The organism is Stieleria sedimenti (assembly GCF_025060895.1).
In the GTDB taxonomy this organism is placed as follows: Bacteria; Planctomycetota; Planctomycetia; order Pirellulales; family Pirellulaceae; genus Stieleria; species Stieleria sedimenti.
Genome location: NZ_JANZKV010000005.1, coordinates 1 through 57671, shown reverse-complemented (window position 1 = coordinate 57671; position 57671 = coordinate 1). Strand labels below are relative to the sequence as shown.

At 58.8% G+C, this 57671-nt stretch carries 33 protein-coding genes (1 of these 33 running past the window's edge); 16 read left to right on the top strand and 17 right to left on the bottom strand.

Going from position 1 to position 57671, the window contains the following annotated elements:
• Positions 1-616 carry the 5' portion of a hypothetical protein gene (locus NZK35_RS00935; protein ID WP_259630723.1) on the bottom strand. 323 nt of this gene lie to the left of the window's left edge, so 616 of the gene's 939 nt are visible here — the first part of the coding sequence; its start codon is at positions 614-616; its stop codon lies beyond the left edge, outside the window.
• Positions 617-749: 133 nt separating this feature from the next.
• Between NZK35_RS00935 and NZK35_RS00930 the strand changes: the two genes are divergently transcribed.
• Positions 750-1595 carry a hypothetical protein gene (locus NZK35_RS00930; RefSeq protein ID WP_259630722.1) on the top strand — a complete coding sequence of 282 codons (846 nt, stop codon included), beginning with the start codon at positions 750-752 and terminating at the stop codon, positions 1593-1595.
• On the opposite strand, the gene NZK35_RS00925 is transcribed toward NZK35_RS00930, so the two are convergent.
• Positions 1592-2509 carry a DUF6268 family outer membrane beta-barrel protein gene (locus tag NZK35_RS00925; RefSeq protein WP_259630721.1) on the bottom strand — a complete coding sequence of 306 codons (918 nt, stop codon included), beginning with the start codon at positions 2507-2509 and terminating at the stop codon, positions 1592-1594. The genes NZK35_RS00930 and NZK35_RS00925 overlap by 4 nt on opposite strands.
• A gap of 430 nt (positions 2510-2939) precedes the next feature.
• Between NZK35_RS00925 and NZK35_RS00920 the strand changes: the two genes are divergently transcribed.
• Positions 2940-3551, top strand: a complete 612-nt coding sequence (locus tag NZK35_RS00920) for a peroxiredoxin family protein (RefSeq protein ID WP_259630720.1) — start codon at positions 2940-2942, stop codon at positions 3549-3551.
• Between the two features lie 27 nt (positions 3552-3578).
• Entirely contained in the window at positions 3579-5546 is a 1968-nt protein-coding gene (locus tag NZK35_RS00915; RefSeq protein ID WP_259630719.1) for a serine/threonine-protein kinase, read from the top strand.
• A gap of 146 nt (positions 5547-5692) precedes the next feature.
• On the opposite strand, the gene NZK35_RS00910 is transcribed toward NZK35_RS00915, so the two are convergent.
• Positions 5693-6466: a cupredoxin domain-containing protein gene (locus tag NZK35_RS00910; RefSeq protein WP_259630718.1), complete on the bottom strand. Its 774-nt coding sequence runs from the start codon at positions 6464-6466 to the stop codon at positions 5693-5695.
• A gap of 319 nt (positions 6467-6785) precedes the next feature.
• Between NZK35_RS00910 and NZK35_RS00905 the strand changes: the two genes are divergently transcribed.
• The 3 genes from NZK35_RS00905 (at position 6786) to NZK35_RS00895 (ending at position 11257) form a co-directional block, all read left to right on the top strand.
• Positions 6786-8408 (top strand): sulfatase family protein, encoded by a 1623-nt coding sequence (locus tag NZK35_RS00905; protein WP_259630717.1) that lies wholly within the window; start codon positions 6786-6788, stop codon positions 8406-8408.
• Between the two features lie 80 nt (positions 8409-8488).
• Positions 8489-10399, top strand: a complete 1911-nt coding sequence (locus NZK35_RS00900) for an OPT family oligopeptide transporter (protein ID WP_259630716.1) — start codon at positions 8489-8491, stop codon at positions 10397-10399.
• Between the two features lie 234 nt (positions 10400-10633).
• Positions 10634-11257: a 3-keto-disaccharide hydrolase gene (locus tag NZK35_RS00895; RefSeq protein WP_259630715.1), complete on the top strand. Its 624-nt coding sequence runs from the start codon at positions 10634-10636 to the stop codon at positions 11255-11257.
• 20 nt (positions 11258-11277) lie between these two features.
• On the opposite strand, the gene NZK35_RS34525 is transcribed toward NZK35_RS00895, so the two are convergent.
• Complete coding sequence (locus tag NZK35_RS34525) at positions 11278-12723, bottom strand: DUF1598 domain-containing protein (RefSeq protein WP_259630714.1); 1446 nt, start codon at positions 12721-12723, stop codon at positions 11278-11280.
• A gap of 407 nt (positions 12724-13130) precedes the next feature.
• Between NZK35_RS34525 and NZK35_RS00885 the strand changes: the two genes are divergently transcribed.
• The gene (locus NZK35_RS00885; protein ID WP_259630713.1) at positions 13131-14045 is read left to right on the top strand and encodes a PIG-L deacetylase family protein; all 915 of its coding nucleotides are present in this window, start codon (positions 13131-13133) and stop codon (positions 14043-14045) included.
• Between the two features lie 466 nt (positions 14046-14511).
• The gene (locus tag NZK35_RS00880; RefSeq protein ID WP_259630712.1) at positions 14512-16350 is read left to right on the top strand and encodes a sulfatase family protein; all 1839 of its coding nucleotides are present in this window, start codon (positions 14512-14514) and stop codon (positions 16348-16350) included.
• On the opposite strand, the gene NZK35_RS00875 is transcribed toward NZK35_RS00880, so the two are convergent.
• The 4 genes from NZK35_RS00875 to NZK35_RS00860 all read right to left on the bottom strand — a co-directional run bounded on the left by NZK35_RS00875 (position 16347) and on the right by NZK35_RS00860 (position 21316).
• Positions 16347-16634 carry a hypothetical protein gene (locus tag NZK35_RS00875; protein WP_259630711.1) on the bottom strand — a complete coding sequence of 96 codons (288 nt, stop codon included), beginning with the start codon at positions 16632-16634 and terminating at the stop codon, positions 16347-16349. The genes NZK35_RS00880 and NZK35_RS00875 overlap by 4 nt on opposite strands.
• A gap of 126 nt (positions 16635-16760) precedes the next feature.
• Positions 16761-17741 carry a nitrilase family protein gene (locus NZK35_RS00870; RefSeq protein WP_259630710.1) on the bottom strand — a complete coding sequence of 327 codons (981 nt, stop codon included), beginning with the start codon at positions 17739-17741 and terminating at the stop codon, positions 16761-16763.
• A 99-nt stretch (positions 17742-17840) separates the two neighbouring features.
• On the bottom strand, positions 17841-20039 hold the full coding sequence (locus NZK35_RS00865; protein ID WP_259630709.1) for a 4Fe-4S binding protein: 2199 nt from the start codon (positions 20037-20039) through the stop codon (positions 17841-17843).
• Entirely contained in the window at positions 20036-21316 is a 1281-nt protein-coding gene (locus tag NZK35_RS00860; RefSeq protein ID WP_259630708.1) for an FMN-binding protein, read from the bottom strand. The genes NZK35_RS00865 and NZK35_RS00860 overlap by 4 nt, the downstream gene beginning before the upstream one ends.
• Positions 21317-22130: 814 nt before the next feature.
• Between NZK35_RS00860 and NZK35_RS00855 the strand changes: the two genes are divergently transcribed.
• Together NZK35_RS00855 and NZK35_RS00850 are read left to right on the top strand one after the other, a co-directional pair.
• Positions 22131-22346, top strand: a complete 216-nt coding sequence (locus NZK35_RS00855; protein ID WP_259630707.1) for a hypothetical protein — start codon at positions 22131-22133, stop codon at positions 22344-22346.
• 489 nt (positions 22347-22835) lie between these two features.
• Complete coding sequence (locus NZK35_RS00850) at positions 22836-25466, top strand: M1 family aminopeptidase (protein ID WP_259630706.1); 2631 nt, start codon at positions 22836-22838, stop codon at positions 25464-25466.
• 230 nt (positions 25467-25696) lie between these two features.
• Here the strand turns inward: NZK35_RS00850 and NZK35_RS00845 are convergent, their stop codons facing one another.
• The 3 genes from NZK35_RS00845 to NZK35_RS00835 form a co-directional block, all read right to left on the bottom strand.
• Entirely contained in the window at positions 25697-26944 is a 1248-nt protein-coding gene (locus NZK35_RS00845) for a PQQ-binding-like beta-propeller repeat protein (protein WP_259630705.1), read from the bottom strand.
• Positions 26945-27523: 579 nt separating this feature from the next.
• Positions 27524-29281 carry a divalent metal cation transporter gene (locus NZK35_RS00840; RefSeq protein WP_259630704.1) on the bottom strand — a complete coding sequence of 586 codons (1758 nt, stop codon included), beginning with the start codon at positions 29279-29281 and terminating at the stop codon, positions 27524-27526.
• 570 nt (positions 29282-29851) lie between these two features.
• On the bottom strand, positions 29852-30919 hold the full coding sequence (locus tag NZK35_RS00835; protein WP_259630703.1) for an FAD-dependent oxidoreductase: 1068 nt from the start codon (positions 30917-30919) through the stop codon (positions 29852-29854).
• 497 nt (positions 30920-31416) lie between these two features.
• Between NZK35_RS00835 and NZK35_RS00830 the strand changes: the two genes are divergently transcribed.
• The 4 genes from NZK35_RS00830 (at position 31417) to NZK35_RS00815 (ending at position 39015) form a co-directional block, all read left to right on the top strand.
• Positions 31417-33261 carry a carbon starvation CstA family protein gene (locus NZK35_RS00830; protein WP_259630702.1) on the top strand — a complete coding sequence of 615 codons (1845 nt, stop codon included), beginning with the start codon at positions 31417-31419 and terminating at the stop codon, positions 33259-33261.
• A 384-nt stretch (positions 33262-33645) separates the two neighbouring features.
• A complete protein-coding gene (locus NZK35_RS00825) occupies positions 33646-35472 on the top strand; it encodes a sigma 54-interacting transcriptional regulator (protein ID WP_259630701.1) in 1827 nt (608 codons plus the stop codon).
• 6 nt (positions 35473-35478) lie between these two features.
• Entirely contained in the window at positions 35479-36747 is a 1269-nt protein-coding gene (locus tag NZK35_RS00820) for a glycosyltransferase (RefSeq protein ID WP_259630700.1), read from the top strand.
• A gap of 177 nt (positions 36748-36924) precedes the next feature.
• A complete protein-coding gene (locus NZK35_RS00815; RefSeq protein ID WP_259630699.1) occupies positions 36925-39015 on the top strand; it encodes a TolC family protein in 2091 nt (696 codons plus the stop codon).
• 318 nt (positions 39016-39333) lie between these two features.
• On the opposite strand, the gene NZK35_RS00810 is transcribed toward NZK35_RS00815, so the two are convergent.
• The 6 genes from NZK35_RS00810 to hemE form a co-directional block, all read right to left on the bottom strand.
• Positions 39334-42717, bottom strand: a complete 3384-nt coding sequence (locus NZK35_RS00810; RefSeq protein ID WP_259630698.1) for a hypothetical protein — start codon at positions 42715-42717, stop codon at positions 39334-39336.
• Positions 42718-42970: 253 nt separating this feature from the next.
• Positions 42971-47311, bottom strand: a complete 4341-nt coding sequence (locus tag NZK35_RS00805) for a WD40 repeat domain-containing serine/threonine protein kinase (protein ID WP_259630697.1) — start codon at positions 47309-47311, stop codon at positions 42971-42973.
• A complete protein-coding gene (locus NZK35_RS00800; protein ID WP_259630696.1) occupies positions 47295-47870 on the bottom strand; it encodes a sigma-70 family RNA polymerase sigma factor in 576 nt (191 codons plus the stop codon). The genes NZK35_RS00805 and NZK35_RS00800 overlap by 17 nt, the downstream gene beginning before the upstream one ends.
• Positions 47871-47983: 113 nt before the next feature.
• Positions 47984-49042 carry a formylglycine-generating enzyme family protein gene (locus NZK35_RS00795; RefSeq protein ID WP_259630695.1) on the bottom strand — a complete coding sequence of 353 codons (1059 nt, stop codon included), beginning with the start codon at positions 49040-49042 and terminating at the stop codon, positions 47984-47986.
• 221 nt (positions 49043-49263) lie between these two features.
• The gene (locus NZK35_RS00790; RefSeq protein ID WP_259630694.1) at positions 49264-49554 is read right to left on the bottom strand and encodes a GxxExxY protein; all 291 of its coding nucleotides are present in this window, start codon (positions 49552-49554) and stop codon (positions 49264-49266) included.
• Positions 49555-49579: 25 nt separating this feature from the next.
• Positions 49580-51544: a uroporphyrinogen decarboxylase gene (gene hemE, locus NZK35_RS00785; RefSeq protein ID WP_259630693.1), complete on the bottom strand. Its 1965-nt coding sequence runs from the start codon at positions 51542-51544 to the stop codon at positions 49580-49582.
• A 141-nt stretch (positions 51545-51685) separates the two neighbouring features.
• Here hemE and trmB point away from each other — a divergent pair, with 141 nt between their 5' ends.
• The gene (trmB, locus tag NZK35_RS00780) at positions 51686-52390 is read left to right on the top strand and encodes a tRNA (guanosine(46)-N7)-methyltransferase TrmB (protein ID WP_259630692.1); all 705 of its coding nucleotides are present in this window, start codon (positions 51686-51688) and stop codon (positions 52388-52390) included.
• A 235-nt stretch (positions 52391-52625) separates the two neighbouring features.
• Complete coding sequence (gene dnaE / locus NZK35_RS00775) at positions 52626-57542, top strand: DNA polymerase III subunit alpha (protein ID WP_259630691.1); 4917 nt, start codon at positions 52626-52628, stop codon at positions 57540-57542.
• The last annotated feature ends 129 nt before the right edge of the window (positions 57543-57671 follow it).

The following is a 57671-nucleotide window of genomic DNA, read 5'->3' as shown; positions in this document are numbered from 1 at the left end:
CAAACGCTTGAATCCGATCCAAATCACGCTCCAACATCGCGATCGTCAGACAGTTCGCGGTAAATAAGATCGCAGCCATCCCCACCGAAACCGGCAGCGAAAAAGTCCCCTGGGGCGTCCATGCGGTCCACGCGTTCAAACTGACCCCAAACGCAAACACCAGCCCGGCCTGCAATTCCTTGGGCAACCATCGCGCCGAGTTTCTCGGAAACTGCACGCTAGCCACGTACGCCACGACGATGGCGATCGCGGCACACCCCCAACGCAATTGATCTTCGGACGCAAACGCGACGACCAGAGCGGTGTCCAAGCTCAACGCCAGAAACCATCCCAGACAAAGTGGCTTTCGATAGCGATGGTGAAAGTGATGGCGTATCGAGTGCCGACGGCGGGTGTCCAGGCGGATCGAATCGAACAGCCGATCGGCGGTGTAGACCAGCCAGATCGACAACCCGATGATCGCGAATTCGTACCACAAGGGCAGTCGATCGCAATACTCGTCGGTGAACACCAGCAACCAAACCAATCCGACGGCCACCGAATCGAGCGACAGGACGTTCGCCCATGCCCACGGGGGAATGATCGCGGAGTCATCATCCGCATGGTTTTTGGTCACATTCCACACCCAAGACGTTGCTGTCTAGAATCTCACTGCCTTCCCGGTCTGCAACACGCTCCACACACCGATTTCGTCTATCGGCGCTCCAGCGTTGCGTTCCTCCGCATCAGACACGAACCGCATTAAACCGATGCCACCGTCAAAACGGAAGTCCGGCGCCGCCCACGGGAACGAAACGAACGCAAGAAAGTTCGTTCGTAATATCTGCCTCACGCTGTACGCGTTGGTGCTTGTCGCATCGGCGTTTTCGGTCACGCGGTGGCAGGGCGTGGAAAATCATTGGTTGCTGCTGGTCGGATTTGTGCTCAGTCAGTGCTCGATGGTCGCCCTTTGGGCAGCTGATTTTCGTGGTCACGCCGCAGTGCCCTGTGCCGCGTTGACGTTCGTTTCGATTCTGTGCTGGTGGATCATCACGCCGTTTCGGTTCGTCGGCTTTGGCGACGCCTCTGAAGTCTGTTGGGTGATTGTCGTCACGACGCAAGCCTTGGCGACGATGACGGGTGCGACCTGTCTGGACACATTTTCGAAATCGTCGCGAAGAAAACACAGCAATCGTGTCGTCCACGGCGTCCGACTGAGAAAATTTTCGTTCAGCATCGGGAATCTGATCTTGTGGACCACGTTCGTTGCAGTCGGACTGCTGATCGTGCAACAAATCTTGCGTTCCAATGGCTGGACCTCGGATTCGCCCGGCGCGACTCAAGTGTCGCTCGCCTTACTGATGGGGCTTGCTGGTGCAGCCCTTGCCGTGATGTGGCTGGCTATTTTCCGGGGGGCCCTTTGGCCGGTCGTCGCACAACGCTTGATCATGTGGTTACCGGTGTGTCTGTTCGGTACCTTTTTCTTTCACATCTTGATGGCTTACCTGCAAGGAGCGCTTTTCATCCCGTCGATCAAGACGGTGACGCCGCTGGTTGGGCAATATCTCTTTGACGGTTTGACGCTTTTGGTGACTCTCAATCACACCCGCCGCTAAAAACGGGTCCCGATCCGAATCAGTACCGCGTCTTGGATATCCAGATCACCGCGCCGCCGTTCGAATTCGAACCGCCGACCAAACGCGTATCCCACTTCGGCAGAAATCTTGCGTCCCAGCGCGAACGGCATTCCGGCTTCGCGACGAGGCGTCGATTCCCAGCCGAGCACGAATCGCCAATCGCGATACGTCAGTTGATCGTTAGCGCCGTCGTTTTGCTGGTAGCCCCAGGTTCCACCCTCCATCCCGGCGCCGACGTAGCCCCATTGTTGGCGAACTCCATTGTCGGCCAACAACAGCGACGCGCGGGGTCGAGGGAACGAAGCGTCGAATCGCAGACAGGGATTGGGCTGGTAGATGAACCCGATCGCCGGCACCACCGGAATGTCATTACGACCAAGTGCGATCGCACCGAACGTCCACGTCCAACGCTCGTTGGGTTGGTAAATCGCAAACCCGCCGCCGCGAAACTGCCACGCGTCGCCGGAGTGGTTGTCGCCATCGGTCGCGTTGGCCACACCCAGCATCCAGCGAAACGACCATCGATCGTTGCGCCGGCGCATCCATGACAACCCGATTGAAGTCTCGTACAGATCGCCCGGCAGATGGAAAACCGCCGGTGCCTTCAAATCGGTGAATTCGAATCCCAGGCTGACCATCGGCGGAGGGGGACCGAAGATCGGATACAACGGCATCGTGACTCGTGCGTCATACGATGAAAGCTCAACCTCGTCCGCTTCAGCCAGCCACTGATATCCCAACCGAAAACTGGGACGCATCAGCTGCCGAAGACGCTCGGGCGTCATCCCGGAAGGGGTCGGGGACGCTGTGCTCAAGACCGATGCGTGAACGACGGATTCGGCGCCCACCGAACGTAACGTTTCCTGCGCATCGGCAAACCTGGTGATGAGCATCGGCATCACCACGACCGAAAGCACTGCGGCTAGAAACGTCCTCGCTCTCAATTCTGCAATCCATCCGTGCGTCGGCTGCGGGAAACATCATGTTCCACGCGATTTGGTCGATTGAACCCCGTCGATTGCAGGACTCTAGCAAGCGATCAAGCCGGAGCGAAATATGGGATCCGGCACCCGCCTTCGCTGCCAACGTCCAGCTCGATGAGTTGGGGCTCAAACCGACCGGGGAGTTCCAATGAAGATGGCAGAAAAACGGGGGGGCAGAAAAACAGTATGGACGACAAGAGCGAGCTTATTCTCTGGACACTCCTTTCCCATTTTTCTGATCCCCGTTTTTCTGCCATTCCGCCGCACTCCGGCGGTTCTTTCACCGCAGACCTAGCTGACCCCCTACAATTTACGACTAACCCCCAGGAGAGGTCATCAGGTGTTTGACAGGTTTCCGTTCTCGATTGTATTGTTCGCCACCGTGCTCGCCTTCGCGACGCTCGGGTGCAGCCGCATTCCCGACGACGGCGTTCGATTTGCCGAGGTGTCCGCTTCGCAACCGATCACAATCGAGGACTTTTCGGGTTTGCGATTCACCGACAAAGACGGCAATGAGGTCGCGTTGTCCGAGGTCATGACGCGAGAGTATCTGGTGCTGGTCATCACCCGCGGTTGGTACGGAGGCGTGTGTTTTTATTGTGCATCGCAAACGTCACGTTGGGCGCGGCGGTTCGACGAACTGGAACCCTACGATGCGCAGCTCGTCGTCATCTTCCCGACCGAAACCGAAGAAGAGGCTCCGAAGTTGAGCGAGTTGACCAAGCGGATCAAGGGGGGCGAAATTCCCAACGAAGACATTCCGTATCCGATTCTGTTGGATATCAATTTGATGGGCGTCGATCAGTTGGGGATCCGAGCGGAACTTGCCAAGCCCTCCACCTACATCATCGATCGGCAAGGGCGTGTCCGGTTTGCATACGTCGGCGAATCGATCGCCGACCGCCCCACCGTCGACTCGGTGCTCCGGCAACTCGAACAATTGAACCGATAGACCATTCGACGGACAACCGAATCGAACATGCCGAGCGTCGACCAGGAGAGGAAATTCATCGAGACCTGTCTTGAACTCCAGTTGCTCCAGGAAACCGATGCGAAATCGTTGAGTGAAAACCTGGGTGAATCGGGACGAGACATTTCGCAGACAGCCCTGCAACGTGGCTTGCTGACGCCCGCGGATGTCGACATCGTCTATTCGCTGCAACACCCGATGGACGTCGCACCGGGGTACCAGATTTTGAACCTGGTCGGTCGCGGTGCAATGGGTGCGGTGTACCGCGCGCTGCAGATCGACCTGGAGCGGATTGTGGCACTCAAGATCATTTTGATCAGCAACGTGGCGCAGCCGAACGCCGCAGCCCGTTTCGAACGCGAAGCCAAGGCGCTCGCCCGACTCCAACACCCCAACATCGTCCAGGCCCTGAACTTCGGCAAGCACGATGGGCGGTATTACTTTGCGATGGAGTTTGTCCCTGGACGCACCTGCGAGGAACTGGTGCGCGAGAGCGGGCTGATGCCGCCGCAAGCCGCCTGGTCGATCGTGCGTCAAGTCGCGTCGGGGCTGTATCACGCCGCCGGCCAGAACCTGATTCACCGAGACATCAAACCGGCCAATCTGATCCTGCTGCCTCCACCGGAAGGCTCCGCGACCAAAACCGAAATCGTCAAGATCGCTGATTTCGGACTGGCGATGTTTGCCGATCAATCCGCCGAACAACTGAAACTGACGACCGGCGACAAAGTGATGGGAAGCCCCGCCTACATGTCGCCCGAGCAGTTCGGCGGGCGCGAAGTCGACTTTCGCAGCGACATGTACTCGCTGGGCGCGACCGCCTGGCACCTGTTGTTCGGCAAACCGCCGCATCAAGGCCGCAGCATCGCCGCACTGTATCAACAGAAATCGGAGCGACTGATGCCCCATCCGGACGACCTTGCAGTCAGGTTGCCGGAGGACCAAATGTCGTTGCTGTTGGGATTACTCGATCCAGATCCCGATTCACGTCCGCCAAGCTACGAACAATTGATCGATGCGATCGACGCCCTGGGTGTCAACACGCCGGCGACGCCCACCACCACGCCGGTGGAAGTACCGAGAGCGGCATCGGTCGGTGTGCCCACGGGCTTGGCTGCCGAAGCATCACGCCGTGAATTCATCAGTCAGCATCCGACCCTCGACCGTGCCCTGCCCGAGCCAGAAGCAGAAACGGCCACGATCAGCCGGGTCAACCCACCCGATGATACCGTCACACAAACCGTCGAATTCTCGGAATCCAGTCCGCGTCGACGCTTGCCCCATGCTCGATCGGTGGCGGCCATCGCGATCCTCGTCCTGGCAGCCCTGTCCTTCGGATTGTTACCGTCTTATCGAAATCGGCCGGGCGTGCGGATGCCGACGCAAGTGATCGGCAACACCCCGTTGTTTGACGGCGTAACGCTCAGCGGATGGGACGTCGGCGGGTCGATGGTCGGGGCCTGGCAAACCGTCCAGGCGCCGGATGCATCGACCGCGATCGCTTGCATCAGTCGCAAGGGGGCGTTGACCCGACGGTACTCGACGACTGCCATTCCGCGTATCAGCCTGTTCGTTTGGCTGCAGAAAGACAGTGGTGCCGTGGATATCGACTTTGCGTTTGACCCCGCCAACCCGTCTGGCAAACGTGGATGCGTCAGATTGCAGGGGGATCAGAATCAACTGGGTAGCAAAACGTCCGATTTCGGTGACCTCGATGTGTCCTTCCGTTCCGACGCGCTCCCCTCGGTCTTCGATCGCTTTCACGTGATCGATATTGAACGCCAATCAACAGACTGGTTTGTCTTCCTGGAAGAAAAATTCCTCGGGTCGCTTCCGATCAAAGACATCGGTGACGGCGACGCCATCCGATTGGTCGTCCATGACAATCAAGCCGGCGACAATGCCGCTCCACAAGTCTTCTTTGCCGACGTCCAACTCGACGAATTGGGGCTCAAGGAAACCACAGAGTTAAAATAGAGATGGCAGAAAAATGGGGGCAGGAAAATGGGCGACCGGATGTAAGACAAGAACATGGGTGACAAGAAAATGTGGATCTTCGGCTGAGTCGATCTTGATTGAAATCGAGTCGTCCGTTTTCATTTTCCTGTCACCCATTTTCCTGTCTACTTCTGCCCCGCCTTCCCATCCAGCGTCCGATCAATCGTGAACGCCGACGCCGGAATCCCGACGACTCCCAAGTCGTTCACTCCGGCCTGCAGGACTCGTTCGAACTTGCCCCCTTGCCACATTTCCGCCGTCCCGTCGACGACGACCTCCTTCAACCTCGCGCTTTCGTGAAACGCTCGGAAGACGATCGTCTGTCCGACCGGCAACCCTGTGATTTCCAGCCTTCCGTCGCCGTCACTGATTCCGGCCAGACGGTGATCTAAGACGAGAAGGTAGGCGTTCATCCAAGGATGGATGTTGCAGCGCACGGGTACCGGCGCGGGTTCGGATTCGTCGAGCGAACGTTGCCAAGACGCCCCAACTGGACGTGTGATCCCGAGCGGAGCATTGTTGAAAAACTGAAAATTTGCATTGTGGCCGACCGGGTCGTGATCTTCGACGCGCAGGGTGTCTCCTTTCTGAGCGAGCAGAATGTGAGGCTCGAACCGGCACTGTTTGATTTGCAGCAGTTTGGTTTCGGTGCGACGTTTCTGCTCCGGCAACACCGTGCCTCGCCGCCCGGTGTAGACGTACAGCACGACGTTCTTGAGCCTGTGGTTGTCGCCATGGACGATCATCCGCTCATCGGGAATGGGCACGCTCCCGCAAAATTGCCGATCGAGAAGGGGCGTGATGGGCTGGCCCGCGGGAGGTCGCCCCAGGTAACGAAAGGTCGCGATCAGCGTGGCCGTTTCCTGGGCGGTCGCATTGCCCACGAACAGCAATGCCATCAAAGTTGTGAGGTTTCGAGAGGTTTGATTCATGGGATGGTTCTAGCGACCAAACGAAAGTGGCGTAAGCTTCCAGCTTGCGATCCGTGGCGTAAGCTTCCAGCTTGCGATCCGTGGCGTAAGCTTCCAGCTTGCGATCCGTGGCGTAAGCTTCCAGCTTGCGATCCGTGGCGTAAGCTTCCAGCTTGCGAATTCAGGGCGATCGCAAGCTGGAAGCTTACGCCACTTGAATCCGGCTCGACACGACGCCCGAGGGCAGGGGCAGCGTGTATAGTAGGCGAATGCCTCGATTGATTCCCCCCGCATCTTTTTCATGATCATGCCTTTTCGATTCTCGCACGTTCTCGTGCTGTTCAGTTGTCTGGTCGCCATCGCGTCGCATGTCCCCCGTGTTTCGGCGGACGACCGACCCAATATTTTGTTTATTTTTAGCGACGACCACGCGCCGCATGCGATCGGTGCGTATGACGGTTGGCTCAAGAGCGTCGACCCGACGCCTAACATCGACCAGCTCGCCAAACAGGGAATCGTCTTTCGAAACAGTTTCTGTACCAATTCGATTTGCGGCCCCAGCCGGGCGGTGATTCAGACGGGCAAGCACAGCCACAAAAACGGATTCATGAACAACGGGAACTCGTTCGACTGGAACCAGCAAACGTTCCCCAAACTGTTGCAAAAGGCAGGCTACACGACGGCGATCTACGGCAAATCGCACCTCAAGGGCGAGCCCCAAGGCTACGACGACTGGAAAGTCCTGCCCGGCCAAGGACTGTACTACAACCCGGACATGATCACACCGGAAGGCCGCAAACGGATCGAAGGACATTGTACCGATGTCGTGACGGACTTGGCCGTCGAGTGGCTCAAGCAAGGCCGCAGCGACGACAAACCGTTCATGTTGATGGTCCAGCACAAGGCGCCGCACCGAAACTGGATGCCGGCGCCCCGGCACCTGGATCTGTATGCCGACATCGATCTGCCCGAACCCAACACGCTGTTCGACAAGTGGCACGACAACGCGCCGCCGGCGCGACATCAAGAGCTGGAAATCGACCGCCACATGCATCTCAATTTTGATCTGTTCGTCGACTTGACCCCCGATTTCAAGGGCAACGAAGTCGTCGGCCGTTACGACAAATCAGCTTGGCGCAACATGCAACGGATGACTCCGGAGCAACTGAAAACCTGGTTTGCCGCCTACCGTCCGCGCGACAAGGCGTTTCACCAAGCCAACTTGTCGGCAGACGGACTGGTTCGCTGGAAGTACCAACGATACGCCAAGAATTACCTGCGATGCGTCAAAGGAGTCGACGAAAGTGTCGGCACGCTGATGGAAACGCTCGACGACCTCGGGCTTTCCGACAACACCGTCGTGATCTATTCCTCCGATCAAGGTTTCTATATCGGCGACCATGGCTGGTACGACAAACGCTGGATGTACGAAGAATCGCTCAAAATGCCCTTGATCGTGAAGTGGCCCGGTGTGACGAAGCCCGGTTCGACCGACGAGCACCTGGTCCAGAACTTGGATTACGCCGAAACGTTTCTCGAGATGGCCGGGGCCGACGTCCCCGACGACATGCAGGGCAAATCACTGGTCCCATTGCTCAAGGGTGAAAGTCCCGACGATTGGCGACGCAGCATCTACTATCACTATTACGAATACCCCAGTGTGCACATGGTGCCCCGGCAATACGGCGTCCGAAATCATCGCTACAAGCTGATTCGGTTTTATCAGTTCGACGAATGGGAGTTTTACGACCTGAAGAACGATCCCGATGAGTTGACCAACCAATACGACAACCCCGAGTACGCCGACCAGATTTCAGAGATGAAACTGGAATTGGAGCGTTTGAGAAAACATTATCAAGACGACAGTGACGTGTCGGTGCTGCCCGAGGAAAAACAAATCGAATTGCGAACACCGCAAGCGGCAGGCTAGCCAAGAGCGGAAATGATGTGGGATAGGCTTCCAGCCTGTCGAGACGTCACAGTCGTGAACCGTCAACGAGTGAGCGTTCCATGAGTGATTTGTCAGAACCGTCCACAGCGCAACTTCCCGAACTGACGCCCCGCGTGATCGTGCTGGGGCTGATCCTATCGGTCGTGATGGGCGCGGCAAACGTGTATGTCGGACTAAAGGCCGGGATGACCGTCTCGGCCTCGATCCCCGCGGCCGTGATGGCGATGCTGCTGTTCCGATTGCTGTTCAAGAAATCCAGCATCTTGGAAGCCAACCAGGTTCAGACCTGCGCTTCGGCGGGCGAGTCGCTGGCGGCGGGAATCATCTTCACGATGCCGGCAATGATTTTGATCGGGCACTGGCAATCGTTCGACTTCTGGACCGTCACGCTGGTGGCACTGACCGGCGGGCTGCTGGGCATTCTGTTCATGATTCCGATGCGCCGCGTGTTCGTGGCGGACAACGACGATCTGCCGTTCCCCGAAGGCGTGGCGTGTGCGGCCGTGTTGGAAGCCGGCGAAGAAGGCGACCATCAACACGACGCCGCGACCAGCTTGTTGATCGGCGGGGCACTGGGAGCCGTCTTCAAGATCACCGCCGGATTCATGGGATTGGTCAACGATACGCTGCAGGTTGCCAGGACGACCGGCGAGCGGATCTTTTATTTCGGCGGTGACCTGTCTCCGATGTTGGTCGCCGTCGGTTTTATCGTGCGTCTGAACGTGGCGGTGTTGATCTTTATCGGCGGCTCGATCGGCTGGTTGATCGGCATCCCGCTGATGGGAGGTGCTAGCCAGTATGATGATCCGATCAGCGGCGCCTGGACCATCTGGAGTACCGAAATCCGATACGTCGGTGTGGGAGCGATGGTCATCGGTGGCATCGGATCACTGATCGCGGTGCGCCGCGGACTGCTGTCTGCGGTCACGGAGCTGTGGCACGGACTGCGTGGCCGACGGGTCACCCAGGATCACGGCCAGCGGGACATTCCGTCGGGACTGATTCTGGTGCTCGGTTTGGGTTGCACCGCAATGCTGGGCATCGTGAATTTTCGTTTCACCGACGACATCGGCGTCTCGGTCTTGTCGACCATCGTGATGCTCGCGATGGGGTTTTTCTTTACCGCGGTGGCCAGCTACATCGTCGGTCTGGTGGGCAATTCCAACAGCCCCGTGTCCGGGATGACGATCACCGCGGTTTTGGCTGCCGGCGGACTGTTGTGGCTGTTCAACTATTCGGGAACTCAAGGCATGGTGGCAACGCTGGGCATCGCCGCGATCGTGTGTTGCGTCGCCTGCACCAGCGGTGACGTCTGCAACGACCTGAAAACGGGCTCATTGGTCGGCGCGGCACCGTTTCGGCAACAAACCATGCAGATCGCCGGCGTGTTTGTCGCCGCCTTTGTCATGGCTCCGGTGCTCACGCTGCTGCACAACAACACTCCGGGCGGGATTGGAGGCGCCCAACTGTCCGCGCCCCAAGCCAGCTTGTTTGCGAGTTTGGCAAAAGGATTTGCGGGCGAAGGCGAGCTTCCCTGGAGCCTGATCGGGCTGGGCGCCGGCATCGGGGTGCTGATTTTGGGCATCGACGAACTGCTCAAACGCAATACGAAGCATCGTGCCCACCTGATGCCGATCGCGGTCGGCATGTATTTGCCGTTCGGATTGGCGACACCGATCTTGATCGGCGGATTGATCGCATGGTTCTGCACCCAGGCGACCAGACGTGAAGAGCATGACCGCGTGCTGCACCGCGGGATCCTGTTTTCCTCCGGCGTGATCGCCGGCGAAGCGTTGACGGCCGTCGGCTTGGCGGGGTTGGCGGCATTGGGTATCACGGCGTTGGATCTGGGACTGTCGCCGCTCGCCAAGAACCTGATCTCGATCGTCGTTGCGGCAGGGATCATCGCGGCGTTCGCGGTCATGACCAAACCCAAACCCACATCAGCGAGCGGTGCATCGGATGGTTGATCGCGATCACGCGCCACTGGCTGACGCCACGCGCTGGAATGTGCACGTCAGCGGGAAGCGTCAGCGAGCGGCACGGTGCAAGATCGACTATCATCACGTGCCACTGGCTGACGGGCTGTCGATTTAGTCGATGTTCCGAAATTAATGCCGTGATGACAGCCCGCTGACGCCGCGTGCTGATGTCCGGCTTGCCTTCCATTGACGATTTCCCTCCAACCGACGAGTCAATTCTCGATGCCACACCGATCTTTCAGTCGCCTTGCCACGTTGCTCTTCGCCGTCTCCGTTTGCTTGGGACCACTCGCACTTGCCCATGAGGGCATGCACGAGATCTTCGACGGAAAGTCGCTCGACGGCTGGGAAGTCCGCCCTGAAAAAGACACCGAGGCCCATTGGTCGGTTCAAGACGGAAAAATTGTCTGTGAAAACGTCAACCAAAAAGGGTCCGTCTTGTGGACGACCAAAAACTACAAAGACTACGAGATCGAACTGGATTACCAAACGTCATCGGAGTACTACGACACGGGAGTGATGCTGCGGGGTGACGGGCACCAAGTCCAACTCGGCATCTCCGGTAGCTTGAAAAAAGACATGTCAGCCTGCGTCTACGCACCGAAAGACAAACGGGGCAGCTACCCCGGAGTCTCGGAAAAGGGGACGGAGGTATTAAAACTGGGGCAGTGGAATCACTTGCGAGTGATCTTGACCGGCAAACAAATCCAAACCTTTCACAACGGCGAGCCCTGCGTCGATTACACCGGCATTGCGATCAATGACGAAGGTCCGATCGGCTTGCAACTGCACGGCGGTCACCAGATGAAGATTCAGTTCAAAAACATCAAAGTGAAAGAACTGTAGCCACAGAGCCGTCGCGCCCGCTACCACCACCAGCGCTGCCCCACCCCCTGCATCGCTTCAGCGCGCCTGGTTGCGATCCCGTCGTCGGTCTCCGTTTGACCGGCGACCGCCCAGGCGTCGATCGAAACGCCGCCCGAGACGCTGACGATCCAGCCTTGCCGGCCCCGCATCGTCGACGCCACCGACGGGATCGATGTTGGCACTCGATAGCGAGGCCCCTGTAACCGGCCGGCGTCGCCGAGCACGTTGAATTGACAATCGGCACGCACGGCCAACCCTTCACGCGCCATCAACGCCCCGAAGACAGCAAGGTCGAAGCAGTTGCTCAACTCTGCGAAGATCGGCAGTGCGATGGAGAGGTCGTCGAAGTGTTGGGTCATCGCGTCGGCCCACTGTTGTGCCAACTGATTTTCCTGGTCCAACGTTTGTCGCGTCCCCTCGGCGGTCAACAAACTGTCTTGGGTCAGCGTCCGGATCCGTCGTCCGCGAATTTGCCATCCGAGTCGATCGGTGGTGCAACGCAGCGGTTCGTAGTCGGACGCCATCCACCACCGCGGCGACGAAAGTTGGTTTCGATCGTTGTGTCGTTGCAACAACTGCATGTAGCTGGGCAGGGAATCAATCGGTGCCGCTTCGAAGCCCATCGCAAGACGCTTCATACCGTAGTCGGCGGAGAGCAGGACTTGGGCGAAATGGCTATCGGGGTCGATCCCGCGGATCAGCACTTGCTGCGGCCCGATCGCGGATTCCATCGCGCGGACGGCCTGGCGGTTGAAGCTGCGCAACCGGGCTTGAACACGAGCGAATTGGCGGAGCCCCGCGGCGGTCGGTTCGATGGAGCAACTGATCTGTCGATCGTTGACATCGGCGTCTTTTCGCAGTGGGCCTCGACGCAGTGCGTCCATCAAGTCATCGAGCCGGAGCACGGCGCGGCCGTCGGCAACCCCGACGACTTCGCCGGCTTCGTTCGCCTTCCACGGCCCGCCGGGACCGGCAATGAACACATCGCCGTGTGGTGTCGCGCCGTCTGGGGGGACGGCAAAGACATACTCGATGCGACGCAGCCCCGCCAAAAAGGCCATCGAGGGCGTGATCGGTTTTCCGTTTTCCAGTCGCTCCGACAGCGCACGATCCAGCCCGGCCAACGAAATCACACGGAATTCAGTCTCGACATTCGTGGCCCCCTCGATGGTATCGGATAACTGAATCCAGCGATCGCGAAGCTGATCAAGTTCGTCCGGCTCGACGCGACCGACCACGCCATCGGCGTCGACGACGACACCTCCAACGGCCCCGCGAGACCCGATGATGGGCGTGATCCCGGTGACAAACGGCGTGCTGGAGACGTTTTGGATCGTCGCGATGCCTTGCGCCGCAGCAACGCCCGTCAGAACACCGAACAGCACCACCAGCGCAGCCGCCGGGCGAATGGATCGCAGAACGTAGGAACCAACAGAAGGTGACACAAGCACGACGAGACCCCCAATTCGATTGCAGACGGGTTTCTCTCAAGGTACGCGTTGAACGTACGATGTCAAATCAGGCATCCCCCTGCCCCTCGCTTCGACGCAGGTTGTGCAGTTCTTGAAGTCACCCTCCTGGAAGGAGGGTCGAGCGAAGCGGGGGGAGGTCGAGCGGTGGATCGCGGCGCTCGTTTCAAGATTGATCGGCACGCCCCAAACAGCACCCCAACTCCTCCCTTGATCACGAATGAACCACTGCACGCCCCGAAGCGCCCTCTGTGACACGGGCTGGGCAATTCCAATCGGTCACCGCGTGGCACGTCACACCCGACGTCGCGCGGTCAGTTATGATTGCTGCGTGAATGTCAGTCTTACCTGATGCCAAGTCAACTTCCTGCCGGAGTCCTGCCATGCGTTTGTGGTTGCTATTGCTCGTCGTCGCGATTTCTTTTGCCGCCCCTGATCGACTGTTTGCCGAGGATCACTCAGAGCCCCTCAGAATCATTTGCTTTGGCGCCCATCCCGACGATGCGGAATACAAGAGTGGCGGGACGGCGGCCCTGTGGGCCGCGCAAGGTCACCAGGTCAAATTAGTTTCGGTCACCAACGGTGACATCGGTCACTGGAGCATGGCGGGCGGCCCGTTGGCCAAACGCCGCGCCGCCGAATCGGCCAAAGTCGCCGAACGGCTGGGCGTGACCAGCGAAGTCTTGGACATCCACGACGGCGAACTGGAGCCGACACTGGAGAACCGACGCAAGATCACGATCCTGATCCGTGAATGGGATGCGGACATCGTGATCGCCCACCGACCTTGGGACTACCACCCCGACCACCGCTACACCGGCGTGCTGGTGCAAGACGCCGCCTACATGGTCGCCGTGCCGTTCTTTTGCCCGACGACTCCGCCGCTGAAGAAGAATCCTGTGTTTCTGTATTCCAGTGACCGCTTTCAAAAACCGTATCCCTTCGAAGCAGACATCGTCGTGGATGTCGACAGTGTGTTTGAACAGAAAGTCGATGCGTTGACGGCTCTTGTTTCGCAAACCTTCGAAGGCGGCGCGCTCGGCAATGCGGACAAGATGGCGGCGGCCCCACCGGAATCTCGTCCGGAACTTCGTCGCGAGTGGCTGCGTGAAAAATGGGTCGGCCGCCAATCCGGCGAAGCCAATCGGTTTCGCGGCGGGCTGATCAAATGGTACGGCGAGGAACACGCCCAGCAGGTAAAATACGCCGAAGCGTTCGAAATCTGCGAGTACGGACGCCAGCCCACCGACGAGGAGATCCGACAGCTGTTCCCGTTCCTGCCGGCAAACAGCGAGTAGGGATCCCCAGGCGATCGCCGACAGAGGTTAAACTTGTTCCCGGGCTCTGCCCTACGCCGTGAACGACTTTTTAGCGGTAGGGCGCGAGCCCTCCGGTGTGTTGGCAAAGATGCGGAACCGGAGGGCTCGCGCCCTGCCGCTACCAATCGGATGTGTTAGCGGAACGGCGCGAGCGGGCTGTCGTTTTTGTGAGCCGCGACGCGTAAGCGGCCGGGCATTCCGACGCTGCCCGAGGCCTTACGGCCAGCGGCTCACCATTGACTCAGCAGATCCCGACTAAATCGACAGCCCGCGAGCCGTCCGGTTGCGTTTCAAAAACACCGTTAAAGACCGGAGGGCTCGCGCCCTGCCGCTAAGACCATTCAAAACCCAGAACGAGATTAAGTCACCCTCCCTACCGGGGAGGGTGACTTATGATGTGTAGACGCTGATTCCCCCACCTCTCCCCCTTCAACCTGACTCCGACATGCGTCATCGATTCCTCTTTGCAGTCCTGATCGGCGTGATCTCCCTGCCGGCCAGTCGCGGTCTGGCCGAGAAACCCAATCTGCTGATCGTGACCGTGGACGACATGAGTTGCGATTCGGTCGGCGCCTTCGGTTGCGAGCTTCCCGACACCACGCCTAGCATCGACGCGTTGGCCGCCGAGGGACTGCGATACCATCACGCGCACGTGCAGGTCGGTAACTGTTACCCTTCGCGCAACGTCATGTTCTCGGGCCGCTACCCGCACAACACGGGCGTGGAAGGGTTTTACCAGGTCAAAGATCCCGACTACCCGCACATGGTCGATCTGATGAAACAGGCCGGCTACTTCGTCGGCATTCGCGGCAAAGTATCTCATTCGACACCCTATCAGCCGTACGCGTGGGACGCCGATCTGACGACCTTGGACGGTGAAAAGCAGGACATGAAAAACGCCGAGTCGTACTACCAGTCGACTCGACGAGGCATCGAGATGGCAAAGGACGCCGGGAAACCCTTTTGCCTGAACATCAACATCTCCGATCCCCACAAACCGTTCTATGCGATGGGCAAAAATGGAGCGGTCGTCGACGACAACAATGTGCCCACCCGCGTGTTTACACCTGCAGAGGTTCCGATCCCGGGTTTCCTGTTCGATCATCCGGACGTTCGACTGGAACTGGCACACTACTATTCTTCGGTGCGTCGCGCCGACGACTGTTTCGCCGCCGTCATGAAAGCGCTCCGCGAGTCGGGGCAAGACGAAGACACCGTGGTGGTTTTCCTCTCCGATCACGGCATGCCCTTGCCGTTCGCCAAAACTGCGTTGTGGAACCACAGCACACGGACTCCATGGATCGTGCGTTGGCCGGGGGTGACAAAACCGGGAACCATCGACAGGACCCACATGATCTCCGCCGTCGATCTGCTGCCGACTCTGTTGGATATCGCCGGGATCAGTCATCCCGCTGGTTTTGACGGCCGATCGTTTCTGCCCACGTTGCGCGGCCAGCAGCAGCCCGGCCGCAACCTGGTCTACAAGGTTTACAACGAAAACTCGGGCGGTAATCGCAGCCCGATGCGGAGCGTCCAATCCAAGCGTTTCGGTTACCTGTTCAACCCCTGGTCGGACGGCAAACGCGTCTTCCGAACCGCGACGACGGGAACCATGTCCTATCGCGCGATGGTCAAACTTGCCCCGACCGACCCGCAGATCGCCGCCCGCTTGGAGCTATTTCAGCACGGCGTTCTCGAAGAGTTTTATGACTATGAAAACGATCCCGATGCACTTGTCAATCTGATCGACAACCCCGAGTACGCCGACGAACTCGCCAAGCACCGCGCCGCGATGCGCAAATTCATGGTCGATTCCAATGACCACATCCTTCCGGCCTTCGACCATCGTGATGACAAACAACGGGTCAGCGCGTACGTCGACAAGGTGCAAGCCGAAGCGGACGCCCGTCGAGCCAACAGGCGGGGCGGAAACACGAAGGCGAATGCAAGACCAAAGCCGAATCCCAAGCTGTTTCAAATGCAAGTTCCCGATCGGGCCACACCCGGTGCCCCGTTCACCGTCGCCATCACCCACCGCATTCCCAAACCGTTGGGCGAGCAGAAATTTCACGTCACGATCAAGGATTCGGGCGGGAAGCGGATCGAGCGAATCATTCAGTCCGCTTCCGGCGACGGAAAGCTGGAAGTGAGCTTCACCATCCCCGAGAACCTGTCGGGACAATTCATTTCAGTCGCGGCCTTCGTCGGCGAAGCGTTCGCCAACAACCTGATGTACCGAACCGCCAGCGAGATCCGTCTCGGTCCCGCGACGTCCTCGCTTTAGTGCTCCAGCTTGCCAAGCGTCTGTGCCTCGCTCAGAAACGCACTGACGTCTTTGGAGGTCTTGATGCGATGAGTGTGCGGCACCTTGATGGTGACGTGGCGTCGCAGTTCGTCGTCGTCTTCCTCCGGCCGATTGCTCAGATTGGTGACGGATGCACTATCGATCGTTTCGCCGATCGGATCGCCACCGCTGCGGCGAGAAAATCCAGAATCACCGTCGGTCAGACGCGTTCGCGTTTGGCGAGCGTCTTCACGCGGGTCGATGTCGTCCTCAGGATCGGTCATGGAAAATGGTTGCACCGCCGATGTGCCTGCCGGGGGCAATGGTTGCAACAGCGGCAATCAACGCACGCCGGAGATTGCGACCACTTGCTTCACGTCCCACACCGACGTGACACACGGGACAAGCGTTCACGTGCCAGAGTGGGCGCCCTCCACTTTTGCAAAACGAACCACCCGCGTGTCCTGTTCAATTCCGGTCCGCTCGGCGAGTGGGCCGTAGAGTTCGGGGCGGCGGGACTTGAGCCAGCGACGCCCCGTGCTGGTGGCTTGGATCGATGGATCAAGCTGAGCAATCACGATGGCGTCCTCGGCCTTCCACGTTTCCGCCAACGTCTCACCGTAGGGACCCAAGATCATGGAATTGCCGGTTCGCACTTCATCGTCGTCCACACCGACTCCGTTGCTGAAGATCACGAACAAACCATTGTCGTGCGCCCGCGCGGGCAACCAACGTCGTATCCACTCACGTCCCTTGGGCCCGCGAAACTCGGCTTCGATCGCTTCGGGGTTCGTCTCTCGCTGCTCCCAAAGTTTCGGATCAATCACGCCCATGCAATGGGGGCTGGGTGAATTGCAGCCGCCGGTTTGGTGAGGGGCGAGCAGGATGTCCGCCCCCAGCAACGCATTCATCCGAACGTTTTCGCCGATGTTGTTGTCGTAGCAGATCAGCACGCCCACCGTGGCCCCCTGGGGAATCTCGAACACCGTGTAATCGTCGCCAGAATCAAGGTGTTCGCTGATAAAACAATGCAGTTTTCGATGCACGGCGACTTGGCCGTCAGGCATGGCGACGACGTAGCTGTTGAACAGTCGTCCATCCTCGGCGAGTTCAATCAGTCCTGCGCCGATGGTCATGTCCTGTCGAGCGGCAAGTTCCAACAACGCGTCGGTGGATCGACCGCCACGGATCGGTTCGGCGAGTTCCCTGCACTGCTCGGCCGACAGGTTTCTTACGTGCCAATAGCCGGTCAAACACATTTCGGGGAACGCGATCAGATCGACTCCCTTCGCCTTGGCTTCGGCTGTCAGCGACTCGACGCGACCCAGGTTAAACGTTTTGTCACCCGGACGATGGTTGAACTGAACGGCAGCGACGGTGATCGGATTCATCTGCGAGAGGATCGTTGGGGGAATCGGTGGAACAAGACGCACAAGGCGACTGGTTCCGCATTGTAGCGAAACGCGATCGCGGCAAGGCGTCTCGAACCATCACTCCAATCCCAACGTCCCAAAGGGGTCGTCATCCGACATGTCCTCCGTCGGCTCCATCGCCGGCGTACCCGGCACGCCGAACGGTGACTCCGGCACGCCAAACGGTGACTCCGGCTCGTCCGTTTCCGGAACAAAGTACTCCACGCCGGGCGACGCACTGGCGCGGTCGCGGGCCTCGCGTTGCCGCAACGCGATGTAAGACCCCGACATCATACGATCTTCTTTGCCTTCACCCGCCTCGATGATGATCGCGGACTCGCTTAACAAACCTCGTTCCTTGACATTGATGGCATGGCAACGTGTCTGGCACAGTCCACAACCCACGCATTGATCGGCCAACACGACCGGCGCCGAATAGCCCGTGCCTTCGATCGGCACCCCATTGTTGTCTACTTCCGTTCCGACCCGTTTGAATTCGATCGCGTGGTATCCCGCCGCGTTGCACTCTTGGACACAGAGATCGCATTCTTCTTGACCGGCAAACGGTAGGCAGGTCGTCTCGTTGACGATGGCCAGGCCCATGCGAGCGACTTTCTTTTCCGCCAACGGCAACGCGCGAATCGCACCGGTCGGACAGACTTGCCCGCACGCGTTGCAACTTGATTCACACCCCGCCCAATCGGCGTTGACCAGCGGCGACCACAATCCTTCGAGTCCTTGTTGAAATCCCTCCGGTTGAAGCACATCGTTGGGACAGGCCTTGAAACACTCGCCACAGCGAATGCACATCTCCAGAAACTCTTGCTCGGGAACACTGCCCGGCGGGCGAACGGGCAAGAACGCATTCGGATCGTCCAGGCGTGCACCGAAGGCTTTTGTCGCCAGCGAAACTCCTGCGCTGCCCGCCACCGCCGCCGCCGTGCCTCCGGCGAGTGACAAGAACCCGCGTCGCCCCAATGTCGTCTCATGCGTCGGCGGATCGTTCTCGATCTTCAATTCGACCACGTTCCAACGCTCGACAAATTTGATCGCATGCGTCGGACACACTCCGCCACAAGACTGACACAGCGTGCAATCGGTCGTGCGGGTGGTGAAGTCGGGTTTGATGGCGTCGAACGGGCAGATTTCGACGCACTTGTTGCAGTTGATGCAGGACGATTCGACCTTCCGTTCGGTGATTCGAAACAGATTTCCTAGGGAAAACACGGCTCCACTCGGACAGACGTACTTGCACCAAAACCGCGGCCGCAAGAACCCTAAACTCAGCACGCCCAAAAACATCGCGATCGAAATCACGTGACCGGCGTTCATCGCGGGCACCAAATGCCAACCCCGCAGCGTTCCGGTTTGGATCGGATCAAACAGAAACAGCATCCCTCGCGTGATCACCGGAATCGCCGCGAAGAAACCTGAGACCAGCACGCCGAACACCGCGCACAGCAGCGTCCCGGCCAGCAAGTAGTATTTGATGTGAACCCACCAACCGTCATCGGGAACACGAAACCGCGTGACCCGTTTTCCGATCGCCCAATCAAACAGGTCAATCGTCGTGCCCAAGGGACACAGGTAGCCACAAAAGCCGCGTGGAATTAGTACGCAAACGATCAAGATCGCGGCCGCCGACGCCAGCGACCAGACCCAGCTTCGCGACGCGACCGCCGTCGACAAACTGACCAACGGGTCGATCATCAAAAACGTCTCGGCCGGGATGATCTCCTTCGCCGCCAGGTTGTCGCTGTAGTGCGACGGCCATTGCTCACCGCCGGCGATTTCGGCGTTGCGACTCTCCGCCGGCCGTGCATCGTAAGGCCAGCAGACGTAGAAGAAGAGAACGGCGAACGTGACCAAGCAGATCGTTTGCACGATCCGTCGGACCGGAGACGCCAGCCACGACAATCCGAAACGCCGCAACGTCTTGCGCAAGACCCCTCGCTGTTTCGACATCCTGTCCGATTGCAGCCCCACAGGCACCAGCCAACGCAGTAACCGACCGGTCAAGGAATGGGAAGCGTATTGATGGGGTTTAAGTCGACGAAGGGCCGGTGAAAACCAGTCCAGTCGCAGCACCGCACGGCTACCGAGATCAAAACTGGTCAGCAGCGTCAGGACGGCCGCGGCCAGCACCACGCCCGCGACCGTGATCGCCAGTGCAGACGGCACGCCCAACCGATTCGCAATCCAGTGGTTTTCAGCGACGGCCACCAAGATTGCGGCGGCCATCAAGGCGACCGCTAGCGCCAAACCGCGTCGTTTCATCGGGTTCCCTGGGCCAGCGCCTTGGCGGTCGCGTTGACGATGGCTTGCGACGTGATCGTCGCACTGCTGGTTCCATCAATGCCTTGCACACTTTGACGGGCGATCAATTGCTCCGGCGTGTCGGTCAGCGAGGAGTAGAATTGTTTTTCTTTGTGGTCGGTGATTTTGACCGCTTCAAGTCTGCCGCCCGATACCGTGACTGCGACGGAAAGTTTACCGTTGTAACCCGTGCTGCTGTCGCGGTAGGTTCCGTCGGCGACGCGACTGACGTCCGCCTGGTCGTACAAGCGAATCGTGTCGATACTTTCCTGGGCACGAGCTTTGAACCGTTTTTCGTATTCGTCGTTTCGAAACCGCTTGGACGCGATGACACGTTGGTAATAATCGATCGCCTCGTCGGGTCGTCCGGCCAGCCGCAGCGCGTCGGCGGCCAGGATATTGGCCTGGTAATCGTTCCCCGATTTCACAAAGGCGGCTGTCAAACTGAGCGCCCGGTCGATCTCGCCCATGTCGCCGTAGAGTTTGATCGCGCCGAGGTTGAGACGCCGTCCGCGTAGCATCTGCAAAGCCATGTCGCGGTTTCCCAGACGCCAATAGCACTCGGCCAGTCGAATGCCATGCACCTTGTCGACGGTCGCCTTGCCTTGCTGGAACCAAAATGCGGCACGCGGATAGTCCTGCAACAATCGGAAGTAGGCGTCTCCGAGCGCGTTCATGTCACGCTGCAGCAAGACCCGGTCGTCTTTGTGCAACGACACGCAGTGGTGCAGCAGCTTGATACCCGAATGCCAGCGGCCGGGGTTTTCGTTGACGACGGACCAGATGTACTGTCCCATGTTCTTGTGACTTTGCCAGGGTCCTTTGGGCGGCTGGATCGGCCACGACAGGTCGAGCGTCTTGGGATAGTCGAGCGGTGTGGATTCGAACCAATCGGGCGGCGATTTTCCGGCAGCCTCGATCAGCGCCAAGACCTCTGCCTTGGAGCGCGTCACCGTCCCGGAATCGCCCCCGGCATCGCTGTCCGACGACGTCGGTTTCGATTTGGGCGTCAAAACGAACCATTTGCCCTGGTAGGAAACGCGAAAGACCTCGTCAAATCGATACACGGGCTTGGAAGACGTCGAGTCGTCGCGGGGTTCAAAATCGAATTCCTTTTCCGCTTTCCGGATGGAGGTGATTGTGCCGACCAATTTAGCGCCGTCGGCGAACTCGATCACATCCGCCGCCGTCGCGTCAGCGCCCGCCAAAACCATCATCAACAAAACCAAATACTTCATCACGTTTCCTCGAACCTGTCCGTCAACCGCACCGCCACAGCCCCATCAGGCCTACAGGATACTAGAACACCAACCTCGCGGAACGCATCCCCCGAGACATTGCGGAACAGATTCTGAAATCTGTGGTCTCTAACGGATTCGACGGACGCCTTGTCGGAACCCTGGAGTGGCTGTCATCGTGCTTGGCGGTTGGGTCAGCCCATACGCACCTCCGTTGCCGCGAGCCAACAGGCCCGCCGGGGTCGGTGGGAATCCGGCGGTCGGCGCCCCGGAGGTGGCGCTGCGCTGACCTCCGGCTACTCGCTGAGTCCCTTCGGGATAAAATCTTCGCTGGCGCGAATCGGCTGATCACTCGAGCGCCATCAGCCGTTTGGCGCGAGCCAACGGGCGCTGCTGGGTCGCCGGGATGACCCCAGCGGGGTCAAAGCCAGTAGCCGGAGGTGAGCGCAGCGACACCTCCGGATATCCCGCCACCCACGCGCCGCGACCCCGAAGGGTGTCGAAGCAAATCACGCCAGAACCCTTGGACCAGGCCTGATGCCCCGCATTGAACCCGCATCCCGATCAACTCGTTCGGCAAGGCGAACTGCACCGCCGGCGCAGGATTGTTTCGCTGCGACCCCGCCGGGGTCGAGGGGAATTCCGCGCCGGCCTTCCCGGAGGTGGCGCTGCGCTGACCTCCGGCTACTCGCTGAAATCCCTTCGGGATATTCGGTTCACGGACGCGTCCCTTTGGCACCAAACGAATTGTTATGGTTTGCGGCAGGACGTATATGCTGAAAGCACGTCCTGCTGAGGGCTACCGGTCGCAACAATGGCCTTCGCGATCCATGGGATGCGCGCCGGCCTGGTTGAACTGTCGGCACCAGCGGCACCACGCAAGCCTGCGGAGATCGCCGCCGAAATGATGTTTTGTTCAAAACTCGGCTACGTGGCCGGCATGATCTCTCTTCCCGCGGCGTGGCTGATGATCTCCGCGTTTCGCAGAACGAATCGCCATGCCGCCACCGCCAATCAGCCCTCGGCTTGAACCATGAACGTTGACGCATACCTGGAACAGCTCTACCGCAAAGGATGACGAAATCGTAGAGAGGCAAACGGAAGGCGAGGGATAAATGAACAACTCGACAGGCTGGGAGCTTTTCCCACTCGTTACGCCGCGCGATGCCACGACGCAGTCGATGAAAGAGCATCAGCAATACTTGTACGTCCCATGACAAGGTGGTTGACGATGTGTAGCCACCAATGCCCCTGGGAGAGTGTCACCGAAAGCCGCACGACCTCCGAAAAGGGGGGAGGCCGGAGCCAAGAAGGATCCACCTCGGATCGAGCTGCGCGACCCGCGTCGCTCGCAAATTAGTTGCGACGCAGTACACTGTTTGGGAATTAGGGTGAGCATCCTGGTTGCCGTTTCGTGCCGTCGCAAGCTGGATGCTGATGCCACCGCTAAGCTGGAAGCTTACGTTGCTCGCAAGCTGGAAGCTTACGCCACGCTTTATCCCCCCAACCATCTTGAGCCATGATTTGTATTGTCCGTTGGTCCGTGACCGCTGCGCTGTTGTTTTGTCTGGTTGGACCATCGTTCAGCGCAGAGTTCATCTGCCGCTACTGTGCCGATGGCCGCTCCCATGCAATGCCGCTGGGGCTGGAGCTTGACGGTCGCTACCAGTACGCACCTGATCGTCAAGTCGATGTGCTGCACTTGAAGCTGGACGTGACACCTGACTTCGACGCGAGAACGGTCGCCGGCACGGTCTCCATCACCGCTCAACCGATCGCCGAACCCGTCGAAATCTTGCGGTTGGATGCGATCGACATCCGCGTCCAACAGGTGCGTTGCCAGGAAGCGACGGTCGAGGATTTTATTTCTGCCCGCGACGGGCTGCAGATCGCGTTCAACGAACCGATTCCGGTCGGGACTGAATTCACCGTCGAAATCGACTATTCCGCCCAGCCCAACGCGGGGCTGTATTTCCGCACCGCCGAAATGGGGTACCCCGAGCAAGACACCCATATCTGGACCCAGGGGGAAACTCACGAGGCGCGGCACTGGTTCCCGTGTTTCGACTATCCCAACGAACGGTCCTCGACCGAAGTGATCTGCCACGTCCCGAAGACCATGCGTGTGTTGAGCAATGGAAAACGGATGGGAGACACCATTGATGCCGCGGGCCTGAAAGCCGTCCGTTGGTTGCAAGAGAAACCGCACGCCAACTACCTGATCTGCCTGGTCGCCGGGAACCTGGAGAAACTCGAGAAACGTCATCGTGACATCGCACTCGGTTTCTACACGCAGCCGACGCTGGCCGAACACGCCGCCAACTCGTTTCGTGACACGCCCGAAATCATGGCGTTCTTTGAACAGGAAATCGGTGTACCGTTTCCGTGGCATAAGTACGATCAGGTCACGATTCGCGACTTCACCGCCGGCGGCATGGAGAACACGTCGCTGACCACGCTGACGCACACGACGATTTTTTCCGAGGCGACCGAGAACATTCGCACGACCCGCCGGTTGGATGCCCACGAGATGGCACACCAGTGGTTCGGTGACTACGTGACCTGCAAAGACTGGAGTCACCTGTGGCTCAACGAAGGCTTTGCGACCTATTACACCCATCTGTTCGAAGGCCACAAATTCGGACGCGATGCAATGCTGTACGGACTCTACAACGATGCGACCGGTCGGGTGCTGCCCCAAGACAAAGACACCAAGCCGATCGTGTACAACGGCTACCGCAACCCGATGCAGCAGTTTGATTACCGCTCGTACCCCAAAGGCAGCTGGGTGCTGCACATGTTGCGAAGCCAACTGGGAGCCGATCTGTATCGCAAGTGCATCAAGGAATACCTGCAACGCCACGCGTTGACCAGTGTCGTGTCGGATGACTTGCGACAGGTGATCGAAGAACGGAGCGGGCGACCGATGGACCGGTTTTTTGATCAATGGCTTTACCATCCGCGGCATCCCGATCTGAAGATCAGCTACAAATGGATGCCCAAAGAGAAACTGGCCAAAGTCACGATCAAGCAAACGCAAAAGCTGAGCGACGATGTCCTGTTGTATCACTTCCCGACGAAGCTGCGTTTCATCGTCGCGGACGAAACCGTCGACCGCGAAATCATGGTCAGTCAGGTTGAGGAAGATTTTTACGTTCCCCTGGCCGCGAAACCTACAATCGTCCGCTTTGATCCCGACTACACCGTCTTGGCAACCGTCTCGTTCGACAAGGCCAACGATCTGCTGGAATCGCAAATCAAAAACACCGACGACATGATGGGGCGATTGCTCGCCTGTGTGGCGCTGGCCGATCGCAAAACCGATGCGTCGGTCAAATTGCTGGCCGAGCGGTTGAACACCGATCCATTTTTCGGTGTGCGGATCGAGGCGGCCAAGGCGCTCGGCAAACACGGTTCCGACAAAGCGCTCGAGGCATTGAAATCGAGTTGGCAGGGTCAATCGGACGCACGTGTGCGGCAAGCCGTCGTGCAACGATTATTCGGACGCTTCACCCCGGAGACGCTGGAACTGGCGTTGGACGTGTTGGAAAAGGAAGCCAATCCCGCGATCCAGGTCGCCGCAATTGCAGTGTTGGGGCGATTCCATGGGGATACGTCGAAACAGAAATTGACGGAACTGCTGGAGTCCGAATCGTTCGGCAATGAGTTGGCTGATGCCGCGATCTCGGCGATCGGAAAAATGAATGAACCCGCCTTTGCCCCGGTGTTGCTGTCCGCCCTTGAGAAACGTCACGGCGAATTCGACGCACGCGATTTCGGGCGTGGGCTGACGGCATTGGCCAAGACCGCCCGATCACTTGAAAACAAGGATTCAGTCTTCGAATTCCTCTGCTCGCACGTTGAGCATCCCAAGTCCACCGTCCAGACCTCTGCGCTCAGCGCCCTCGGCCAACTGGGTGACCTGCGCGCCGTCGCGGTGATCGAATCGTACACCGATGCGGGAGACAGCCGGATCGCCGACGCCGCGAAACGCGCTCTGGCAGAACTCAACGCGTCTCGACCGCTGGTCCCGACCGAGATCGTCGAGCTTCGCAAGACGATGACCGAACTGAAACAGGAAACGGAAAAGCTGAAAGCCGAGCTGAAAGAGATGAAGGCCCAAGAGGCGGCAAGCAAACAGGGCGAGTAGCAAGCGGATGCCCGTCGACAGGCCCCGCCTCGTCGTGAAGTGGCAGAATGATTCGGGGCAGAATAATGTTCTGACCGCTGAGATCGCGGAGCCAGAATCATTCTGCCACTCCATCATTCTGCCATCCCCATCTCGCCAATGCTGACGCCGGCCGCGACGCGACACAAGACAGGCAGCGTCCGCTCGATGCGAACGCGGTGCGCAGGCGGCACTCAGACAACGCCGGGCGATTAGTTTCCGATCGCGATGCAGGCGGCTTCTTCGGTGCTGCGGACGTAGATACGTCCGTCGCTGTAGGCCGGTGTGGACCAGCACTTGCCGCTGAGCACGTCGGCACGAGCCAGTTCCTGGTACGCGTCCGGCGTCGCCGCTGCGATGACGACTTCACCGGCATCCGACAACACGACCAGTTTTTCGCCGACCAGGATGCAATTGCCCGGGCCGAAACCGTATTCCTTCCATTTGATTTCGCCCGTCGCCAGCTCGACACATTGAAGCGGAGCACGACCGTACTTTTTGAACTCGAAGATCCCATACAGGTGTCCGTTGTGGACGATCGGGGTGCTCCAATGATTCATCAACTCGTTGGCCTTGAACCAGACTTCATCGACTTTGCCGTTACCTTGGACGTTGAACAGTCCGGCGCCGACGCCGTAACCGGCCGAGCAATAGACCAGATTGCCATCGACAACCGGTGACGCGGCGGTAGAGACACTGAACGGAAACTTGGCTCGCCAACGCTCCGTTCCCGTGGCCGCATCGACTCCGACCAACCCGGACTGGACGAAGAAGACCAATTGTTTCTCGCCCGAGATCGTCGACAACGAGGGTGTCGCGTGGGTGATGGTTTCGTCACCGCTTTTCCAGATCAGCCGGCCATCGTTTTTGTTGAATGCGAGGAAACTTTGTCCCGCTCCGCCGCCGCTAACATACACCACGTCTCCGTCCACGATGGGGCTGGTGGCATTGAGCCACTTGATGTTGCGGCCGGCAAAATCCTTGATGATGTCTTGTTTCCAAATCGGGGTTCCGGTTTTGGCATCGTAGCATTGCAACACCATGTAGGAATCGTAGACATAGACGTTGCCGTCGGAGACCGAGGGCGTCGAGCGTGGTCCATCACCGCCTTTGTTCCCCGCCGCCCCGGCGTCGCCTCCGCCCTGTTCGTATTGGCTGCTGCCCATCGGCTTCCGCCACAGCTCGTCACCGGATGTCGCGTCGAGCGTTAGCAGCACTTCGTTTTGGTCGGTTGCGATCACGGTGAACAAACGCCCGTCGGCGACGGCAAAGGAGCTAAACCCCAGCGGAGTCTCGGATTTCCAGATCACGTTCGCACCGTTGTTCCAATCCGCCCTGCCGATCGACTCGGCCGACTTTCCATCGGCGGCAATGCCACGGTACTGAGGCCAATCTTCGGCAAAACCGATGGAAGAAATAACGCTGAAGCAGGCGGCCGCAAGAAGGACGACGTTTTTCATTTTCATTTTGGATCTGCAGGTGGGATCAAACAGGCGGGATTTCGAGCCGTCCAGAATAATCGATCGAATCTGTTTCTGAAAGGAAGCGAAAGCCGGGAGTCGTCGTTGGGAATCCCTCCGAAGATCGCGGGTTGGCGGGAGCAAACGAAGTCTCCCAAAGGGAAGACAATTCAATTTCTGACGGATATGGCACCCTTCTCCCCCACAAATCGTTAACAAGCTTGCTTGTCGATTTGTGGGGGAGAAGGGCTGGGGCGGAGGGGGCCGGTGATCGATGTTGCAGCCATCTCACTAGTCGTGGAGAAGACGGATGGGCGGTTACCCTTGACGCCGTCGCTGGCCTAACGTGCTGCCCCTCACCCCCGGCCCCTCTCCCCAAAAAACGCTCGACGCTTCGCGTCTTTGGCGTTTTTTGGGGAGAGGGGAGCCAGTGTATTTAATCGATGTCCGCAGTAATGAAATCAACGTCCCGAGGGATGTCAGCGAATAGCCGGAGGAAATCGCAGCGACACCTCCGAGAAACACGTCATCGAAGCCTATCGCCTCCCGTTCTGGGGCAAGCCAACAATCGACAGGCCGCTAGCCCGCGATCGCTCCGCCGCGTTTTTTGACGAAACCGACGATGACCGCGATGCCGTAGACGACGATCAAACCGATGATCACCGGGAAAGATTTTGGATCGTTGGCCTTTTCGCTGATCGCCGAGACGGCGGCCACGATCGCCCCGATGACGGCAAACAACATCAACACGTTCCAAACCATCATCCGCGCGCCGGTCGGCTTTTCGGCACCCAGAATCCGCTTGTTGTTCATCATCAGAAAAAAGGTCACGTAGGCGATCGGCAGCAGCATCATCCCAAACGTGCTGGCAAAAATGGCCAGCCAGAACTTGGCTTCACCGTCCCACAAATACCACCACGTCGCACCGCTCAGACCTGCGACCAAGCAGCCGACGACAAAGGGGGCCGCTCCGTCAGGCCGCCCGGCCATTTCGCGAAACGCATAACCGTTGATCAGCATCAGGATCACGATCGTCGAGAATCCCATCCCGAAGACGCCGAGCCCGAAGACGAGGTTGGAAAGCGATTGACCGAGCAGGGGTTCGAGTGTGCCGGACAATTGAAACGCATTGCGTTTGACCAAGGACAAGGCGACTCGTTTCTCTTCGACGCTGAGCGCGGCGATTCGCTGCAGTTTCTCTTCGCTCGGCATCGACGCGGCCGCTTCGGCGCCGAGTTCGTGGTCGATCCGTCCCAACAGTATCGGCTCGACGCCGTTGTAGTAGGGGCTCTGCTGCATCGTCGTCAAATCGTTGCTGGCCAGCGAATCGTCGATCTTGTTGTGCAGCGAAAACGCCGCTGCGATCACGACGCAACTGGTCACCAGCACGTAGGGAATCGCCATACCGGTCGACAGGTCGAACCGTGCCAGCCCGCGGAACGGTTTGTCCCAGCCGCGGGCGAGCATCGAATAGGGCAAGAGGAATGTCATGTTGATCCCGACCGCGGTGGCGGCCGCGGCGATCATCACCGAACGTTGCGTGCTGACCAGTTGGCTCGTCCAATACGATTGCTCGGATTGTCCCAGGGATGCCACGACGGCCGTCATGTCGCCGGCCGGATTGTTCCACTGCGACAGGTCGGGAATGAATCCGGCCAAGATTCCTCCGAATTCGAGTTCGCCGTTGATGGCCAACAGCACCACGACGCCGAAGAAACAGATCACGACCATGCCGACCAAGGATTTGAGCACGATGTCAAACAGCTTGGCCGCACGGCCCTGTTTGGTGTTCAGCAGCACCACAAATCCGGCGGCGAAAAACAGCACGGCCGTGACGATGATCTTGGTGCTCGTGGCATCACCGAGTCCGTCACTGCCGGCCAGGTTGGCGAGGTTCTTGTCGATCGCGTCATAACAGAGGCTGAATTGTGGCATGCACCAGATGATGTTTGCCATCGCCGTCGCGATGATCCATCCCCAACCCAATGCCGGATTGATTTCACTGTTGATCGCTTCAAACGGACGCCGCCCGGTCGACAACGTCACATAGCTGATCGCCGACAGCATGATCACACCCATCGTGATCGCCAGTAGCTGCAACCACAGCATGCTGGTTCCGCCCAACACGCCCAGGAACAACGCTCCGGCCAAGGAACCGCCGCCCAGGGTGATCGCGGCTTGCAACCAACCCGGCCCTGACAATCGCACGTACGTCGACAGCGTCTTCCCGCTGGCCTGGGCGTCGAGCAACAGCTTGCGGTCGGCGAGCACTTTTTCGCTGACTTGGGGAGCAGACGCGGACGAGGCGCCAGAATCGGAGGTAGGTTGATCGGTCATCGAATACGCGACAAAAGAGAAGGAGGGGGGGAGCGGGGGATCCAGTCGCGAAATATAGCCGAAGATGCCCTGCGTGTGGTGCGGGGGCGCAACGTGGGGTAAGCATTCTGCTTGCCATCCTCGCCGGCTCGCGAGGCGGGAGCCTGCGAGACGTGCGTCACGAGGGGGCGCAAAGTGGGGTAAGCATCTTGCTTGCCATCCTCGCCGGCTCCGCCGGCGGGCTCGCGAGGCGGGAGCCTCCGAGACGTGCGTCACGAGGGGGCGCAAAGTGGGGTAAGCATCCTGCTTGCCATCCTCGCCGGCTCCGCCGGCCGGCTCGCGAGGCGGGAGCCCGCGAGACGTGCGTTACGAGGGGGCGCAAAGTGGGGTAAGCATCTTGCTTGCCATCCTCGCCGGCTCCGCCGGCCGGCTCGCGAGGCGGGAGCCTCCGAGACGTGCGTCACGAGGGGGCGCAAAGTGGGGTAAGCATCTTGCTTGCCATCCTCGCCGGCTCCGCCGGCGGGCTCGCGAGGCGGGAGCCTCCGAGACGTGCGTGCCCAGGCGGAGCCCGGTCACGAGGGACGGAGTGCCTCACTCCAATTCGACCAAATAGCGTTCGGCGTCGAGTGCGGCCATGCAACCGGTCCCGGCCGAGGTGATCGCTTGGCGGTAGTAGTCGTCGGCGACGTCACCGGCGGCAAACACGCCTGCGACGGAGGTATTGGTTCGAAACGCCTTGGCCCACTGGATGTAGCCGGCTTCGTTCATTTCGACGGCGCCCTCCAGGAAGGACGTGTTGGGGGTGTGGCCGATGGCGACAAACATGCCGCCGACTTTCAGATCGCGAACCGAATCGTCGACGGTGCTCTTGACGCGTAGGTTGTTGACCAAGTTTCCGTCGCCCTGGACTTCCTCCACCACCGTGTTCCATTGGATGTCGATGTTGGGATGATTGAGCGCGCGGTCTTGCATCACTTTGCTGGCCCGCATTTCATCGCGTCGCACCAGCAAGTAGATCGTGTCGGCGCCTTTCAGGTTCGCCAGATAGGTCGCTTCTTCGACCGCGGAGTCGCCGCCGCCGACGACGGCCAGCGGTTTGCTGCGATAGATCGGCAGGGCGCCGTCGCAGACCGCACAGGCGCTGACGCCCTTGTTCTTGTATTCCTCTTCGCTGGGCAGTCCCAGGTAGTTGGCGCGGGCGCCGGTGGCGATGATCACGGTGTGGGCCTCGACGGTCGCGCCGCCGCTGGTGGTCAGTTTTTTCACCGCCGCGCTGAAATCCACGCCGACGATGTCTTCACCGATCACGCGAGTCCCGAAATTGATCGCCTGTTGTTTCATCAATTCCATCAATTCGACGCCTTGAACCGCATAATGCGGCTTGCCGTCGCGTTCGTGGCCTTGGGGGGCCGGCGGCAAGTTCCAGTGGCGGTCCTTGTCGACGGCCGATTCGACAAACTCGCGGATGTTGCCGGCCGGAAAACCCGCATAATTTTCCACTTCGGTCGTAAACGCCAATTGCCCCAGCGGAATCATCTCCGGCTTGACGGTCCCCTCGTAGACGACGGGGTTCAGATTGGCTCGGGCGGCGTAGATGGCGGCGGACCAGCCGGCAGGGCCGCTGCCGATGATGATGGTTTTTTCGATCTCGTTGCTCACCGTGTGAGAACTCCTTCAGTGATGGTTCTGGCAAATGTTCGGGGCTGTTTTGTGGGGATTATAGGACCGCGTCACCGGCTGTTCCATGGCAGGGCAGGCGTGGACACCCGCGGGCAACGTTGTGAAGCATTTTTTAGTGGTAGGGCGCGAGCGGGTTGTCGGTTTTGTGAGCCGTGACGCGTAAGCGGCCTGGCACTGCGACGCCCGCCCGAGGCCTTACGGCCGACGGCTCACCAATGACTCAGCAGATCCCGACTAAATCGACAGCCCGCGATCCTCTCCGGTGTTTTGGCAAAGATGAAAGACCGAAGGGCTCGCGCCCTGCCGCTAAAACCTCAAGAAACACAGGGGGAAAATGCTTCACCGCGTTAACCCGCGTGGTGCATTCGGTCCGACGTGGAAACGACAAACCGCCGCCGATCGGTTAAACTCCTCGATTCTTCTCATTGCCTTCCGAATCGAATTCCCGCCATTTTGGGCCGCTGGCCGTATCCCCCATGAGCACTCTCCTCGTCGCCGCCTTGTCGATGGTCGGATTTGTCGTCGCCTACAACACGTATGGCCGTTGGCTGGCCAAGCGTCTGTTCGGGCTGACCGACGATGCCAGGATGCCGAGCGAGGAATGCCGCGACGATGTCGATTTCGTCCCGACTCGCAAATCGATCGTGTTCGGCCACCATTTCACCAGTATCGCCGGGACGGGACCGATCGTGGGTCCGGCCCTGGCCGTGTTCTGGGGCTGGCTGCCGGCGCTGCTGTGGGTGGTGTTCGGGGCCATTTTGATCGGCGGTGTGCATGATCTGGCCGCCCTGGTGATCTCGATCCGCAACAAGGGGCAAACGATCGGACAAGCGGCCGGCCGATTGATTTCACCGCGCGCGAAGGTGCTGTTTTTGATTGTCCTGGCGCTGGCGCTTTCGATCGTCCTGGCCGTGTTCGGATTGGTCATCGCCAGTATCTTTGCGATCTACCCCGAATCGGTGCTGAGCGTTTGGATTGCGATGCCGATCGCCGTCGTGATCGGGCTGCGGTATCGCAGCGGAGGCGGGTTGGTGATTCCCAGCCTGATCGGTTTGGCCGCGCTGTATGTCGCAGTTTACTTGGGCGCCTACCACCTGCCCGTCGATTTAACGCCCTACCTGCCCACCGACAGTCTGCTGTGGACCCCGACGGTCGTCTGGACCATCGCGCTGCTGATTTACGCGTTCATCGCCTCGGTGCTTCCCGTTTGGTTGCTGCTACAGCCGCGGGACTACATCAACAGCTTGCAGTTGTTCGTCGCACTGGCGCTGTTGTTGGCCGGATTGGGCATCGCGTCGATGACCGGCCAAGCCCAATTGACCGATTCGGCGCCGATGATCGCCAGCGAAGTCCCGGCCGATGCGCCGAGCATGTTTCCGTTCCTGTTCATCACGATCGCCTGCGGCGCCTGCAGCGGGTTTCATTGCCTGGTCAGCAGCGGAACGACCAGCAAGCAACTCGAAAAAGCAAGCGACGCGCAAGCGGTCGGCTACGGCAGCATGTTGCTCGAAGGCATGCTGGCCGTCCTAGTGATCTTGGCCTGTTCGGCCGGCGTGGGGATGGGCCCGCTGACGCGCAGCGTGACCACGGTGGGCGAAGGGGCTGCGGCTCGGTCGGTCGTCGCGATCGAGCGCGCCGACGTCTCGGGGAATCAGGCGTGGCGAGAATATTATCGAACCGGCGCTGATGGAGAGCCGGACGCGGGTTGGAAAAAGCAGAACCTTGCCAAGAAACTGCGGGCCTTCGTCGACGGCGGCGCAAATTTCTTGTCCGCACTCGGGCTGCCGCTCCGCATGGCGATCGCGATCATGGCGGTTTTGGTCGCCTGTTTCGCCGCCACCACCCTGGACACCGCCACCCGTCTGCAACGCTACGTGATCAGCGAACTGGCGCTCTCGGCGGGCGTCAAACCACTGGCCAACAAGTACGTGGCCACCGGGATCGCCGTCGGGGTCGGATTGGCCATCGCCGTGTTTGCCGGCGACAGCCCTGGCAAGGGAGGCTTGGTGTTGTGGCCGTTGTTCGGGGCGACCAATCAGCTGCTGGCCGGGCTGGCGCTGATGGTCGCACTGATCTTTCTGGCCCGACGCAGCAAACCGCTCGCGTCGGTGATGATCCCGATGTTCGTGATGTTATTGATGCCCGCCTGGGCGATCACCTACGACCTGTTCTACAACTGGCTGCCTTCGGGCAACGTCGTGCTGACCACATTCGGGTTTTCGATTCTGGGGCTGCAGGTCTGGATGGCCGTCGAAGGCCTGATGGTCTGGGGCCGCTGCCGTGGTGTGTTGGAAGCGCCAGCCGAAACCGCCGCCGGCTAGTGGGGTAAGCATCTTGCTTGCCACTGGCGAGCGGAAGCTCGGCTAGTGGGGTAAGCATCTTGCTTGCCACTGGCGAGCGGAAGCTCGCGTGGATCGCAAGCTGGAAGCTTACGCCACTTTTCGCAAGCTGGAAGCTTACGCCACTTTTCGCAAGCTGGAAGCTTACGCCACTTCTCTCTAGTCTTAAAATGAGATTCCGACTATGATGGGGGCGGTCGACTGCGGGAAAATTCTCCGTCGCAACAGGGGCTTCGAATCGCGATTTGATCGCCAGATCCGCGAGTTTGTCACGAATTCTCTCTGCATGTTGGGGGATGGTGGTCGTTGACAAGGCGAAGACCGCCTTGAGTCGGCCGTTACTCACCCCCACGACGTGAATGAATCATGGTCGCGTACTTAGCGGTCGAAACCGGGCCCGAGAAGGGCCGCCATTACCCGTTGGCCCCCGAACGACCGATGCACGTCGGTCGCGGATCGAGCTGTGAAGTGATGTTGTCCGATCCGGTCTGTAGCCGGTTTCACGCCGTCGTCTTCTATGAAGACGACCGCTGGCAGGTTCGCGACACGGGCAGTCGGAACGGGACGTTGGTGAACGGACAAAAGATCGATTCGGCGCAAATCGCGGATCAATGTGTGCTGACCATCGGCGGCACGGAACTGCGTTTCATCGACCCGTCCTCCGATAGCGCCGAGCTGGACGACGCGTTCCAAACCATCGTTCAAGACGTTTCGTTGATCGACACCAAGATGACCGAAGATCCGATGCGTGACGTCGCCCACGCCGGGTACTTGTTCGATCTGTATCTGCTCAGCCTTTCGATGCTGCGGCTGGAAAACCCCGATGAAGTGATCGATTCGGTGCTCAAGTTACTGCGAGACCGAACCAGTGCCGACGCCGTGGGGCTTTCCTTTGACGGCGGCGACGGACGACAACGACCGCACAAGGTCGAACCTGCTGATGAAGTGGACAAAGTGAAAGTCAGCCGCGCGATCCTGCGTCGCGTCGTCGGCAGCGGCGAAGCGATCTGGGTCAACGACCAGCGTTCCCAGGACACTGAATTGCAGGAGAAACTGCCGGCTAAATCGGTCTGGTCCGATGCGATCTATGTTCCGCTGGACACCAACGAAGCGAACATCGGCATCCTGCATCTGTACCGCAACCGGCCTTCGTTCAATGAAATTGACTTTGAATTGTCGATCGCCGCGGCACGCTTGTTGGCCGTCGGTTTGGATCGCGCATTGCAACACGATCAATTGCGCGTCGAGGCCAAGCAGATTGCGAAACGCAATGCCGACGGAGACGAATTGATCGGCGAAAGTCCCGTGATGCTGCGGCTGAAGGAAAAAATCACTCGTGTCGCGGCGGCCAACGGATGCGTCTTGGTGCGTGGGGAAAGCGGCTGCGGAAAAGAACTGGTCGCCCGCGCCGTCCACCGCAACAGTAAACGGGCCAAGCGACCGATGCTAACGGTCAACTGCGCGGCGATCCCGTCCGAATTGATCGAAAGCCAATTGTTCGGACACAAGAAAGGCTCCTTCACCGGCGCCGACAGCGACCACGAGGGCTGGTTTCAACAAGCCCACACCGGCACGCTGTTTCTCGATGAGATCGGTGAACTGACGCTGGAAGGACAAGCCAAGCTGTTGCGGATTCTCGAAGGCCACCCGTTCTTGCCGGTCGGCGGCACCCAGGAAGTCCATGTCGATGTCCGCGTCATCGCGGCGACCAATCGCGATCTGGCCGAATTTGTTCGCGAGAAACGTTTCCGCGAAGATCTATTTTATCGGTTGAGCGTCTTTGAATTGCTGCTGCCGCCGCTGCGAGAACGCGGTGACGATTTGGATCTGCTGATCGACCATTTCTTGGAACACTTTCGACTGCAACACGGTCGTGCCAAGCTGACGCTTTCCAAAGCCGCGCGCGACCGGATGCGGCAGTACATGTGGCCCGGGAATATCCGCCAACTGCGAAACGTCATCGATAGCGCGATCGTGATGGCCGATGACGCCGAAATTCAGCCCGATGACCTGGGGCTGCGTGATGCCGGAATCAGTCGCTTGGACACATTCCGAATCGATGAGTGGGAAAAACGTTTGATCGTCAAGGCACTTGAACGAACCAGCGGCAGTGTACCCGAAGCGGCCAAGCTGCTGGGAATCAGCCGAGCCACCGCGTATCGCAAGATCACCGAATATGAAATCGACCGCTGAATCCAATTGAACAGCTCCTCCCATCGCCGGCTGGCCATTCTCTCCGCGCCCGGCTCGCGCGGCGATGTCAATCCGATGCTCGCGATCGGGATGGAACTCAAACGCCGTGGCTACGACGTCGCGATCTCGTTGGCCGAACCCTACGCGAAACTCGCCGAAGCCGCCGGCCTGGATCCGTATCCGTTGATGGATCGCCAAACGTTCGACACCATGCTGGCCGATCCGGCGATGTGGACGCTGCTGCGTGGCATGCGGAACGTGATCGGCGGCATCGCGGCGGAGTTCTTGCGGCCGCTCTTCGATCTGATCCGATCGCTGCACCGTCCCGGACGAACGGTCCTGGTTTCGCACCCGCTGGATTTTGCCGCGCGGATCTTTCGTGATCTCGATCCGACGACGCCGCTGGTGGACGTGCACTTGGCACCCGTCATGTTGCGAACGCCCGAGCAACCGGCCCGACTGACGTCTTGGCGATTCGAACCGACACGCCATCGCCGCACGTTTCGGCTGGCGTATTGGTTGGGCGACAAGATCATCCTGGACCCACTGCTTGCCGGGCCGATCAATCGAATCCGACGAGAACACGGACTTTCACCCGTGCGACGGATCATGCATCGGTGGTGGCTTTCACCGGACCGGGTGTTGGCGTGTTATCCGGACTGGTTCGCGCCGTCGACGATCAACGCGATCCCGCAATTGCGCCACGTCGGGTTTCCACTGTTTGATGGTCCACGGTTGGATGGATCCGACCAGCCTCTGGATCTGCCGGCGGACCGACCGATCGTGTTCACCGGCGGTTCGGCCAACTGGCACACGCGTGACTTCTTTCGCAGCGCGACAGAAGTGTGCGTGAAACTCGATCGCCCTGGTTTGCTGTTGGGTGGCAATGAGAATTGTTTTCCCAAAAACTTGCCGAGTCATGTTCGCCCGCAAGGCTACCTGCCGCTGGGCGAGTTGTTGCCGCACTGCAGCGCCATCGTGCACCACGGCGGGATCGGCACGACGTCGCAAGCGTTGCGGGCCGGAGTGCCTCAGATCATTCGCCCGCTGGCGTTCGACCAGTTCGACAACGCCGAGCGGGTGGAAGCACTCGGGTGCGGCGTTTGCTTGCATCGCGATCGTGACCTTGCCGGCAAGTTGGCATTTGTCCTAAACGATCACGGGATGGCGGAATCGACGCGACGGATTCGAGATCGGTTTGGTGGGCCATCCACCCCTCAGCTTGCGGTGGACGAAATCGATGCCGCCCTGACCGGCAGAACCGCGCAGCTTTGACATCCGCTGCGGGACTTTGCGGACTGTGACGAAGATACGACACGAAATCGTGGTCCGGTTGTTCCAGTTCTGCCGTGCGGATGGTCGATAGGACAAAAACCAATTCGACCCGATGGCGGGTTCGTCCGGATAATGCCGGCATCGCCGGCAGATCTCCACCCTACGCGGCAAACATTGATGACCAGATCCAACGTGCGTTCCACGAACACCAAGCGTCGACTCTTGCGAAACCTCGTGACCGCGTTGACGATTGCGACGACACTTCCGGCCAGCGTCGGCTGTCACGTCTGGGATCGAATCGGTCCCGGGCCCCACGATACCACCGCCTCGTACCATCGTGGCGTGGGGCTTTCGATCGAATACCCCGAAGTGGCCGAGTGCGAGACGGCGGTGACGATCGCGGCCGAAGCGGCCACGGCGCCCCATTCGTTGGAAGACCCCTCGAAACTTCCCACGATCGAACTCTCGCTGGACGAAGCGGTGGCGATGGCGATGCGGGACAGCCCCGTGATCCGATCGCTTCCCATCGGCGCCTCGTTCTCGACCCAAAACGCCACCACGGTCTTTGACCCGGCCCAAATGGCGTCCTCGACGCAGGGTGTCGAAGCGGCGCTTGCCGCCTACGATGCGCAATACACCAACACGCTCAATTGGTCGGGGACAGACACACCACGCAACATCCTGATCAACCCGTTCACGCAAAACTTCCAGCGTCAAGTCGACGAGGGCACCTCCGCGGCCTATGCGAGTTCACTGAGCAAGAGGTCTGCCTTCGGATCTCAATTCACCATTCGGCATGTCGTCAACTACACGCGAAACAACAACCCGAACCGCAACTTCTCCAGTGATTTCGTTGGTTGGGTGGAAGCGGAGTGGCGCCAGCCCATCCTGCGCGGATCGGGTCTGCAATACAACCGCATCGTCGGATCCAGTCAAACGCCGGGTGTGTACAACGGTGTCTTGATCGCGCGAACCAACGAGGACGTCGCGCTGGCGGATTTTGAAGACTCCGTGACCAAACTGGTCGCCGATGTGGAGCAAGCGTATTGGGATCTGACCATCGCCTATCGACTGCTTGAAGCCAATATCAAAGGCCGCGAATCGGCGCTTCGAACCTATCAGTACCAAAAGGTCCGGCTGGATGTCGGTGCAGGACGCCAGGACGAAGAAGCGCAAGCGCAGTCGCAGTACTACCAATTCGAAGCAAACGTTCAATCGCGACTCGGTGGCCCCACCGGCCTCTACGCGACCGAACAAAAACTACGCTACTTGCTGGGCATGCCAGCGTCGGATGGAAAAATCATCAAGCCGACGACCGACCCGCTGGACTCCAAAGTCGTCTTCGATTGGAACTCCGCCCTCTCGCAAGCTCTCGATCGCCGCGTCGAAATCCGCAGACAACGCTTCCTCGTCAAGCGGCGTGAGTTTGAACTCTACGCCTCGCGGTTGAATAAACGCCCCCAACTCGATTTCGTCGGACTGTACCGCTATCGAGGCTTGGGCGATAACCTTCTCGGCGACATCGATGATGGACGCTTCGATGGACTCAGTTCCTCCATCCTGAATGGCGAATTCCAAGAATGGCAGGCCGGCGTTGAGTTCACGCTTCCGGTCGGTCTGCGCCAAGCCGGTGCCGCCATCGCCAACGCCAAGTTGCAGTTGCAACGAGAGCGAGCGGTCTTGGCAGAGGTCGAACTGAGGGTCAGCCATGACTTGGCCGAAGCCGCACGGAACATCGATGTGACGTATCAACTGGTTGAAACCAATTACAACCGCTATCAGGCTGACCTGCGACAGGTCGAGGTCCTGGTGCGTCGCTACTTGGATGGAACCGATAACATCAACTTCTTGCTGCAAGCCCAGCGCTCGGTGGTTCAAAGCGAAGTGGCGTTTTATCAGGCGCTTGCCGACTACAACTTGGCTATCCGGGACCTGCACTGGGAGAAGGGGTCACTGCTGGCGTACAACCAAATCCAGCTGGCCGAAGACGCGTGGGAAGCCGGTGCCACTCGTGATGCCTACGAAAAAGGCTTGTTCTTGACGCCGCGGCAAGATCCCAGCGAAGTCACGATGACGCCGCCGGTGACTCGTCGGTCGTTCAATCCGTCGGAAGTCCAGGCGACCGGAGTCGGATTCTCGATGCAGGACGGGGCGATCGTCACCGAGCAGGCCCTGTTGCCGAGCGACGCGGTCGTTCCGGATGTCGACGTCTCGCCGCTGATCGATGAAACCATTCCGTCGGCGGACGGATTGCAGCTGAGCGAGTAGGCGGGGCGGCTGGCAGGGGACGTCGATTCGTTTACTGCAGGATTTGGTAACCGATTTAGAATCTCTAAACGCCAGAGAGGGCCCACCTCGCACTTGTTCCCAGGCTCTCGCCTGGCAACACGATGTCTCGGAGGCTCCCGCCTCGCGCGTCCGCCGGCAGAGCCGGCCAGGGTGGCAAGCAGGATGCTTACCCCACCTCGTACTTGTTCTCAGGCTCCCGCCTGGGAACACAATGTCTCGGAGGCTCCCGCCTCGCGCGTCCGCCGGCAAAGTTTCAGTTCGACGGCGAGTGATCGTGTAGCGGAACACTGTCCAACATCAATGCGACGCAATCTTCACTTGGTCCGTAACGCGCTGACCGTCAAAAATCGTCAAATCGACTTTGGCGTGCAGCGTGTTTTGATCGAGATCGAATCGCAGGTCCATCTCGCGGAGCCAATCTAAGAACGGGAACTTCCAAGTCTCAGGCGTTTGATTCAATTCATAAAGGCTTGAACCATTCCAGGCGGTGCCGACGCAATCGGGCATGCCGGCAACTTGTTTCATTTGATAGGCTCCGCCCAGCGGGCAAGTGACCTTTGCGTTCAACAGATTCTCAATGACCGACTGAGATTCCTGCGGTGGCAGATTCAGCCAATGAGTAAGATCCGCCAGAAACCGCGAGTTCTGATACGAGACGCGTCGCGACGCGAGATACGTGTACGCTTGAATGTACGGTTCGATCTCCGCCCCGGAAAGCGATCGCATCCGCATACGGACTTTCGGCGGATCGACAATGTTTTCCTGTGAAATCTCGTTGAACACTTCGTCACGCAGCCCCGATTGCATTGCGACGGTCGTCAAATCATTTCGACTCTCAATCATCTTCAGATACTTCGCCGCCGAAGCACCTCCGGGCGGCAGATTGGCAATGCCCCAGGCAAAGTAATAGAGCAATTGCCCAGAAGGTGGCGCCCCGAATGGCAGTGCCGCGGTCGACCAGGGCAAGGGTGACCGGGGCGGCGGTGAGCGACGGGTGGGGCTCTCGGGCAACGGCTTGCCGTTGAGCAACACCGAGCTGAGCATCCGCAAAATCTCGGTGCTCGGCGGCGAGATCACACCAAACGATCGAAGCTTTGCAAACGTCGTGCCTTCTGCTTGGTCGAGTAGCCTGACTTGGCCATGACTGATTTCGAATGAAACATCATCGTCGCGCAGCCCGATGTAGAGCAGATGGGGTGAGCTGCCGCGTCGCATCCTCACCGCCGTATCGACACTCAACAGATCACGGTCACTGGCTGCAAAACGACGACGCCCGGGATCGGCCAGATGGCGTTCCAGCAGGGCGTATTTTTGCCGCGCATACGGAGTGATGACGATTTCGATGCCGATGCGGCGCAACCCCGCCGCGTCTATCTCTTTTTCGGTGAAGACAACTGTCACCGGATCGACGCGGCGCCATTGCTGGTTGTAATCGCGCAGAAAGCCTCGGTAGGCGATCACTTCAGTGCGCGTCGCTTTGTCGATGGGAACGTCTGGAATGGGAAGAAAAGCACCTGGGATGCCGCGAAGCGAGTCTTGAAAACGATCGTCAACAAGGATCGGCCGACTGCCATCGGCGCGATCAGCAAATCCTCTCGGCAGCAGTTTCGCGTCGATGAACCCGCCGATCGAGGCTTCCTCGATGCCTTCTGATGCTGACAACCATCTTGCCAATTGAAACTGCTGAAGCTCCCGCGCCGCACGCGACCGGCGTGTCAGCTCAATTCGGTAGTGCGGACTGACCAGGTTTTGAAAAAACGGATCGGAGAGGTAGAGAAATGCAAATTGATGTCCGGCGGAATCCGCCTTGCGTCGGGCATAGCGAAACTCTCGCAGTTTTCCTAACGACCGATCGCCGCGTCCGGCTTGGAAGAAGCGATTCAAAAGGGTTTGCGAGTTCGTCACCAAATGATAATTCCCGTCGATCGCATAGAAGGAACGCACCCGGTTATCGTCGGTCGAAAGCAGGGAAACGCGATGATTGGAGACACTCAGCAGACGTTCGGAAACATCGGAAAACTTGCTAAGCATCGTTCGCCGCTGCCGCTTGATTGCATCGGCGAGCTTAAAACTATCCGCAGCTTCAAAGACAACCCCGACTGCCGCTCCTTCACTGAAAAGTGGATCGCAACCGACCAAGGCCATGTCGGAAATCAGCTGATCAAAGGGGCCTGATGCGGTTTGCTCGGGAGACAGCGCGAGTTGAAACTCTATCTTGTCGCGGGTCTGTCGAACCAGCGAGCCCGAATCGACGACGTCGCTGAGGTTGCCTCCCCATCCGGTCAGAAACTGCCGCAGGTTCTTGTAATTGGCCAAGCTTCCCGTCCGCAGATAGAAGCATTCTTCGGGCACGTGCATCGCCATCGGTTCGATCGCAATGTCGCGGAACGGGGGAATGACCACGCTTTCCATCCGGGGCTTGGGCGGCACGGGCTGGTCGGCGGTTTCAGACCGCGTGGATTCATTGAGTTTGACGTCCTCTTGAATCGCCAGTTTGACAGATTCCATTCCAAAGAGCATTCCGACGGCACGTTCGAATTGTGCTTCCAATACGCTGTCTTCTTGCCCGTCGTCTTTCTGCGGCAGCGGCCAAGGACTCGGCATCCCGTAGCGTCTGGCAAGCATCGCGGCCAATGACCTGCGGAGCAGTTTCTGCTCGTCACCGAGCTCTTTCGGTATCTTTGAAAATGATTTCCACCAGCGATGTTTCAGCGCTGCCAACGCAGCCGTTTGGCCGACGAGTTTGATATCCAGACGCTCAAGCAATACCGAATCGCGAGTCATCAATTTTACATCCAGAGGCGTTTCTCCGTTCACCAGGAATGCCGCCTCGATGCGATCCACTTCAAAAGGCGAGCGTTTGGACGACTGCTGGTAGGCGATTTCGAACGCGACATATTTGGCGCGACCTTGCTTTTCGACGAGGAACAGCGGCTGGTCAGGAAAAAGAATCGGCCCGTGTCCTTGGGCATACACCAGTTCAATCACGACGGCTCCGGCCGGTGTCCCCTGTTGTGCCTGAACGATGACATCCTGCAATCGAACGGCGACCGGTCCCTGATCGAATGGTTCTTCCGAATCGCCCCCAGCACCGATACCGAGATTCGGGGGTGCCGATTCTCCTGATCGCTGGATTGAATCGACCGTCGACTCAGGCTTTACGAGGGCTTCGGGAATCTCGCGGTGATCCCTACCCAACCGATCGGCGAATTCACTTAACAGCAACTCATGAAGGTCGGCACCGTTCATCTCAAGCTGCTCAGCGAGCGCCGCCGAAGGTTGCTCGCCACGAGCCAGCGCCGCCAGTTGTGCATCGCTCAGTTCACCAATCAACTCTGCCGGGCCACCCGCAGAGGATGACCCTCGCGATCGATGCGGTCTCAAATCCTTGGTTTCGTTTTCGGCATCGAGAATGTCCACCAATTTCGGCTGCTGGTTGGGCACATCATCGTCAGTTTTGTCGCCGAGTGGCTTGTCGGTTGAACCGGCGGAGGTGTCCGAATCGGACTCGGTTGACGTTTGTGCAGCCGCATTCTGTGACGGTTTGACGGTCGGATCGGCCCGCTCAACGGCAATCAGCGGCAACGTCGAAAGGGCCAGCAGCGTGGCCACCGACGCGACGAGTAATCCGCTGACCAGGACGTTTTGTACAACCGATTCTCGAAAGGAGAGACGTTTCATGGTTCAAAGCCGGAATGGGTTGGATGGCGTGCTTCCGATGGTTGCAAGAAACTCCTGGTTCGAATCGCACGGGGATAAGTCAAACGGGATGCGGCAACCGCTGGTGTGCAGGCTTCAGCCGCCCACTGTCGCTGCGAAGCAGCGACCGGAAAATCGCCTAAAGGCTGGACACCAACACTTATGCCCGTGCCGTTCACTACGGATTCGAAGCGTTGCAATTCATTAGACAACGCGACCGCGCAAATCGGGCGGATTAATTTTTAACCGCCGTCGCTTTTTCCCAGACGACGGCGGCGACGGGATCTCGATCGCCTGAAGGGGTCATCGAGACACAGCGTGGCCGAAATCCGCTCCGCAGCATTTCGGCGCCGACTAACTGGACGGTGCGAGGAGATTCTCCGAAGATCAACCGTGTGGCGACGCCCTTTTCGTCGCTCCGCCAGACACCGGAGTAGAAGGTTTCGTTCTCACCGTGCGAGCGTGACACTTTGAACGATCGGCATGGATAGCGGTCCATGCCGGCCCGTCGGATCTCGCCAAACATCGCTTCGAAGGAATTGGTGTAGGCAAACCAGGGTTCGAGCGCCGGCTCAGCAAACCGTTCCCATAGCTCGCAGTACCGTAGCTGGCTGTCGGCATCGTAATAGCATTGCCGCAAGATCGGTTCGTAGTCATTCATCTTGCCGTGAAACGTATCGCTTGCCTGTTCGGGCGATTCGCCAAGAGCCAGCCATTGTGTTGCGGTTCCAGGCAGATCATTACGCCACAGTGCAAAATAACGTTCCTCAGAACCGGGGCGATCTTCGACGTATCCGCCGACATCGGCCAAACGGTATCCCGAAGCAATCATTTGTTGCTGCTTTTCGATCAGTGATTTCTCACTCAACTCCAGTTCCCAAATCGCATCAAATTCTCCGCTCTGCCAACCGGCCGAGACGACGACCTGCCCTCCGCTCCACACCGGTGAAATCGACGACAGACGGTATCCGGCGGTGGCGAGTTGCTGATCCAACCGGTTAAATTTGGCAAACGGGACACCGAGCACGAATGCCCCGTTTTCGCTCGCACCTCCATGCGATTGGTTGATTTCTTCACGAATCGATTCATCCAGCGAAACGCCGATGAATGGCTCGTCGAGGCTCGAGGGCTCTCGTTGCGATTCGATTCCCCACGTCGCGAGGTACTTTTTCGCTTGGACGCCGTGGATCGAATCCACTTTCGCGGGCTGCCAGACCTGCTGCGCAATATCGGACGACGGAGGCGTCGTGACCTTGTCGCCAGGAAGTGCAAAACGTTCGAGCCCCGACGACAGTCCGGCGTAGACCAATTGTTGTGAAATGCGCGTCAAATCCCAAATCGCTACGCCTCCATCGGTCAGTCCGATCGCCAATCGTTGACCTCCAGGCTCCCATCTGATCGCATTGATCGATGCGTGTTCATCTGCCAAATCGAAGATCGTCGAACGGGTCTGCAAGTCCAACAATCGCACGTTTCTGTGGCTCGCCTGGACCGCCAGGAGGTCGCCCGACGGGGCGATCGCGATGATGGGGGAACTCAGTCGACCGAGTTCCGCGATTTCGCGGTTCGCTCGCTCCTTTTCCAAGTCCCACTCCAGCAATGTTCCGTCAGCGGAAACGGCGATCAGATTTTGATCATTCGGTGACGCGACCAGATTACTGGAAAACATCCGCTTCGCAATTGTGCGTGATTTCGAACCAGGATCGGACAGATCGATCCATCCGAAAAGTAACCTGGCTTTGACGGCGACGTATCGGGACGATGCGTCAAATGTCATCGATTGGCCGAAGATCGATTCGCGCCGCGCCTGACGTAATTCGATCGGGCCATCGCCCACACGTTGAATCTCCCAGACAGGGATGCCTTCGGGACCACACGAAGCGAACCATTTTCCGTCTGTACTGAAGGCGATGTCGTTGAACGCCGGACCGTTTCGGTTGAGCTGCAGGATAGCGTTCAGGTTTCCGTTTCCGGAAAGTTGCCAAACCAGGAGCGATCGGGAGGTGACGGCTGCAACCAGTGAACCATCCGGGGAGAACTTGACCGACTTTACAGCCGCGCCGACCGGCAACTTGGAAAGCTCAGTGCCGGCTTGGGTGTCCCAGAACCGGACGGTACCGTCCTGACTGCCGGTCGCCAGCACAGCCTTTGCCGGGTGAAACGCGACGCAGCTGACCGGTCGTTGATGTCCGTGCAGGACGATGCGTTCGGGGGTACCGGCCAAATTCCAAATCCTTAACCGCTCCGCTCCTGAAGAAAAAACGCGTGTCCCACCAGGGCTGAACCCCGCCGAACCGAGTGGCGGGGAACCGGGATGGGACAACGTCGCGATCAATCGCTGTGTCAATAAATTCCAGAGGTGGACCGCCCCCACTTCGTTCACGGTAATCAGCCGCGTGGCATCGGCGCTGACCGCCAAGCTGAAAATAGGATCCGTCTGAATGACAGACCACTGTGAAAAATCATCACAGCGGTACGTCGCAAAACCCTGATCCGATCCGACGACCAGGAATTGTCCATCGCTGGAGAATTGCACATTGGGCACCCCAGCCCCTGGTGCACGAATTCGTTTGACCAGCTCGCCCGTCGCAGCATTCCAGATGAAGACGGACTCGGGCGTATCGGCAGCGGCAACGTAGTGTTGATCCGGGCTGATCGCGGTGGTCAGAAAGCCGTGTTGTCGGAACAGAAATTCATAGTCCGGAGGTGCCTGAAAGCTGCGGACGGGCTTGCCATCGGAAAGGTCGATCAACCGGATTTGAAACCGATCGATCAATGCGATCTGATCCTGTCCGACGCCGACGTCCATGTAGTGACTGGTGTAAGCCGCGGGGCACTCCCATTGTCGAATCCAATGGCCGTCTTGCTGTTGGTCCCAACGCTCCAGGGAATCTTTGTCGACCATCAGAAGCGTCGTGCCGCCGTTGGCCATGGCCATCGCACGAATCTCCAATCCGATCCGGTACACGCGAGACTGCTCGCTGCCGTCGCCGACGTGACGCACCACCACGTCTCCTTTGGCGACCGCGACGGCAATCCGCTCCTCATCCAAGAACGTTGCCGCTCCGGGTGAATCCACCAACGCCGGGCCTTCGACGGTCGTCGGCTGATTCCCAACAAAATCGCCGAAACACAGTATCGCTTCTTGTCGTATTTGGGCTTCGTCCTTCTGCACGCCGTTCAACCGAGAGGCTTGTTGAAGCAACGTCAACACTCGTTGTCGGTAACCGCTTTGTCGAGCGCGACGCGTCGCTTCGGCTTCACCGATCAACGACGCATACAGGTTCTGCTTCGCTTCAGCGGTCGCCCGTTCCGCCTCGGCACGTCGGTATTCCGCCATCCGCCACCAGAACCCGACCGAGACGAGGCCGGTCAGTAGAGCGACCATCAGCAGGGAGAGCAACGACGCAACTTCGGGGCGTCGTTTGCACCACTTCCAGGCACGTGACGACCAACCGACAGGTTTGGCTTCGATGGCGTGCCCCGCTAGGAAACGCCACAGATCGTCGCGTAAATCCGCAGCGCTGCGGTACCTGAATTCAGGGGCCTTCTCAAGACATTTTAAACAGATGGTCTCGAGATCTTTCGGCACAGCCGGATTCAACAGACGTGGCCGGACGGGCTCGTTCTCGATGACTTGGCGAATCGTTTCGACCGTCGACTCGGCAACGAAGGGCGCTCGACCGACAAGACTTGTGTAGAGAATCGCGCCGAGCGAATAGACATCGCTGCGGACGCCGACTTGGCCGTGCTCGGCCGCGGCCTGCTCGGGAGCCATGAAGCGGGGCGTCCCGAGGATCTGCCCGGTGTGTGTGATCTCTCCCAGATCAGCGTCAGCTTCGAAGAGCGACTTGGAGAGCCCGAAGTCGGTGATGTGGGGATCGCCGTTAACATCAATCAGCACGTTGGCGGGTTTGAGATCGCGATGCAACACGCCTTGCTGGTGAGCAAAATGAATCGCGTCGGCCAACGTGGCGACCAGTTCCGCAGCGCGACGAGGCGGCAATGAGTCTTCACGGAGCGTCTCGGCAAGACTTTCCCCCTCGATGAAATCCATCGTGAAGTAATGGTGGCCGTCGTGTTTGCCGATCTCATGCACACCAACGATATGCGGATGCTTCAGCGCGGCGGCCGACCGCGCTTCGCGATAAAACCGCTCCACCTGCGCATCATTGGCAAGACGGCCGCTCAGAATCATCTTCAGTGCGACCGTTCGACGGAGTGTTTCTTGGCGTGCTTTGAAAACGATCCCCATGCCGCCGCGGGCCACCTCGCTGAGAACGCGATACTCGCCGATGTAGCGAATCGCAACGCTCGGATTCAATGACGTTTGATTGAGCTGCGAGACTTGCGTCGCGTCAATCGCTTCGTCAGATGTCGCGTCAAGGTTGTCGACAGCTTGGTCGAATTGATCCAGGTCCGCGAAGAATGAATGAAGCTCTTGCTCGAACCTTTTGTGCCGATTGATGAAATCGTGCCGCGGGACCAATTCTCCGTTCTCGATCAGCCGGTAGTATTCATGGACGATGCGATCAAAGGCCTCATCGCGATCTTGTTCGTCACTCGCTTCCGCCATCGTGATCCACCGCGTTCAACTTGTTTCGAAGTTTTTTCAATCCGCGTCGAAGCAGTCCCGCGACGGCTTCGGGGGACCGATCGAGGTGCACCGCAATGTCGGCGACTTTCCATCCATGAACATGTTTGAGCATCACTGCATTGCATTCCGCTTCCAACAAGGAGCCCATCGCATCGGCGAGTTGTTCGGCACGTTCCTGTCGAATCAGGTGTTGGCTCGGTGAAGTCTGCTCGGCAGGCGGTTCGCCGATAATCCGCAACGCCGATTCTTGCAGTTGTTGATCAATCGAACGTTCAAGGCGAATGTCACGTTTTTGAGCTCGATACTTTTTCGCCAGATTGATCAACGTGTGCGTCAAAATGGTTTTCAGCCACGCTCTCAATTCGACTTCGCTGGACCCTCGAAATCCATCCAGATCCTGGTAAGCCCGCAACAGCGTCGTCTGGACGACGTCGGAAACGTCTTCTTTGGAGCGGAAACGCGGGTTCAGCTGCATGTCGGCGAGGACTCTCAGGTACCGCCGATACTGCTCAAGATTCTGTGGTTTGTCACACGACATGGCGCTCTCAAGTCGTTAGACCGGCATCAAAACGTATCTGCGATGGGTGGGAACGATCACTGCTATTTACGAGACAACGCCAGGCCGACACTCGACCGCTGTTTTTAAATTTTTTAGCGATCGACGCGGCTCGTCGTCGGTTCCCACGCTCTCACCCGCCCCAGGCTGCCGCGTCCGTCTTCCAGACGCGATTGGACGTCTTCGGCAAGCTGTTCGCTGTCGGCATCCCAGTAGGCATGTTTCTGGGCATCCGTCATCGGCGCCAGCGGCGCGATGATGCGAAATCCCGTCATGCGGCTCTGTTCGGACGTCATCCACCACGAGCTGCGTGGAAAGTCTGGATCGTCGTCCCACCACTCGACCGTCGTCCGCACGACCGAATCCGCCGTGCAGTCTTCCGCGTCGCTGTCACCGTTGCCGCCGCAGGCGACGTGCCCAAAACGCAACCCCGTGACCGCCGTGTCTTCGATCACCAATTCAGCAACGTTGCCGTGGACATCGTGCAGCCCCCAGGCGTTTGGTTTCTTCGTGCCCACACGCAGGGTTAACGAATCGTCCGACGTGTTGTCCAAATAGACGGCGAACTCGCCGAGCCGCTTGACGTCGTCCCCGTAACAGTAACGCGTCCGACTGCCCGCCAGACAGGCATGCTGCCATTCGCTTCGCAGCGGCAAGCGATAGGTTTGACCGGTCAGCAGCGTCAGGTACTTGGTGTATTGCCGAGCCGCAAATTGACTGACCGTCGTCACCGGGGAATCCGGTGCGCCGGCATACTCGAAATTGTATCGGGTGTCATAGACGTCCGTCGGCCCGGTCACGGCGTCGACGTCCGTCGGTGAGTTCGCTTGGTTGATGCCTTGGGATGCATCCTGCTTCTGTCGGTAGTACAGCTGTCGATACGGCAGGTACTGCTCCATCGTGATTTCGTACTTGCCGATCCAGAACGGTCCAAAGGAAGCCTGTTGCTTGGTTCCCGCCGGCTGATCCTTTGCGACCGGTTTTCCGAAGTCATCGAAGTGCTGAAACGGTGGCGGCGGCTCGATCGTCACCGTGCCACCGGGAACCGGCAGCATTTCGATCACCACGTTGGAACCGGGGATCGGTTGCTGGTAGGGCACCATAAAACCCTGTACTGTTTTGACGAACCGTCCCGCCGCGGGTTGGTTCGGCACCAGTCTCGTTTCTGGCCCCCCAGCAAAGGTCCAGGAAGCGAACAGGGCGACCGTCAATGCAACGCGAGTCGACAGATTGATCACAAACTCTCCTCAGATACGCCCACCGCGAATCAGCCCCGCCCAGTAAAACCAGCATAGCCGTTCTCGGACTCTGCCGGGGAACGGTGCTCGAGAGAACAAACCGCTAATGGACGCTGATGAACACTAATGGGAAGAATTCAGGAGCCATTTTCGGTGTCATCAAGATGCGGAAGAAACTCAGACAAGATGAATCGTTTGTACTGAAGCTTGCCAATTGGTCCGAAGTTTATCAAATAGCCGACTTGACTTCTTGTAATCCGCCTGTAGTTCAACAACTGCGCTTCGTGTTCGGGAGTTAGTGCACTGACTGCTTTCAATTCCACAACAATCTGTTCTGACACAAACAGATCCGGTATGTAGCGTTTTTCCAGGACTTCATCTTTGTCGTGAACGAGCAATCGCCTTTTCGATTCGAAAGAAATTTCCACACTCACCACTCCTCGCCAATCCACCCTACCTCGCACTCAGTTCTTTGACGGTTTCGACCAGGGCGATGGCGTTTTCGACCGGGGTTTCTTTGAACACGCCGTGACCGAGATTGAAGATGTGCCCGTTGCGGCCGGCGACGCTGTCGAGCAGGTCTGCGGCTCGAGAGCGAATCACATCGGGATCCGCTAACAGCACCGCCGGGTCCAGATTGCCTTGCACGCTCTTGTCGCGGCCGATGCGATCCCAGGCCACCGGGAGCGGGATCCGCCAGTCCACGCCGACCACTGTCCGGCTGTCACCGCGAAGCAGCGGCAACAACTCGGGGTTGCCGGTCGCGAAATTGATCACCGGCACTCCGGGCGCGATTCCCGCAATGATCTGATTCATCCAAGGCAACACGAATTCGCTGTACTCGATCGGCGACAGGCATCCGGCCCAGCTGTCGAACAGTTGAACGCATTGCGCGCCGGCGGCGATTTGATGATTCAAGTAGACGGTGATTGCTTCGGACAACGTGCTCATCAATTCCGTCCAGGCACCGCCGCCCGACTCGGAACACGACTGGTACATCAACTTCTTCGTGTTCGTGTACACCTTGCTGCCGCCGCCTTCGATGGCATAACTGGCCAACGTGAATGGCGATCCGGCGAACCCGATCAAGGGGATCTCGGCGGGCAAATCGGCGCGGGTTTGCCGCACCGTTTCATAGACAAACCCCAGCGACTGGGGATCGTCGAGTCGTTTCAAACGCGTCAGATCTTCGGCACCGCGGATCGGATTGTGAATCACCGGTCCGTCGCCGGCGACGAATTCCAGATCAAAACCGAGCGGCTGCAGCAGCGGCAACAGGTCCGAAAAGATGATCGCCGCATCGACGCCGAGTCGTTCCACCGCGGTGCACATCACTTCGCTGCACAGGGCCGGGTTGGCGCACAGTTCCAAGAAACTCTGCTTGGCGCGGACTTCGCGATACTCGCTCATGTATCGTCCGGCTTGCCGCATCAACCAGATCGGCGTCCGTTCGGTCGGTTCACCGCGACAGGCTTTCAGGAACAGGCTGTCGTGGGAGGGATGTTTTTCAGTCATCTCGTGTGATTGTGTGACGAACGAAATCGATTGACGGATCTTGTCGTCGGTCTCTTTTAATCGTTTCTTGGCGGCAACCAGTTGGGCGGAACGTCTGGCCGATTCGACGACCAGGTGGCCCATCTTGGGATGCGACGGTTCCAGGTCGGCGTGCAGGTCACATTCGGTCAACATTTGCGACGTGGTCGGACCGATCGATGCGATTGCCGTGGTCCGCAATCCCGATCGCAATTGATCGGTGACGCCCATCCGTTCGGCCATCCGCATCATGTTGACGATCTGATGGGCACTGGTCAGCAGCAACAGGTCGCGCTGTCCGTCGGCGATGGCCTGGATGTTTTCTCGCAGCGGATCGGTTTGTTCGGGAAAGTCCCAGCCATACACGCGAACCGGTTGGACCGACGCGCCACGGGCTTCCAGTCCGGCGACCAGCGAGGCGTTGGAGATGCCGTATTCCTGCAGCCCGATTTCTTGATTGGCGACGGCCAGTTTGTGGTCGTCGATGTAACGCAAGATTTCACGCCACGTATTCGGTTCGCCGATCCGGTGTGTCGCTTTCACCCCCGCCTCGCGCAGCGCCGCGACGGGTTTGGGGCCGCGGCAAATGGTGGTGATGTCGGAGAGCGAATCGAGGAACCGCTGCGTGTTGACGTGCTTTTCGATCGAACGCATCAGAAAGCGAAATCCGACGCCGGTCATGAAGATCACGGTGCTGATTTGGCCGGTCATCACGCGATAGGCAAAATCGATGGCCGCCCGGTTCGGTTCGATCGGAACCTCCCGCATCGAGGGGCTCACGTGGGGGACGCCTCCGTGCCGCTCGATCAATCGCCGCATGTCGTCGGCGCGGCGGCTTTCCAAAGAAGCGACGTGGAGGCCGGCGAAATCAGCGTCATTGGGCATGGGTCGTTTTTCGTGCTGTTCAAGTGGAGAGCGGTGGGCACCAGGATCTGAGGCGGCATTGTAGACGTTTTCGCTGTCGTTACGATTACCTCTTGACGGCCAATTGACATCATCCCCCGACGACCGGTTCCGATTTTTCCGATGCCCCGCAGCCCCATTCGCGCCCCGAAACCGACGCTCGACTTGACCGACCATTTGTTCGTTTTTCGCCAGCCCATTCCGGGCGAATTGGCTTCGGGAAGCGACACCGGATCGGAAATACCGTTCCCGCCGGTGCCCGAGACGCTCCGCAGCGAAACCGTTTTCGGCAACGATCGGCCGTTGGAAATCGAAGTCGGCAGCGGAAAAGGGCTGTTTCTGACCAACGAGTCCGGACGAAATCCCGAGCACAACTTTTTGGGCATCGAAATCATCCACAAATATGCCAAACACTCCGCAGCGCGATTGGCCAAAGCGGGGCGATCCAATGCCAAGATGATTTCCGGCAACGCCCAGCCGCTGCTCGCCGATCGCGTGCCCGCCGGATCACTCGAAGCGGTGCACGTTTATTTCCCCGACCCCTGGTGGAAAAAACGGCATCGCAAGCGGCGGGTCGTCAACGAGAGCAGCGTGAAAAGCTTTTTGGCTGCCCTTCGCCCCGGCGGCCGGTTCCATTTTTGGACCGACGTGCTGGACTACTTCGAAGCCACCATCGAGATGATCGCGGAAATCGCCCCGGAATTCGGCGTGCCGATCCCCGAAGAAAAAGCGGCCTCGTCCCACGATCTGGACTACCGGACGCACTTCGAACGCCGTAGCCGGCAAAACCAGATTCCGGTTTACCGGGTCAGGTACGAAAAACGTTGAGTTGATGGGAGGGGCAAAACGATGGGGGCAAAACAATGATGTGCTCGATCAAGGCTCGGGATGAGAACCATCGGAGAAATCTCGAAACAGGCGTCCCATCGGGCATTTTATCGTTTTGCCCCCATCGTTTTGCCCTCTCTCACTCCCGGTCCGTCCAATTATCGGAGCTGAGGCAGAATGCTAGAATGACGGCCAATCGCGCCCAGCCAGCTTACCCACGGAAGAGCCTTTTCGCATGTCGGACAACGCCAGCAGCGACACCATCATCACGCCCGCCAAGCCCTTCGTCCACCTGCATTGTCACAGCCATTACAGCTTGCTGGACGGTGCCGGTGACATCAAACGCCTGGTCAACCGCGCCGTCGATCACGGGATGAACGCCTTGGCGTTGACCGATCACGGCAACCTGCACGGGGCGTTGGAATTCTATCGCGCGGCCAAAGGCGCCGGCATCAACCCGATCATCGGCTACGAAGCCTACATCGCGCCGGGCAGCCGATTCGACAAAGGCGGCGCCGGACGCAGTAAAGACGCCAGCTATCACCTGACGCTACTGGCCAAAAACCGCACCGGTTTCAAAAACCTGATCAAGCTGGCCAGCGCCGCGTCCCTGGAAGGGTTTTATTTCAAACCGCGAATCGACAAAGAAATCCTGCAGACGTTCAACGAAGGCATCATCTGCCTGTCCGGGTGCGTGAGCAGCGAATTCAGTCGCACGGTGATGAAAGCCAGTGACACCGGCGAACACGAGAAGGAGGCGATGGAGATCGCCGGCTGGTTCCACAAGGTGTTCGGCGACCGTTACTTCATCGAAGTGATGAACAACGGGTTGGATATCCAGCGGATGCAACTTGAAGGCGCCGTCGACATCGCCAACAAGATGGGATTGCCGGTGGTCACGACCAGTGATTGCCACTACGTCAACCAGGAAGACGCCGAAGCGCAAGACATCATGCTGTGCATCAACACCGGGCGTTTCCGCACGGACACGTCGCGGATGAAGATGGAGAACGATCAGTTCTTCCTCCGCAGCCCCGAACAGATGTACGAGCATTTTCCCGGCATGGAAGATTGCGTCGCACGCAGCCAGGAAATCGCCGACAGCGTCGACATCGATATCGAATTGGGCAAGTACTACTTTCCCAAGTTCGAATGCCCCAACGAGATGAAGCCGATCGACTACTTGCGCGAGCTGTGCATCAAGGGGTTGATGGAACGCTACGAAGGCGACGATGAACGGATCGTCGACGGCAAGCTGTCTGACGAAGTGATGGCGCGGCTGGACCGCGAACTCGGCGTCATCGAAAAACTGAATTATCCGACGTACTTCCTGATCGTCTGGGATTTCGTCATTCACGCCCGGAAAAAAGGGATCTCGGCGACCGCGCGGGGCAGCGGCGTGGGCGCCATCGTGTGCTACGCCCTCTACATGTCGCACGTTTGTCCGCTCCGCTATGACCTGCTGTTCGAACGGTTCCTGGACGAAAGCCGGACCGAGCCGCCGGATATCGATATCGACTTCGAAAAAGAACGCCGCGTCGAAGTCATCGAGTACGTGAAAGAACGCTACGGCAGCGAAAACGTCTGCCAGATCGGAACGTTCGGAACCCTGGCCGCACGGGCCGCGATCAAGGACACCGGGCGGGCGCTGGGGATTCCCCTGTCACGCGTCAACCAGATCACCGAGATGGTGCCCGATGAGCTGAAGATCACGATCAAGAAAGCGTTGGAAAAGAGCGCGGACTTGAAGCAAACCTATGACGGCGATCCGGAGATCCGCGAGTTGTTGGACCTGGCGATGAAGATCGAAGGCCTGGCGCGGAACGTCGGCACCCACGCCGCGGCCGTCGTGATCGCCGACAAACCGCTCTCGGAATACGTTCCGTTGACGCGTGTGCCCGGCAAACAGGACGTCATCACCCAGTGGTCGATGAACGACGTCGAAGCCAGCGGTTTGTTGAAGATGGACTTCCTGGGGCTGCGCAACCTGACGATGCTCAGCCGCTCGGTGAAATTCATCAAACAGACGACGGGTAAGACCGTTGATCCGCTCAAATTTCCGCTCGACGACAAGGCGACCTATGCGCTGCTGCAACGCGGCGAAACCAAGGGCGTGTTCCAATTGGAATCCGGCGGGATTCGTGACCTGCTGACGCGGATGAAGCCCGACTGTTTCCACGACATCATCGCGACCGCCGCACTGTATCGTCCCGGTCCGCTCGAAGGCGGCATGGTCGACGATTATGTGAACATCAAACACGGTCGACAGAGCCCGGAATACAAACACCCCGTCTTGAAAGAGATCCTGGAAGAAACCAACAGCATCATGGTTTACCAGGAACAGGTGATGCGGATTCTCAACCGCCTCGGCGGCGTCCCGCTGGCCAAAGCGTACACGTGCATCAAGGCGATCAGTAAAAAGAAAGAAGCGCTGATCAACCAGAACCAGGAAGTCTTCTTAAAAGGCGCCGTCGAAAGCGGGCTCGCCCAAAAAGACGCCGAAGACATTTGGAATCTGATCGTCAAGTTTGCCGGCTACGGATTCAATAAATGCGTCGTCGGCGAAACGGAAGTGATCGACGCGGTCACCGGAGAATCGACAACCGTTGAAGAACTCTTTCAAAGCAAACGGGAATTCACGATCCATGCATTGAACGACCGTCAAAAACTGGTGCCGCGCAAGGTCACCGACGTCGTCTGGAATGGCGTTCGCCAAACGTTCACCGTCACCACGCGCACCGGACGTCAAATCACAGCCACGGGCAACCACCCGATGAAGACCTTTGACGGCTGGACGAACATCGACGATCTGAACGTCGGCGACAAGATTGCAGTCGCCAGATCAATCGAATCTGTGCAAACGATACAGTGGTCCGATTACGAAGTCATCACCCTGGGGTGGCTGATCTCAGAAGGAAATCTTTGCCACCCGACCTGCCTGTACTTCTATTCGAATTCGCAGTCTCAAGTCGACGACTTCGTCTATCATTCGGAACAATTTGACGAGACATCGGCGCGGACGGATTACCGCAGCGACGGTCGTATCGAAGTCTGTCTGTCGACCGGTCGTGACACGCGATTGGGAAGTCTCGATCATTCCGGAGTTGGAACCGCGGTTGCCGCAAAACGTATCAGCGGGCTGCGGAGCGGTGCGTATACCTGGGCTCAGTCTCTCGGGCTGACAGGAAAGAAAGCCACCGAAAAACACCTCCCAGAAGCGGTGTTCCAATTCGATCAGCGTCAGACGGCAATGCTTTTGGGAAGGCTTTGGGCCGGTGATGGATATGTCGAACAACCGTCACAACAATCCTATTATGCGACGTCATCCCCACCGCTAGCCAGAGATGTCCAGAGGCTTTTGCAACGCTTGGGAATTGTTTCTCGGGTCACTGAAAAGTCATTCGCCTACGCGGGGCGGGCAGACGGAAAGCCAAGGAACGGTTACACGGTTCATCTAATCGGCCACGAATCGCGGCTGAAGTTTCTTCACACCGTCGGCCCGCAGATCGTTGACAAACAAGCAGCCGTGATGTCAGCGCTCGATCGTATCGACGCGGGCGAAGCAAAAACGACCGGAGACTTGGTGCCGGTCGCGGTGCGCTCACTCGTCGCGGAAGAACGCGTTCGTCGAGAGATTCCGTGGCGTGATCTGGAGTCGCAAAGCGGTGTTTCGATTCGTGAGTTTTGCCGTACGGGAAAATCCTCCAAGCGAGGCTTCCAACGCTCGACCGTCCAGCGTCTGGCTGATTTCTTTGAGTCGGAATCCCTCGCCGATCACGCTCAGAGCGATCTTTTCTGGGACGATATCGTTTCCATTGAGCCCGCCGATGTGGTGGATGTCTATGACCTGACGGTCGAGAACGATCACAACTTCGTGGCCAACGGATTGGTTGTTCACAATTCGCACAGTACCGCCTACGCCCTGGTCGCTTTCCAGACCGCCTACCTGAAAGCGCACTACCCGGTTGAGTTCATGGCGTCGCTGTTGTCCAGTGACATCGATGGTCGAAACTTCAAACGGAAAGACGCACTGGTCGAGCACATGGAGGACTGCGATCGGATGGGCATCGAAGTGGTGCCGCCGAGCGTCAACACGTCCGAAGCCGACTTCAGCGTCGCCGACGGCAAAATCCACTTCGCCCTCTCGGCGATCAAAGCCTGTGGCGGATCGACCGCGATCTCGATCGAACAGGAACGAAAGAAGAATGGTCCTTTCAAAGACATCTTCGATTTCTGTGAACGCGTCGATCCGCACGCCTGTAACAAGTCCGCGATCGAAACGCTGGTCAAAGCCGGCGCGATGGATTGTTTTGGCGCCAAACGCAGCCAACTGGTCGCCGTGATCGAAAAAGCGATGCAGGCCGGTGCCGCCGTGCAAGCCGACAAGAAAAGCGGCCAAGCCAGCCTGTTCGGTGCGTTCGAAGAAGAAGAGGAGGCCGCAGGTGGCGCACCGGCGGTCGTCCTGCCGGAAATGGACGAATGGCCCGACCGCGAAAAACTGGGCAATGAAAAAGAAGTCCTGGGCTATTACTTGGACTCCCACCCGCTGGCCGAGTACGAGCCGAAACTCGCCACGTTCCGGACGCACACGACCGACTCGCTGTCCGAAATCCAGGATCGAGGCGAAGTGATTTTGGGCGGCATGATCAGTTCGATCAAAATCGCCCACACCAAAAACCCGAAACCCGGCCAGCCGTCCAAGTACGCCAACTTTGATTTGGAAGACATGCAAGGCGCGATCCGCTGCATCCTCTGGCCACGTGGCTTTGCCGACCACGGCGAAAAGGTGATCCCCGACGCGGTGGTGCTGGCCAAAGGCAAAGTCGATCGGCGGGGTGGGGGCGATGAAGCCAACTTGATCATCGACGAACTCATTCCGCTCGATGACCTGGACAACCGATACACCCACGGCATGCGGATCCGGCTGGACGAAGCCAAGCACGACGGACAGACGATCTCGCGGCTACGGGAGATCGTCCGCGGCTACCCCGGCAACCAAGAATTGCTGTTCAGCATGAAGCTGGCCGAAGGCGAATTGGTCCACCTGAAAGCCGACAAGTTCAAAGTCCAAGTGACCCCCGAAATGCGATCACGGATCGACGACCTGCTCGGCTCAGGGAATTACCGCTTGATGATGAGCAAACCACGCTAGCGCGTCTTACTCGGCCAGCGGTGCACGAGCCGTCGGGAGCTTAAAACACGCCCGTCCCGAACGGCACGGGCATTAGTAAAACGGGATTCAGCAACCGTTGGTGTCTAGCCTTTAGCCCGGATATTGCAT

Bases quoted from the DNA above. Each gene is read 5' to 3' on its own strand.
- NZK35_RS00915 (WP_259630719.1), top strand. From the start codon at position 3,579: ATGCCGAGCGTCGACCAGGAGAGGAAATTCATCGAGACCTGTCTTGAA.
- NZK35_RS00870 (WP_259630710.1), bottom strand. From the start codon at position 17,741: ATGAATCCGATCACCGTCGCTGCCGTTCAGTTCAACCATCGTCCGGGT.
- NZK35_RS00830 (WP_259630702.1), top strand. From the start codon at position 31,417: ATGAGCACTCTCCTCGTCGCCGCCTTGTCGATGGTCGGATTTGTCGTC.
- dnaE (WP_259630691.1), top strand. From the start codon at position 52,626: ATGTCGGACAACGCCAGCAGCGACACCATCATCACGCCCGCCAAGCCC.
- NZK35_RS00925 (WP_259630721.1), bottom strand. From the start codon at position 2,509: ATGCTCATCACCAGGTTTGCCGATGCGCAGGAAACGTTACGTTCGGTG.
- NZK35_RS00845 (WP_259630705.1), bottom strand. From the start codon at position 26,944: ATGAAAAACGTCGTCCTTCTTGCGGCCGCCTGCTTCAGCGTTATTTCT.
- NZK35_RS00900 (WP_259630716.1), top strand. From the start codon at position 8,489: ATGAGTGATTTGTCAGAACCGTCCACAGCGCAACTTCCCGAACTGACG.
- NZK35_RS00930 (WP_259630722.1), top strand. From the start codon at position 750: ATGCCACCGTCAAAACGGAAGTCCGGCGCCGCCCACGGGAACGAAACG.
- NZK35_RS00860 (WP_259630708.1), bottom strand. From the start codon at position 21,316: ATGAAGTATTTGGTTTTGTTGATGATGGTTTTGGCGGGCGCTGACGCG.
- trmB (WP_259630692.1), top strand. From the start codon at position 51,686: ATGCCCCGCAGCCCCATTCGCGCCCCGAAACCGACGCTCGACTTGACC.
- NZK35_RS00815 (WP_259630699.1), top strand. From the start codon at position 36,925: ATGACCAGATCCAACGTGCGTTCCACGAACACCAAGCGTCGACTCTTG.
- NZK35_RS00855 (WP_259630707.1), top strand. From the start codon at position 22,131: ATGGCCTTCGCGATCCATGGGATGCGCGCCGGCCTGGTTGAACTGTCG.
- NZK35_RS00850 (WP_259630706.1), top strand. From the start codon at position 22,836: ATGATTTGTATTGTCCGTTGGTCCGTGACCGCTGCGCTGTTGTTTTGT.
- NZK35_RS00840 (WP_259630704.1), bottom strand. From the start codon at position 29,281: ATGACCGATCAACCTACCTCCGATTCTGGCGCCTCGTCCGCGTCTGCT.
- NZK35_RS00875 (WP_259630711.1), bottom strand. From the start codon at position 16,634: ATGACCGATCCTGAGGACGACATCGACCCGCGTGAAGACGCTCGCCAA.
- NZK35_RS00880 (WP_259630712.1), top strand. From the start codon at position 14,512: ATGCGTCATCGATTCCTCTTTGCAGTCCTGATCGGCGTGATCTCCCTG.
- hemE (WP_259630693.1), bottom strand. From the start codon at position 51,544: ATGCCCAATGACGCTGATTTCGCCGGCCTCCACGTCGCTTCTTTGGAA.
- NZK35_RS00910 (WP_259630718.1), bottom strand. From the start codon at position 6,466: ATGGCATTGCTGTTCGTGGGCAATGCGACCGCCCAGGAAACGGCCACG.
- NZK35_RS00905 (WP_259630717.1), top strand. From the start codon at position 6,786: ATGCCTTTTCGATTCTCGCACGTTCTCGTGCTGTTCAGTTGTCTGGTC.
- NZK35_RS00825 (WP_259630701.1), top strand. From the start codon at position 33,646: ATGGTCGCGTACTTAGCGGTCGAAACCGGGCCCGAGAAGGGCCGCCAT.
- NZK35_RS00810 (WP_259630698.1), bottom strand. From the start codon at position 42,717: ATGAAACGTCTCTCCTTTCGAGAATCGGTTGTACAAAACGTCCTGGTC.
- NZK35_RS00805 (WP_259630697.1), bottom strand. From the start codon at position 47,311: ATGGCGGAAGCGAGTGACGAACAAGATCGCGATGAGGCCTTTGATCGC.
- NZK35_RS00885 (WP_259630713.1), top strand. From the start codon at position 13,131: ATGCGTTTGTGGTTGCTATTGCTCGTCGTCGCGATTTCTTTTGCCGCC.
- NZK35_RS00865 (WP_259630709.1), bottom strand. From the start codon at position 20,039: ATGAAACGACGCGGTTTGGCGCTAGCGGTCGCCTTGATGGCCGCCGCA.
- NZK35_RS00895 (WP_259630715.1), top strand. From the start codon at position 10,634: ATGCCACACCGATCTTTCAGTCGCCTTGCCACGTTGCTCTTCGCCGTC.
- NZK35_RS00800 (WP_259630696.1), bottom strand. From the start codon at position 47,870: ATGTCGTGTGACAAACCACAGAATCTTGAGCAGTATCGGCGGTACCTG.